Raw genomic sequence first — 52,210 nt, 5'->3', positions numbered from 1 at the left:
ATGTAACCGCCACCGGATGTTGCGCTAATAATCAAGAACTGATTTTGGGGTTGAGCCATTTTTAAAGAGAAGAAATAGATTACCGAACAAGCTGGCCAAAACCCAGCAGCAAGAACGATTGGAATATCGAACAATTCTTTTCTTGGAACAATGAAAGTAAGCGCTAGGCCGACGATAAGTTCAATTACAAAAGACAAGATGATAAATGTCAGGGTGAGAAGCAATCTTCGTTTCACGGTTAACCAACTAAACATCACTAAAATAAACAGGAAGCTTAAGACTAAGAAATTGAAGGGTCTCATAAACGGAGGCAATGCGAAATAGAGTAAATCCAGCACAATCGAATGCGAAATGGAAAACAGGATTATCCTTTTGAGAACGTTTTCCGTGGAGAAACCCCAGAAAGCAAGGCTTAGGTAAGACGCAGCAAAAGTAATGGGGATAGAAACTGTAAACACAATGGAGAATACGTGAAAAAAGTAGGAAGACATCGCGGAAGACTCCTTATTATCAATATCAAGATAGCTTCTTAACCGGTATTTTGACGTGGAACGCAGTTCCATCTACCGGATCGCTCTGGACTTCAATTGTCCCGTTGTAGTAGGTCAACCGCTCCTTCACGATGGACAAGCCTAAGCCGCGATGTGCACCTGCTTTGGTGCTGAATCCGGCTTCGAAGAGTTTCGACCGGATGTCTTCTGGGATGTAAGTGCCTTTGTTGTGGACGGAAATGTGAAGCTCATTATGTTCCAAACCACACTGTAGTCGGACAAATCGCTGCTCCTGCGGGAGCTTCACGACTTCATCGAAGGCGTTGTCCAGCACATTGCCGATAACTTTGACTAGGTCGATGGATTTCGGTCCCAACTCTCTGCTGTTAAACCCGGAGCAGTCGTACTCGAATTGGATTTTTAAGGAGACGGCAATAGCGCATTTGGCTTGTACGAGTGCAGCAAGGGCAGGATTGCCGATGCTCATAATCTCGTTGATCTCAGAAGTCTCCCCCACTAGCTCTTGGGTATATCGCTCCAGGTCGTCCATCTTTTTCATTCGAACAAATGAGGAAATGACCTGCACATGGTTCATGAAGTCATGCCGCTGTCCCCGGACGGTGGTGAACATGCGGTTGATGTCGTCGATGTAGTGGAGCTGGGTGGATTTGATGGCTTCGTTGCGGGTCTCCGCTACGATTTTCACGATTAATGCCAATGTAGCCATACTAATAGCAAGGACCAGCAGCAAAAAAGAATCAATCAGATTGTTCTCAGTTGAACCAACAGTTCGCACAATAACTTGCCAGATCACCAATATGATTTGCAGTAAAAAGAAAACTAGCAGTAGAGGGATCTTCCAGTCTCTCTTCCGAGTAAGCAATGCGCGGATCGGTGTACCTGGGCCATATTTGCGGGATTCCAACCAAATCGAGCAAAGCAGGATGAGCAACGACAACGACCAGAAGTGGGATAGAGGGAACAAAGGAGATTGTTCGGTCATTGTTTCTTTTGAAACGAATAAAAGCATGAACAGTGTGCCCACTAACTCGGCAATCAGGTATAGCACCATACATGTAATACTTATGACGATACGCATCCAGACCGAGGCGCTTCGAAACAAAAGAATCAGTAGTCCCACAGTTAAAACGGCGTAGCATCCGAACCTGACATAATGGCTTTGGTAATAGAGTAAGTCCGTGAACGCAGAAGTTAGCATTGAAAATAGAATGATACGCTTTATTCGTCCCCGAGTTGAAATTCCCCAAATGGCAAAAGCAAGCATAGTCGTTGAGAAAACGAGAGGAACTGTAACCGTAATAAGAATCGTAATAATTGTATCTAGATTCGAAAGGGTAGTAGACATCAAGACGACTCCTCCAAGAAGAATTAAGTTACGAGTTCATTTTTTTTCATTGGGATTTTGACTTGGAATGTGGTCCCTTCCACAGCATCGCTCTGAACTTTAATTGTCCCGTTGTAGTAGGTCAACCGCTCCTTCACGATGGACAAACCCAGACCCCGATGCGTACCGGCTTTGGTGCTGAACCCCGCTTCGAAGAGCTTCGCTTGAACGTCTTCCGGGATGTATGTGCCTTTGTTATGGACGGTAATTAGCAGTTCATTTTGTTCAATGCGGCATTCGAGTCGGACAAATCGCTGCTCCTGCAGGAGCTTCACGACTTCATCGAAGGCGTTATCGAGCAAGTTGCCTATGATTTTAACCAGGTCGATGGACTTGGGGCCAAGTTCTCGGCTGTTGAACCCGGTGCAGTCATACGTAAATTCAATTTTCAATGAAACTGCAATGGCGCATTTAGCCTGAACCAGCGCGGCCAGGGCCGGATTTCCGATGCTCATGATCTCATTGATTTCGGAGGTCTCTCCTACCAACTCCTGAGTGTATTTTTCTAGCTCGTCCATTTTGCGCATGCGGACCATTGAGGAAATCACTTGCACATGGTTCATAAAATCATGCCGCTGCCCGCGAACGGTGGTGAACATGCGGTTGATGTCGTCGATATAGTGGAGCTGGGTGGACTTGATGGCTTCGTTGCGGGCGTCGGTGAAAATTTTTAGTAGAGTCAATAAAATGATGAAGCTCAGTGCTGCTACACCCAGGACGACCAAGTCCATAATGTCTTGGAAGGGTAAAATCAAAGACTTGAAGGCTACTATCCAAGTAATGAACAACATCAAGAAGGCGAATAAAATCAATAAGGAGACAACCCGCCAATCTCTTTTTCTTTTAAAAAACTGTCGGATGGATAGGCCGGGGTGAAGATTGTGCTTGTCCATTAACAGAGCCACCAAGTAAAGCAGCGCGCAAAAAGGCCAATACCCTGCAATCAGTAGCGGCAAGTTTGAAATCATTTCTTTGTTTGATACGAACAAGAGCAAGACAAGCGCTACCATTAGTTCAGTAAACAATGAGATGATGAGCAACGTAAAATAAGTCACCACTCTCATACCGAATTTCAAAGTCGGGAAGAGAAGAACAAGCAAAGCAAATGTTACGCTCGTATAAGCAAGCAAGCGCGGTCCTGGCCCCAAAACATGAAAGCACATATCTACTAAAACAGCTTGGACGGCAGCAAATATCAACAACCGCTTCAACTTTCCAGCCGTCCAATATCCCCAGATGGATAAGGCCAGCCTCAAGCTGCTGATGGATATCGGAAGCGTACACCCGATCACAATAATCATTACTTTCACCAAATACTCCAACACAATCTACCACCGCCCACAAATAGAAGTGCTACTACTCAAATGGAGCCGCCTTTTTCATCGGCACGCGCACATGAAACGAAGTACCTGCCACGGGCTCGCTGTCTACCTCGATCGTACCGCTGTAGAAGTCCAGCAACTCCCTCACGATCGACAAGCCCAAGCCGCGATGCGCGCCGTCTTTGGTGCTGAAGCCCGGCTCGAACAGTCTCGCTCGAACGTCCTCACGGATATACGTACCGTCGTTCTGCACCGCAATAACCAGCGTCCCCTGCTCCGCCCTACAGTTCAATCGCACGACTCGTTGTTCAATGGGGAGCTTTACAACTTCGTCGAAGGCGTTGTCCAGCAGGTTGCCGATAATTTTGATCAGATCGATGGATTTCAAGCCGAGGGAAGGGCTGTCCATCCCGGTGCATTCGTATTCGAAGTGGATCCGCAGCGAAAGCGCGATGGCGCATTTGGCTTGCACTAGAGCAGCGAGAGCCGGGTTGCCGATCCGCATAATCTCATTCACCTCGGACGTCTCGCCGACCAACTCCCGGGTATACCGCTCCAACTCGTCATATTTGCGAAGCCGGATGAAGGAGGACATCACCTGTACATGGTTCAAGAAATCATGCCGCTGCCCCCGGACGGTGGTGAACATCCGATTGATATCGTCAATATAGTGCTGCTGCGTCATTTTCACAGCTTCGTTACGCGAGGAAGTGAACACACGAAGAACGAGAACCATAGTAATCAAACTGATAGCCAACGTAACCAGCAGCAGCGTACCGATAAAAGGCGGCTCTGCCTTGCTCAGCGCTTTATACGAAGCGATCCAGAGGATCAACAGAAATTGCACCGAAAAAAACAACAACACCGCCGGAATCTTAGTATCCTTCCGCTGCCTCACATAAATCAAAACCGAACGGCCCGGATGCACTGCATGCCGATCCATCAGATGATGGATCAAATAGATAAATCCGGCCAACGGCCAATAACCGCTAATCAGCAGTAATGGACTTTCCAGCCGAACTTCGTTGGCGACGAATTGATTTTGAAACGCGGCGACCAATCCTTCGGCAACGATGCAGAAAATTAAAGCGGTCACGGTAGAAATCAACCGCTGCTTAACGCTCAGTCGCGGAAACAGCAGCAAGATTAGCAGAAAATGCATCGAAATCGCATTGATCGCCTTCATAAAATCGGGCACAACCAAAAATATCAAATCGAGCACAAGGGAGTCGAGAACGGCAAAGAGAAGAACCCGCCGCATATAAGGTTTGGCCGAAATGCCCCAAAAGGAAAAGCTGAGGAGTAAAGTGGTGAACGCCAGAGGAACGGAACAGCCGATCACCAGAAAAAGTACATGCACCAAATAATCCAACACAAGGAGGCTCCTGTCCCATGATATTAGGCTTATCAATTGTTGTCAGATCGTGTCGAAAGATTTGCCTAGATCATTGTACCAACAATTCCCAAACTTGAAAAGGATGCTTTTGGTAAATATGCAGAGGAACCTTGTTTCTGAAAAAATGTAGAGGTATGATATACTAATTATTAGCTGTAAGAGAGAAAGGCCGACTGCAAGTCTCCCAAAAGGTGGACGGCGGGCCTGCACCAATCGGATCGAGTAGAAAGGATCAACTACATATGTGCGGAATTTCAGGCGTTGTTTATTTCGACAAAAGAGAGCCGTCGGTGCCGATGCTGCAGCGGATGGCCGACATCATTACGCACCGTGGGCCGAACGATTCCGGTATGTGGACGGAGCCGGGCGTCGGATTGTCGTTCCGCCGGTTGTCGATTATCGACATCAAGGAAGGCCACCAGCCGATGAGCAATGAGGATGACTCGGTGTGGATTATTTTCAACGGCGAAATTTACAATTATCACAAACTGCGCGAGGAGCTGCTGGCCCGCGGGCACAGCTTCAAGACGCACACCGATACGGAAGTCATCATCCACCTGTATGAGGAGTACGGGGAACGCTGCGTGGAGCATCTGCGCGGCATGTTCGGCTTCGTCATCTGGGACCGCCGCCGCAAGGAGCTGTTCGGGGCGCGCGACCATTTCGGCATCAAGCCGTTCTACTATACGGTCGACCAGGAGCGGCTGCTGTTCGGATCGGAAATTAAGAGCCTGCTCGCAGCGGACGGCATGGAGCGCCGCCTGAACGAGGACAGCCTGCTGCAATACCTCACGTTCCAGTACGTGCCGGAGCCGGAGACGATGTTCGCGAACATCCGCAAGCTGCCCCCGGGGCATACGCTTAAGGTAACCGCTGAAGGCAAGCTGTCGATTCGCCGCTATTGGGACCCGATGTTCGCGCCAGTCAAACGGCCGTTCGCCGATGTCGTCGAGGAGCTGCGCGCCAAGCTGCAGGACTCCGTCGTTCACCACATGCACAGCGACGTCGAGCGTGGCTGTTTCCTGTCGAGCGGCATCGACTCGACGGCGATCGCCACGCATATGCGGGCGATCGAGCCGATCCAGACGTTCTCCGTCGGCTTCGAAGGCCCGAACAACGAGACGATCATCGCGAGACAGACCGCTGAAGCGATCGGGACGCAGCATTATGAGAAGCTGATTAATATAGAAGATTACTTCGGCGTGCTACCTAAGGCCGTCTGGCACCAAGACGAGCCGGTCGCCGACCCTTCGGCCATCGCGCTGTATCACGTGGCCGGCTTGGCGCGAGAGCACGTCACGGTCGTGCTCTCCGGCGAAGGGGCCGACGAGCTGTTCGGCGGCTACCGCATTTACCGCGAGCCGCTGTCGCTGCGGCCGCTCACCTGGCTGCCGAGACCGGCGCAGCAGCTGCTGCATCGGCTCGTGCGGTTTCTGCCGTCCGGCGTGACCGGGCGGAATTACCTCATGCGGGCCACGACGCCGCTGGAGCAGCGCTTCCTGGGCAACGCCAAGCTGTACAGCGAAGCCCAGAAGGCGGAGCTGCTGCAGCTGGACGCGAAGCGCATGCGCTCGTACCGGGACCCGTGGCAAATTGCCGGCGAGTTCTACGCCAAGACGGGGCACTTAGATCCGGTGACGCGCATGCAGTACATCGACATGAACTTGTGGCTGCCGGGCGACATCCTGATGAAAGCCGACAAAATGACGATGGCGCATTCGCTCGAGCTGCGCGTGCCGTTCCTGGACAAAGAGCTGTTCGAATTCGCCCGCACGATTCCGATGGAATACCGCCTCGCCGAAGGCACTACGAAGTACGTGTTCCGCAAGGCGATGGAGGGCATCATCCCGGACTTCATCCTGAATCGACCGAAGCTCGGATTCCCTGTCCCCTTACGAGATTGGCTGAAAGGGCCGAAAGGCGCCATGATGCGCGAGCAAATCCGTGCAAGCGGCATCGAAGAGTGGTTTGACCTTAAAGTAGTAGACCGGATGTTCGAGCAGCATATGTCCGGCCAAGGCGATTACGCGCGGTTGCTGTGGGCGGTCTATGTATTCGGTCTGTGGCACACGACTTATATGCAGGAAGTGCCGGCAGTCGGCATGGCGGCCGCGAAGGCGACGACAACCGCTTAAAGGACGGCTCATATCCAACGAACGATCGGCCGACTAAACACATACATGAGGGGAGCAACAAACCATATGGCACCGAAGTACAAGCTGCTGGCGCTGGACATGGACGGCACGCTGCTGAACGAGGAATCCATCATTTCCGAAGAGAACCGCATCTGGATGCAAAAGGCGCTCGACGCCGGCGTCACGGTCATCCTATCTACAGGCCGCGGCGTTCAAAAGGTGTATCCCTACACCGACGAGCTGGGGCTGACAACGCCGATCGTAGCGGTCAATGGCAGCGAAGTGTGGAAGGAGCCTCGCGTCCTTCTCAAGCGAACCCTTATCGAGGCGGACTGGATTCGGCGCATGCACGAGCTTTCCGTCAAATACGGCACTTGGTTCTGGAGCTACTCGGTGGACGGCGTCTACAACTCCGAGCAGTGGACCACCGATTTGGAGCCGATCCAGTGGCTGAAGTTCGGCTACTATACGGAGAATGACGACCACCGCGGCCGCATTCTCGACCAACTGAACGAGTGGGGCATTTTCGAAATCACGAATTCGCATCCGCACAACCTGGAGATCAACCCGAAAGGGATCAGCAAGGCGAGCGGCATCGAGGAAGTGTGCAAGCTGGTCGGTATCTCGATGGCCGATGTCGTAGCGATGGGCGACAGTCTGAATGATATGGCGATGATTCGCGCGGCAGGTCTTGGTGTGGCGATGGGCAATGCCCAGGAAGAGCTGAAGCGTGCAGCCGATATGGTGACGGTCACGAACCAGGAGCACGCGGTGGCGAAAATCATTCGGGAGCATATTCTCGTTTGAGCTAGCGGCGGCGATCATGAAGTCAAGAAGGGTGAGACACGATGGAAATAGCAGGCTGGATTATTGTCATCGCGCTGTTCGCAGTCGGGATGGCCGGAGCGATTTTCCCCATTTTGCCGGGCGTGCTGGCGATCTATGCGGCTTTCTTCGTGTACGGCTTCTTCATCAGCTTCGACCCGTTCGGCTTCTGGTTCTGGTTCATCCAGACTTCGATCGTCGCGGCGGTCATTGTGGCGGATTATTTGGTCAGTGCGCTTGGAGTCAAAAAGTTCGGCGGCTCCCGAGCCTCCGTCATCGGCAGCACGATCGGCATCATAGTAGGTCCGTTTGTCATCCCAGGTGTAGGGTTGTTCGTAGGGCCGTTCCTGGGTGCAGTCATTGGCGAGCTGATAGCCGGAGCAAGCTTGCAGCAGTCGGTTAAGGTCGGGATCGGCTCGTTGGTCGGGTTCCTGTCCAGCGTGATCGTGAAATTGATCCTGCAGGCCGCCATGATCATCTTGTTCATCATTTGGTTGTTCTAGCTTTATCCATACATATTTCCTTCTAAAGGAGAGGACCGTCCATGATTCGATTGACGATTTGGAACGAGTACCAGCACGAGAAAATCAATGAGAAAATCGCCTCGATCTACCCGGAAGGCATTCACACAGCTATCGGGAAAGGGATTGATTCCACCGAGGTCGAAGTCCGCTATGCGACGCTCGATATGCCTGAGCACGGGTTGACGGAAGAAGTATTGAACGATACCGATGTGCTGATCTGGTGGGGACATCGCGCGCACAGGGAAGTAGCGGATGAGATCGTCGACCGCGTACAGAAGCGGGTGCTGCAGGGCATGGGGCTGATCGTGCTGCATTCCGGCCATTTCTCGAAAATTTTCAAGAAGCTGATGGGGACATCCTGCGACTTGAAATGGAGAGAAGCTGGCGATCGCGAGCGCCTCTGGGTCGTCGATCCGGCGCATCCGATTGCAGAAGGATTGGGGCAATATTTCGAGATCGGCGCGGAGGAAATGTACGGCGAGCATTTCGACATCCCCGCACCGGATGAGCTCATCTTCGTGAGCTGGTTCGAAGGCGGCGAAGTGTTCCGCAGCGGCTGCACGTGGCATCGCGGTCAAGGCAAAATTTTCTACTTCCGCCCGGGACATGAGACATACCCGACTTACTACAACAAGGACGTCCTGCATGTCATCTCGAACGCAATCCGCTGGGCGGCGCCTAGACACGGCGCACGTCCCGTTTACGGCAACGCCAAACCGCTCGAGACGATATCACCGAAAAATGAAACGTAAAAAGACGGCTGCGGAGTAAGACTCTGGCAGCCGTTTTCTACTTTATTCGGGTGTAGCGCCGGTGTAGATCGATTGCGGGCGGTAGATCCGGTTCGCCTCCGCCTGCTCCAGTACATGCGCGGTCCAGCCGACGATCCGGCTCGCGGTGAACGTCGGCGTGAAGAGGCTCGGATCGAGCCGCACCGCCTTCAACACAGCCGAAGCGAAAAACTCCACGTTCGTGTACAGCTTGCGCCCCGGCTTGTACTGCTCGAGCAGGCGCAACGCGGTCGCTTCGACATGCAGCGCGAAGTCAAACCAGGGATCGCCGCCGTTCAGCCCGGCCGTCACTTCGCGCAGCGCCTCGGCCCGCGGGTCCATCGTCTTGTACACCCGATGGCCGAAGCCCATCAGCTTCTCGCCGCGCTCCAGCTTCCCAGCGAGTACCGCTTCGGCATTCACCGCCTCCCCGATTTCCTCGAGCAGGGCGATGACCTCCGACGGCGCTCCGCCGTGCAGCGGCCCTTTCATCGCCCCGATGCCGGCACAGACGGCGGAGGCGAGATCGGACTCGGTGGAGGCGACGACGCGGCTCGCGAACGTGGAGGCATTCAAGCCATGCTCCATCGTCAGGATCAGGTAGGCGTCCAAAGCCCGCGCATGGGCGGCGGAAGGGAGCTCGCCGTCCAGCAAGTACAAGTAATGAGCCGCATGGGACACGGAAGGATCATCGGCGAACGGCTCTACAGGCGGCAACCCTTGCAAACGCCGATAGCGGTATGCGATGACGGAAGGGAGAACGGCGGTCAGCTGCATCGCTTGCTCTACCGTCGGCGGCCAACTGAAGCCGGCATCGCCAAGCGCCGACACGGCCGTGCGGACTACGCCCATCATCGGCTGATCGGCAGGCAGCAGATCGATCAACCGCCTCAGATGCTCAGGCATTGCACGGTACGAGGCTAGTCGGGCGCGGAATGCAGCCAGCTCCTCAGCTTTTGGCAACACGCCATACCATAGCAAGTACGCGGTCTCCTCGAACGATCGGCTGACCGCCAGCTCCCGAGCCCATTCCCCGCGATAGACGAGCAATCCTCGCGTGCCATCGACCAACCCGATTTTCGTTTCCGCGGCGACGACACCTTCCAGCCCTTTTGCCCATGTGACTACGTTCATAACCCCGCACCTCCAGCTTTCATTTTTTCCAGTATACACATCCAATTCAATTAAAGATAATTATTATATTGTATATGTGTGATCACAATAATTAATTTAATACTTATATATTATATGTATTTAACTCTGATCCCTTGGTAATTTATGACATCCGCCGGTGCTCGCCGAGAAGACATACACGATCAGCACCGGCACCTATTATACAGTCAAGGCGGAAGTGGAGGGCGGCTTGTTGAAAATGTACGTGAACAGCACGCTTGAGCTGACCGCCTACGACACGACGCTGCCTCGGGGCGGCTTCGTGTTCCGCGCGACCAACGCGCAGGTGCGGTTCGACGACGCGGTGCTGGCAACGCTGCAATAAGAAAATAGGTGTCTCCTCGGGTGAGGGACACCTTTTCATTTTGTGGCGTGGGGCACAGAGCCGCTGTATGGGTCAAAATGACCTCTATCGTGAGCCAATAGGGTGCGTCTCGCTCTGCAAAGGTCAGAATATCCTCTGCAAGGTTTACTTATCCCGGTACAGGTTGATCAAGTCTTTCAGCGCTGCCGCCGCGGCGCCGGACGGGCTGGAGGCGCCGCCAATGGCGCTGACCCGCCCCATCAGGTCGGTATGGAACACGACCCCTTTTTCGGTGCCGTCCACGGCGTAGAGGGGATGGCCGGGCTCGAGCTCGCGTGGGGCGACTTCCAGCGTCAAGCTGGAGTCGTCGCCGCGAACGGCCGAGGCGAGCAGCTTGAGCTTCGCTCCCCGCGAGCGGGCGGCTTCGTGTTGCTCCACCGTCACGGTATCGATGCCGGTGATGGAGACGTCGCTGAGGCTCGCGCTAGCGCCCAGCAGGCCGTTCGCCAGCAGCACAAGCTTGCAGGCGCTGTCGGTGCCGCTGATGTCCTGGCGTGGGTTCGTCTCGGCGATTCCTCTCGCCTGCGCTTCCCGCAGGGCGTCCGCGAACGGTATCCGGCCCTCCGCCATACGCGTCAGGATATAGTTGGTCGTGCCGTTCAAGACGCCTTCGATCCGCTCGATCGTGCAGCCTGCCAGGCTGTATTCGCCGATATCGAGCGTCGGCAAGGCGGCGGCGGTGGCGCCGCTGTACTTGATGCGCGCGTTATGCTCCGCAGCCAGCTGCATGAGCTCGCGGTATTGGGTGACGAGCGCGCCTTTGGAGACGGCTACGACGTCCAAGCCGCAGCGGAGCGCTTGCCGTATGTAAGTCAGCCCCGGTTCGCCGCGCGCGATATCAGTTGGGGCGCTTTCCACCAGTGCATGGGCTTGTTGGCCGATTTCCTGCAAACTCCTTTCACCCAGCCACCCGCCTTTTTCAGCCGCATAACGTTGCAAAGCATCGGAGCCGACTCCGGCTTTCACGAGCCATTCCATGTTCAGCCCTCCGGCATCATACAGCCAGCCTCGACTAGCCATTACCCCAATCAACCGAAACCGCAGACCGTACCGTTGCTCTATCAAACTCGACCGCTCGTGCAAGAGACGGACGAAGGCATGTCCCACATTGCCGTACCCTGTGAGCAGAACGTCTTTTTGCATCAGCCTCGCTCCTTTCATCCCCCGTATCTTATCGCAATCTTCCTTCAAATAAAAGAAAGCCCCCGAGCGGATCCTAACGCGGACCCTGGGAAGCTTTCCTTTCCAGCGGGACGACAACCATTACCCAGGTTACAGCAGCAGCGTAATGGCGAGCAGGTCGAACAGGACGAGAGGAAGGACCGTGTTGTTGTAATAGTATGGATTGTAGTAATTGTAGAACGCCCGGTCGGATGGCAGCTGTAAGTATACATACTCGGCATCGACATGCACAATATGTCCTTCGAGCGTTTCGCCATTCATGCGCTGAACGCGAACATAGCGGTTGACGTACTGGCAGCAGGCGGCATAGGCGCTGTCTTTGGCTTGCTTCACATGCTTCTTGCATTCCGGGTGAGCTTCATAGATGTTCATGCTGAAAAACACCTCCGTATATAGTCACCCTCATCATATGCATTCGCCCAGCAGGTGGTTCATCCGCCAAAAACCTTGTATAATGGGAGGCGTGAAAATCGATAGGGAGAAGGTTGGAGCATTGTCGAAAGATTCTTTGGTAAAAGGAACGTTGATCCTGGCAATGGCCGCATTGATCGCTCGAGTGCTGGGAGCGGTGCAGCGCATTCCGCTGGTTGCCTTGCTGGACGACGCCGGGATGGCGACGTATTCGATCGCGTTCAACATATACAGCTTCCTGCTCGTCGTGGCGACTGCGGGTATCCCGAGTGCGCTCAGCAAGCTGGTGTCCGAGCAGACGGCGCTTGGCCAGCACGCTGAAGCGAATCGTATTTATCGAGCGGCGACATGGTTTGCGGTTGGAGCGGGCGTGGTAATGACGCTGCTGCTGCTCGTATTCGCGCCGTATTATGCGAAGGACGTCAGCAACGATCCCGATGCCGTGGCGGCGATCCGCGCGCTGGCGCCGGCGCTGCTGCTGTTCCCGCTCATCGCGATCATGCGGGGGTATTTCCAAGGCCGCCAGCGGATGATGCCGAACGGCCTGTCGCAGATTATCGAGCAGATTCTGCGGCTCGTCACCGCGGTTGGACTGGCTTATCTGCTGCTTAAGCTGGATTACGGGCATGTGTGGGCTGTGGCGGGCGCTTCGTTCGGCGGCGTGATGGGCAGCGTCGGCGCGATCGCCGTTATGGTCTACTTCGCGATGAAGCTGCGGCGGGCGGATATGCGGTCGGGGTTGACCGCCAACGCCAAACCGGTGCAGCCGGCGAAATACTCGGCGATCTACAGCCGGCTGTTCCGCGTCTCCGTGCCGATCGTCCTGTTCTCGACGACGGTGCCGCTCATCTACTTGATCGATTCTTCGATTACGATCGGGTTGCTGCAGGGCGATCTCGGCTATGAGTCGGCGAAGGAAGCGTTAGGGATACTGGGCGGGCGTGCGCAGTCGCTGGCCGGCATTCCGATCATCCTCGCGATCGCGCTCAGCCAGTCGGCGGTGCCGGTCGTCTCGGCGGCGTTCGCGCGCAAGGATATGGCGCTCGTGCGCCAGCAAGCGTCCAAGGCGCTGTACTTGTCCGTCGTCACCGGATTGCCGATGGTGCTGGCGATTTGCGCGGCGGCACGGCCTTTGAACGGCTTCCTGTTCGGCAGCCATGAGGGCACTTCGATTATCGTGCTGCTCACGATGAGCGCGATGTTCCAGATTGTCATGCAAACATCCGGCGCGATTCTCATGGGAATGGGGCGGATGAAGCCGCTCATCGTCCACGTCATCGTCGGGATCGTCATCAAGCTGGCGGCCAGCTTCCTGTTCGCTTCCTGGCTTGGGATCTACGGCATTATCGCGGCGACGGGACTGTGTTTCATCGTCATGGCGCAGCTTAATCTGCGTGTGCTTCGACGTGAGGTGGACTATACGATTCTGGGGCGCAAATGGGGCGGTATTGCGGTCACGGCCATCGTATCGGCAGGGATTGGAGTGGCTTATGAATGGGCCGCCTATCAATGGATCCAGCCGTTCGCTTCGCGAGTGAATGATATGATCCACGCGGTTGTTGTCGGCGGTCTCGTGTGCTTGCTGTACGGGGGGCTGCTCTTCGTAACGCGGACCGTCTCCGAGTCGGAGATCGGCAGCTTCCCGCGTCCGGTGCAGAAGCTGTATCGGCGATTTTTCGCAAGAGGCGGCAGACAAGCAGACCAAGGCTAATCTCGTAGCGGCTCGCCTGCCAGAATCGCCAGCTCGAGCTTGTTCAATGCGAAACAAGCTTCATTCGTAATTTCGAACGAACGAGGGAGCGAAACATCGCTTAAATGGTGCATGACATCGTCGATCGAGATTCCTCGCGAACCGAGAAACCAGTCATACCGATCTGGCGGCTCTACCGGCCGGTCCGGCCAAACTGTTGACAGAGCAGGGCTATAGATTGGATCATCCGGCCGCAGCAAGCTGCAGCCCTGAAGCTTCTCCGTGTAGGTCCATACCGGAGGAGCTTTTCTGATTGGGGCGAACAGGTGAGGCCAGTAGTCGGAACGGGAGCCGGAATGCGGGACGGCAGCGGCGAATCGAAGCGCCTCCTCGCGTATGGCGGGCACGCCGAATAGGACGGCATAGAGCTTCTTGCCAATTTCGATCCGTTCGTCAAGATCCGAGAAAGTCTCTAGAATCAGGCCGGTTAGCCGATTGGGAGGATTCGAGGCATCGGTCGTATCGGCAGCGGCATAAGGGAAGACGATCACATTTAGTTGAAGCAGCGACTGCAGTTGCAGGAGGGAAGAGGCTAACAACGAGGAGTAAGGCTTTTGCTGCACAACGCGGCCCTCTATGTAAGACTGCTCGTTCACGATCAATCCGATCGTCAGCAGCTCGCTGCAGCGCTCCTGCCAGAACAACTCCCAGATCGGCTTCATGAACCGAGAAACGTGGAAATGGGGAAGCAGATGGAACAACGAAGTGTTCCGGGCTTTGCTGGCCTCGTACAGTAACAGCTGCGGATAAGCATCTTGGAAAATTAGCGCGTTCGATCGTTCTAGAAAGGCGAAAAGCTCTCCAGCCCGGCGTTTCCCAATCAGCCTGGGATGCAGCTCGCCGCGCAGATCGGTCATGTTCCAGCCGCCGTTGCGGGACACCATATGCGCGAGAAACGCCCAGTGCAGCTCGGGATGCCGCTTATAGATGGCGTAATAGGCCTTGGTGCGAATTACATTGTTGCGGTTGAGGCGCGAGGTTTCTTCCTGAATTCGGTCCATTAAGGCGCGTTGCTCCGACGTCAAGGAGACGGCATCTGAGGAGGATGGAGCTATAGCCTCGTATGCGTTTCTCAACCGATTCAGATGCTCCGGGTTTAGCCGAATGCCGTCAGCCTGTTCCGCAAGCTGGCTGGAGAGCACGAGGCCGGCTGTTTTACCTTTCAAATAATCCAGAGCATGACCGGGTATGGCCATGATTCGTTTGACCCAGCTATTTCGCATGTGTACTCTTGCACTCACCGGTTTCACTCCCCTGAACGAAAGGCAGTCGCCGCCCTGGCAGTCTGCAGGTCTATCTTCTAGACCATATGACTGAAAGGGCGGCGACTTGCCGTTTCCCACGTGCAGCCTGTCTCTAGTATGAGGAGGAGACAGGCCATTTTATGTGCCGGAGGACGAGGAATCAGGCGGCGAATCCGCTGCCGGAGGCATTGCCGTCGGCGAGCCGGCAGCCGCACGGGCGGAGCCGGACAGCCTGCCGGCGCGGAACGCGGCTTCGCGAAGCAGAAATTCGATATGGCCGTTCACGCTGCGCAAGTCATCGGCGGCCCAGCGCTCAATGGCTTCGAACAATTTGGGATCGATACGCAGCGGGAAGCTTTTTTTGCCGGGGCTAACCATGTCGATACGCCTTCGTCAGTAGAGCGAACCGGAATTGATGACCGGCTGGGCCGACCGGTCGGACACGATGGCCACCATCAAGTTGTTGATCATCGCTGCTTTGCGCTCATCGTCCAACACCAAGCCGGTGTCCTTCTCCAGCTTCCGAATCGCCATCTGCACCATGCCGACGGCGCCTTCGACGATTTTCTCGCGAGCCGCGATAATGGCGGTTGCTTGCTGACGCTGCAGCATGGCGCTGGCGATTTCGGTGGAATACGCCAGGTGAGTGAGGCGGGCTTCCAGTACTTCGACGCCGGCAACCGTGAGACGAGTTTGCAGCTCAGCAGCCAGCTCCTGCGCCACTTCCTCGGCATTGCCGCGAAGCGAATAGCCGACGGAATCGAGATTGTCATAGGGATAGCGGGTCGCTACATGTCGGAGGGCGGTTTCGCTCTGAATCTCCACGAACTTCTCATAGCTGTCAACGTCATAAGAAGCCTTGGCCGTATCGACGACGCGGAACACGACGACCGCCGCGATCTCGATCGGGTTGCCCTCGATATCGTTGACCTTCAGCTTGGCGCTATTGAAGTTGCGCACGCGCACCGACATATGCTTCCGCCCGCTGAGGGGGATCGTCATCCAGATGCCGCTCTGGCGGATCGTGCCCAAGTAGCTGCCGAAGAAAGTAACGACCGTCGTTTGATTCGGCTGAATAACGGTAAGAGACGTCAGAAGAAGCAGCCCGACAAACCCGGCAATACACCCGATGATGAAGGACTCCTGCATGAACAAATACCAGGTGAGCCCGAACAGCGCAAAGCTTGCGACAAGCCCCAAGTATCCGTTGAAATAGGGCGGTTTTCTTTCTTTCATTATCCCAGCTCCTTTTATATTGAAATCATCTCTTTTTGATACTTACATGATATCACTTTTTACTTAACCTGTAAATCGTTTCGGCGTGGAAATCTTATCTATCATGGAGTAGGCGTTCATTGACAGGATCCGCAGGGCATGCTATAACAGGGAAAAGCGTTGCAGAACGATGAAAACGAGGTGTATGCCGCGATGGCGCAAATGGAGCAGATCAAAACGGAGCAAACGTTCCACGATAAAGTGAATGGTGCGCAACCGACGGTTGCCGTATTCAAGACGACCTGGTGCAAAGATTGCCACTACATCGATCCGTTCATGCCGGATGTAATCAACAAGTATGGCGATCGGATGGATTTCATCCATATCGACCGCGACGAGCTGCCTGAGCTGTGCGAGCAGTACAACGTGCTGGGGATACCGAGCTTTATCGCCTTTGTAAACGGACAGGAGACGATCCGCTTCGTCAGCAAGCTACGCAAGACGCGGGAGGAAATCGAGGAGTTTTTTGATCGCGTTGTAGCGGTTAGCGAAGCGGCGGCAAAGTAAGGCTTCGGGGCCTTTCGCGACTGGCCGCCGGTTTGAGATAAGGTGACGGCACAGCGCTATTCGGCGGAAATGGAGCAGTTGAAACAAAATAAGACGACGGCATAACGCTATTGGGTTGCAGACCGCTGATTTTGTCCCTCAGGGGGTGGAATAAGGTGATCCCATAGCGTTATTTTTGTGCCGACCGTCCTCTACGCGAAAATAAGGTGATCTCGTAACGTTATTTGTTCGGCGATCGGAGCCCAGTTGCTGCCCTCCCCACGCGCCTATCAGAACTCCTTCGCCAAAGGTTGACCGAACGTTCACATTTCCGAAATGGATTTGATTGGACAAGCAAGCTATAATAAGTAGGATGGACTGAAACAGATAAAGTAGGTGTCAGCTTGCAAGCGCAAAAGCAATTTAGGTGGGTGTCCTTGGCTACGACGATCGGCATGGGATTGGTGCTTCTGATGGGAGCGCTCGTCACGAAGACCGAATCGGGACGCGGCTGCGGGGACGATTGGCCATTATGCAACGGAAAATTCATTCCGGCCTATACGATTGAATCGATGATTGAATACAGCCACAGGGCGGTAAGCGGCCTGGTTGGCTTGCTCGTGCTTGCCGCGGCGATCTACACGTGGGTCCTCGCGCGCAGGCACAAGGAGGCGCTGCTGTTCGCCTTCAGCGCCTTGTTCTTCACCGTCCTCCAAGCGATACTCGGAGCGATGGCGGTCATGCAGCCGCAATCGGACGCCGTGCTGGCGTTCCATTTCGGCTTCTCGCTGGTCGCATTCTCAGCGACTTTGCTGCTGGCGATCGGCGTATGGAGGGGAGACTTCCTTACACAAGCGTCCGCCAAGGATATGGGCGCCGGGACCGCCACCGCGGCCAGAGTTAGCCGCAAGTTCCGCAACACCGTGTGGATCGTCGCCGCCTACAGCTACATCGTCGTGTACGTCGGTGCCTTCGTCCGGCACACGGATTCGTCCGGCGGCTGCATCGGCTGGCCGCTCTGCAACGGACAAGTCGTGCCGGAGCTGGATGGCGCCACGGGCATCGCCTTCCTGCACCGCGTCGCGGCGGCGATCTTGTTCCTCGCCATCGCCTACATCGCCTACCGGGCCGGCAAGACGTACCAGCATGTCGCCGTCATCCGCCGCAGCTCCCGCTGGGCGCTTCTGTTGGCCGGCTCCCAAGTGATCAGCGGCGCGTTGATCGTGTATACGCTCGGCACGGACTGGTATTTGTTCGCTGCGCTTCTGCACGTCGTTCTCATTGCGTGCTTGTTCGGCATTTTATGCGATATGTGCGTGCGGGTACGCCGCATGGCGGCCTGAACTTCCACCGCACCGCAGAAAGGGCGTAACCAAACCGATGACACTGAACAACCTGAGCGAACATCTGCAACTGCTACGCAACGAGAAAGAACTAATTGAAATTTCCGCACCCGTCGACCCTTATTTGGAGTTGGCGGAAATACACCGCAGGGTCATTGATGAACAAGGCCCTGCTTTGTTGTTCACCAATGTAAAAGGAAGCTCGTTCCCCGTCGCCACCAACCTGTTCGGCACACCGCGCCGGATTGATTTGGCGTTTGGACCAAAGCCCGAGCAGTTCATGAAACAAGCGGTCGGCGCGATGGATACGCTTATGCCGCCTACGATCAAAGGGCTGTGGGATCAGCGCAACCTGCTCTTCGACGCCATGAAGGTAGGGACGAAGACGGTTCAGCGCGCTCAAGCTCCGGTTCTCGAAGTGTGCGATACCGACAATCCGATGACCAAGCTGCCGGTGCTGACATGCTGGCAGGAGGACGGCGGCCCGTTCGTTACGCTGCCGCTCGTCTACACCGAGCAGCCGGACGGCGGCCATCACAACCTCGGCATGTATCGCATGCAGGTGTATGACGGCCAGACGACCGGGATGCACTGGCAAATCCATAAGGGCGGCGGCTTTCACTACCACGAGGCGGAGAAGCGCAATAAGGCGTTGCCCGTCACCGTGTTCCTCGGCGGGCCGCCCGCCCTGATCGCCTCCGCGATCGCGCCGGTGCCCGAGCATCTGCCCGAGCTGCTGCTCGCTTCGCTCATCCTCGGGCAGAAGCTCCCCATGGCGGACAATCCGCATGGGGGGCACCGCCTCGTGGCCGAGGCGGAATTCGCCGTCAGCGGCCACGTGCCGCCTCACGAACGCCGACCGGAAGGTCCGTTCGGCGACCACTTCGGCTACTACTCGCTGACGCACGACTTCCCGGTGCTCCACGTGAACCACGTGTGGCACCGCAAGGACGCGATCTACCCGGCGACGATCGTCGGGAAGCCGCGGCAGGAGGACTACTTCTTCGGCGATTTCCTCCAGCGCCTGCTGTCCCCGGCATTCCCGAAGGCGATGCCGGGCGTGAAGGCGTTGTGGACGTACGCCGAGACCGGCTTCCACGCCCTCGCGGCCGCCGTCGTCCGCGAGAGCTACTCGCGCGAGGCGCTGACGAGTGCGTTCCGCATCCTCGGCGAGGGCCAACTGACGCTGACCAAGGTGCTGCTGCTGACCGACCGGTCCGTGGATCTCGCCGACTTCGGCCAGCTGTTCGAGACGATACTCGAGCGGTTCGATCCGCGTCGCGATTTGTACATTTTTAATAAAACATCCAATGATACGTTAGACTATACAGGACTTCACTTGAACCACGGGAGCAAAGCGGTGCTCGTAGGCGTAGGCGATCCGGTGCGCAAGCTGCCGCACGTGTATGAGGGCGGCCATATCCCGGGCATCACGAACGCCAAGCCTTATTGCGGCGGCTGTCTCGTCGTCTCCGGCGCCTCCTTCACGGACGACCCGGAGCTGCCGGCACGCGTGCTGGCGCAAGCCAGGACGCAGCTGGACGGCTGGCCGGTTGTGATCGTAGCGGATGATGCGGAGATTGCGGCCCGGCAGAGCAGCTTCCTCTGGACCGTATTCACGCGGTTCAATCCGGCTACGGACATTTACGCGGATGCGCAAGTGCGGCACCATCACCTGAGCTACGAGCTACCGCTCGTAATCGATGCGCGTATGAAGCCGGGGTACCCGGACGAGCTGTTCCCGCGCGAGGACATCGTCAAGCTGGTTGATTCCCGATGGACGGAATATTTTCGATAACATGTGCTAGAAGGAAGCGAGGGACGCCATGCTTAGCCCGATTCTGGGAAAACCGAGAATGGAAGAGACGCAGCTGCTCGAGGACGCGGTTCGGGCGATCGGGGTGTTCCGCAGCGACTTGAAGAAGCTGATCGACCAGCAGACGCGGGATTGCGGCCGTTATACGCGTTTCGATCTGTGGTGCAGAGGGTTTGTCTCCGCCTTGTCCGAGCTGGAATGGAGCGTGCGCGGGGCGGCGACTTTCAGCGAGCCGATCCGCCATAAGTACGAGGAAGCGATGGATGCGGAGGAAGCGAGCAGCTATCACAACCACCTTTATTTTCAGAAAAACGCGTATATCCGGATGTTCTCCATCTTGGACAAGCTGGGCTACTTCTTGAACGACATGTACCGCCTGGAGACCGAAAGAGTCAAGGCCAAGTTTTCCTACTTCACTGTTCTCCGCCAAATGAAGCACCGCAAGGAAGAGCCGGACCTGGAGCAGCAGCTGTTCCAGCTGAAAACGAAGTTCAAGGAACCGATGGAGCGGCTGCGCGTCAAGCGGAATATGGAGGTTCACCATATAAATGCGGAGATGCTGGATGATCTGCAGCGGACCGATCTGTGCAAGGCGGACCGCACGTACATAGAAGATTTGGATGCCTGCCTGAGCGACCTGAGGGCCGGCTATGAGATGGTATGCCTGACGCTTACCACGTCGTTTCACTACTTTCACAGGCACACAAGCGCTAAGTAACGAAAGGAGGCTCCGTCGATGAGGCCCCTTCAAGGGAAGCTTGCCTGCATTACCGGAAGCGCCAAAGGTCTGGGCAAAATGACCGCACTGGCGTTGGCCGACTTGGGCTGCGATGTGGCCGTCAACTACGTGACCAGCGAGCGCGAGGCTGATGCCCTGGTGGCTAAGCTAGAAGCTCGCGAGGTGAAGGCGCTTGCGGTACGGGCCGATATCGCGGACTCCGAGCAGGCAAATCGGCTAATCGATACGGTGGAATCGCATTGGAACGCTTCGATCGATATTATGGTCAATAATGCAGGCCCCTTCGTGCGCGAGCGTCGTATGTTCACTCAATATTCGCCCCAGGAGATCGACTACTTGATGCACGGCAACTTGCTCAGCGTCATGAAGCTCGATCACCGAGTGCTTCGGGGCATGGCGCAGAAGGATTGGGGCCGAATTATTCACTTCGGCTTCGGTCATGCCTCGGAGGCTAGAGGCTGGCCCCATCGAGCCGTCTATGCCGCGGCTAAGGTCGGCCTCGTGTCGTTCACCAAGACGCTCGCCTATGAACAAGCGGCGAACGGCGTGACGGTGAATATGATTTGCCCAGGCGACATTCGCGGCGCGAATAAGGAGAAGTCGATCGAAGACGTGAGCGGCCTCCGCGACGAGGAGCAGCCGGGCGTACGTCCCGGGAGCGGGGAGGACGTCGCTCGGGTCATCGCCTTCCTGTGTTTGCCGCAGAGCGACTTCATTACCGGCAACATCATCGACGTATCCGGCGGCTTCGATCCGATCCGGACGCTTGCCGAGACCAAGCTCAAGTCGTAAAACGAAAAATAACGCCCTTGCCGACCGGCTGACCGGTACGCAAGGGCGTTATGAAATTTGGAAGAAAATTAGAATACTTGAACAACCTCGTTGATGCCTTCCACTTCTTCGACCAGAGCGCGCTCGATCCCGGCCTTCAAAGTGATCGTCGAGCTAGGGCAGCTACCGCATGCACCCATCAGCTTCAGCTTCACAACGCCATCCTCCACATCGACGAGTTCTACGTCGCCGCCGTCGCGCTGCAGGAACGGACGAAGCTTATCCAACACTTCCAGCACTTCATCATAAACGCTTTCTTGCGTTTGGCTCATTTGATTCATCTCCTTTCTACGTTTATTATATAACAATAGGTCAGAAAATTAAATGGCTGCCATAGTCAAAGGGGAATCATTATCATCATGAGACCGATCGTTGAATTTTGCGCCAGCAATATGCACAACGGCAGCGATGCCGTGATGCGCCGGCTCGAGGAGGACCCTTCGATGGACGTCATCGAGTACGGGTGTCTCGGCAATTGCGGACAATGTTATATGGAGCCTTATGCACTGGTGAATGGAGAGATCGTAGGCGCTTCCGATGCGGACGAGCTGTATGCTCTTATTATGGCCAAGATCAAGCAGCTTGAGTCAGCCTTCGATTTTCTCGACAAGATGGAATAATCCATTATCCATAATGGTGCTTCGACATCCAGAGCACGCCGCTCTTGAGCACACGAGGCACCTTCCCCATAATCGTACGAGTGCCCATGAGGCCGAATCCGGCTTTTTTGCCCAGAGAGCCCAGAACGCCCTTCAGCTTGATCGGCTTCAGGCGAGGGGTTTCCCCCTTCCACAGCGCCAGCATCACTTCCGCAACATGCTTGCCTTGCGCCTCGGCGGCTTGAGCGCTTGGGGAGAACGGCAAACTCGCGCAATCCCCCACCACATACACATCCGTATATTCGGGAATTTGATAATAGTCGTTGAGAAGAACGCGGCCTTGATTGTCCTTCGGCACATCCAGCTGCTGCACGATCGGACTAGGCTGGATGCCCGCCGTCCACACCGTCAGATCGGTGGCGATGAGCTCCTCTTTGTTGTACAGCATATTCGGCTCGACCCGATTCAGCGATACATGCGAACGCATCTCCACGCCATGTTCGATGAACCATTCCCGAACGTAAGCCTGCAGCTTCTCCGGATAAGCGGACAATATGCTGGCGCCCCGGTCGATAATGCGCACATTCAGATCCGGACGGCTTTCCCGAAGCTCGGAGGCGATCTCGACGCCGCTGAGACCTCCGCCGACAATCGACACTTGGGCGTACGGGCGCAGATCGTTGATCGCCTGGTACGTTTTTCTCGAAGAGGAAAGCGTCTGAATGCTGTGTGCAAAGGTCTGGGCGCCTTCGATCCCGTGAAACTTGTCAACGCAGCCCAAGGCGATCACGAGCCAATCGTAAGAAAGCGGATCTTGCCCTTCGAGCATAACCAGCTTCTGATCGAGATCCACGGACGTTACCTCGCCGTACTTCATGATGATGCGCGGATCGGTCGGGAACGCCACCCGGATCGCCGCTTCGCTTACGGTGCCTGCCGCGAGGGCGTAATATTCCGTTTTCAATCCCTGATAAGGTTGGCGGTCGAGGAGGACAATTTCCGTATCCTTCGGGATGTCGTTGTCGAGCAGATGCAGCGCCAGCGTCAGCCCGCCGTACCCGCCGCCAAGAATGACATATTTCTTCATTGCCGTACAATTCCTTTCGTGACTAGGTTGCAGTCTCTACCGGTAGGATGCCCTGCTCCGGGCGTTCGTATAGCCTATAGCCGAGACGGAGGTCGGAGCTTACTCGTGAACGCGGACGACGTTGTAGAATGTATCGCGCTCGACCGGGATGCGGTTCGCTCCTTTGATCAGGTGGATCAGCTCGTCGCGGGTAAGCCCTTCAGGCGACAAGGCGCCGGCCGAATGACTGATCCGTTCCTGCACAATCGTCCCGTGTGCGTCTGAAGCGCCGAATGTAAGCGCCAGCTGAGCGACCTGCGTGCCCAGATTGATGAAGTATGCCTTGATATGCGGGAAATTGTCCAGCATCAACCGGCTGATCGCGATCGTCTTCAGATCGTCGAAGGCCGAAGTGCGGCGTTTGATCCCCATCGTCGTGTTGGCCGGCTGCATCGCGTTCGGAATGAACACCATGAACCCGTTCGTCTCGTCCTGCAGCTCGCGCAACTGGGTCATGTGTTTGATCCGGTCCTGCTTCGTTTCCACCGCTCCATACAGCATCGTGGCATGCGTCTTCATGCCGAGCTTGTGCGCGGTCCGGTGCACGGTCAGCCATTGATCCGTCGTCGCTTTGTCCACTCTCATTTTTTTGCGGTACAGATCGGTTAAAATCTCCGCACCGCCGCCCGGCATCGTATTGAGGCCCGCTTCCATCAGACGTGTCAGCACCTGCTCGTACGACAACCCGCTCAGCCTCGAGAAAAAGTCAATTTCCGCCGCGGTGTACGCTTTAATCGTGACGTCCGGGTAATGCTCCTTGAGCACCCGAATCGAATTTACATAATAGTCGAACGTCACGTGATCGTTGTGGCCGCCGGTAATATGGAATTCCCGCATGCCTGGGTGGAAATGTTTTCCTACGTAATCAATGATTTCGGCAGGGGACAAAGTGTAAGCCCCAGCTTCTCCTTCATCCCGACGGAAGTGGCAAAAGGCGCAATGCGCTTCGCAAACGTTGGTGAAATACAGGCTCATATTCTCAATGAAATAAACGTTCCGGCCGTTCTTGCGCTGGTTGAACATGTCGGCCATCCGCCCGATCGTGAGCAGATCGTCCGATTCGTACAGATATAGTCCGTCCTCCGATGTAAGCCGCTCCCCGCGTTCGACCTTCGCTGCGATCTCATCCATCCGCTTGTCCGAGGTTGTCAAAATGGTCATGCTGTGATCCCCTCCGTTTATGTGATTGCCGCGACTTTGTGAAACCTTGCACAAAGTCGACCGTCAAGGCACGCTCAAACGCATCAACCTATCTATTATAAACCTGTTGCGCCTGCTGGGCAATACACATGTTGATCTTGAGGGAGGCGAGGAATAGGAGTATACTGAAGGCATACGAGGCATGAAGGAGGGTTACGCGATGATTACCATTACGGAGCAAGCGACCGACAAAATAAAGGAGCTGCTGGAAGCCGAAAACATACCGAATCTGTTCCTGCGGCTTGGCGTGAAGTCGGGCGGCTGCAGCGGATTCACATACGGCATGGGCTTCGACGAGGACCAGAGCGCCGACGATATCGAATACACCATTCACGGACTGAAGGTTGTCGTGGACGCCGACAGCAGCAAATATTTGAACGGCCTGGAGATCGACTTCAAGGAAGCGGCAATGGGCGGTGGCTTCACGATGCACAACCCGAACGCCATCGCCACCTGCGGCTGCGGCACGTCGTTCCGCACGGCGGAAGATGCGGGCAAGCCGAATCCGGAGCAGTGCTGATTGGCGGGTTGGGCGTATAGTTATAGTGCAATCTTGAAATGTGGACGTTAATAATCTTGATTTGTACGATACGTACCTCCGTGACGGTAATGTCGATTGATATTACTTGATGCGGAGGTGTTTTTTATGCAGGAGAGATGGGAAGCCGTGTCGAACTCTATCCTTCACGAGTTCAGTTTCGATATAGAGTTCGACACGGCTTCCCAAGGGATGCTTATTTAATGCGAAATTTTTGCAAAAAACGGGAACATTCATTCGTGTTTTTGTGTATAATGTAGTAAAGGGGTGAATGAAATGAGTATGAAAGAATTTGCAGAACACGTAATTGCAGTAGCGGAAAAATCGGAAAAAAGAATTACGAATCTACAATTGCAAAAAATTATGTATTTCGCAATCGGTGATTTTATTAGTGAATTTGGAATCACACGCGAATTGAAAAAAATGTATGATGAGCCGTTCGAAGCATGGACGTATGGACCTGTAGTTAGATCCGAGTATTTCAGATACAGAAATTACGGTTCTTTTTCGATAAGAGAACCAGGAATATATAGACCACAATACGAACTGTTCAATAAATATATCCATAAATATATGACTAAAAATATTAATCGATTAGTTGAAGAAAGCCATAACCACAGCACTTGGTGGAAAAATAGCGAAAAAATTCTAAGGAATCAAGTCGTTAAATATAGACTAGAGGATTTACAACATGACTTCTCTGTTTGAAAAAAGAAAGGCAAATAGCGAGGATTTAATAACAATACTTAAGCAAATCCAAGGTGTGATAGTATCTCCGATTCCACAAGAAGATCGGGAGAATGCACTAGAAAGTCTTGCACTGGAATTGTCTGAATTGTTGGGAAAGCTGGATAAGGATTTACTTCCCTATTCAGCAGTCTCACAATTTGTTTACAATGACGATAAATCAGAAGATATTTTATATTTTGTTGAAAGACTTGAAGAAAAATTCTCAATAATACACGATAAAGAAGACGATCACGTTTATATTAAATTTGTAAAGTTGATGGAACATTTAAAATTGGCGAAACAACAGAAAGATTATTTGTTTTTACGACAGGAAGATGAAATTGAAAAACTAAGGCACAGCAAGGTATTAATTCAAGAGCAGTCAAAAAAATCGGAGACAATAAACAAAGACATTCAGAAGCTGCGTAACGATATTAAAAATATTACTGCTCAGTTCATTACAATTCTTGGGATATTTGCAGCCATACTTTTAGGTTCATTTGGTGCTATTCAAGGATTCACAAGTTTATTTGCTAATGCAGATAAGCTACAAGTAGGAGAAATACTTATTATTAGCTCAATCGGAGCTTCAACCGTTTTATTAATACTGTTCTTTCTGCTAAACTCTATAGCAAAACTAATCGGAAAAAGCTTGGCTCAAGCTAATGGAAATTCTGTTATTGAAAGATATCCATTCATTGTTATATCTTTTGGTTTAATAACATTTCTTTCGTTAATCGGCACCTCATTGGAGTTAAGTGTTATTACATTAAAATTTGCATGGCAAGGATTATGGTGGCTCTTACCACTTGTATGGATTGTTTTTTTCTTTTATTCACTATATAAACGGAGTTTCTGGTTTTTTAGGCGAAAAATAGAGGATCCAAACGAAACCGCAATATTAAGTGAAGATGGGGACTAAATCTGAAAGTTGTTATACCGTTTCGTACTAAATAAATAAGAGCCATGCTGCACGCTCATACATCTTGTAATTGTATGGGTGCTTTTTATTTTCAGATCAGCCGACTAACCCGGTTTCTTGTTTTACAAGGCCGCGGGGCTCGACTAAGATGGGGATATTAGGAAACGCTAAGGAAGGAGCCAAGATCAATGAAGGCGATAGTTGTCCATGCTCGATACCCGGGCGGCAATATTCGGGTGAACGGGATCGAAGAGCAAGAACGAACGGTGCATGTGGAACAAGAAATCCGCGACAGCACGACATGGTGGTTTTACTGGAATTTTTGCGTGGAGCAGGCGCAAGGAACGACCGTTCACTTCCGGTTCGATAATGGAGAGGTGATTGGGCCATGGGGACCGGCGGTCAGCGTGGACGGGGAGCGCTGGGAGTGGCTGATGGAGAGGGGGACGTACGATCGGACTTCCTTTACATATACGTTCGGGGAGACGGAGAATCGCGTCTATTTTGCTTTCTGCATGCCGTATCAATGGGCTGACTACCGACGGTTCCTCCAGCGCAAGGACGTTCAGGCCGGGCTGCGCCAAGAGGTGCTGACGCGCTCCCGCCAGGGGAACGAGGTGCCTCTGCTCGTGCTTGGGCCGGATCAGGCGAAGCATCGGATGCTGCTCACTTGCCGCCATCACGCGTGCGAGTCAAGCGCTTCCTACGTGCTGGAGGGAGTCATGGACGCTTTCCTTCAAGATCCCACAGCCGGCCGATTGCTGCAAGACTGTCAGGTGCACATCGTGCCTTTCGTCGATCTGGACGGCGTCGAGCAAGGGGATCAAGGCAAGTCGCGGGCGCCGCATGACCACAATCGGGATTATATCGAACAGCCGATTTACCCGGAGACGGCGGCGGTGATGGAATACGTCCGCAAGCTCCAACCTGACGTGGCCATCGATCTGCACGCGCCATGGAAATGGGGAGGCCCCAACGACCAGCTTTTCATCGTAAAGCATCACACCCCGGGGAAGGAGCAGCAAGAAGCGTTCGGAAAGCTGCTGCAAGCGGCCTCCAAAGACGGCGAGTTGATATACACGGGCGAATGGGATATTGAGTCCGATGTGGACTGGAATTTGAGCACGAATCGGACGGCCTCGAAATATTATCGGGATCTGGAGATCCTTCTTTGCTTTACATTCGAAATCCCTTACTTCGGCACGGGGGAGACAGTCTATACGCAAGCGAACCTTCGTGACTTCGGCCGATCATTCGCGAGAGCGCTTGCCGACTATTTGGACGGAATTGGAGAGAAACAAGGACGATGAAATTTAAAGTACAAGTATCGGTGGGGCAGGAAGTTGTCAAAGAGCTGTGGATGGAAATCGTGGACGACAAGCTGGAGGAGCTGTCCGAGGAGGAGATCGAGGCCGCGATCGAGATGAAGGTGCGCAACTGGGCGGACCGGGAAATTAGTTTGGCCTGGGAAACGGAATGAAAACCAAGTTTTAGTAGATTCATAGAATTGATAAAAGTTTTCTATAGGCACAACGAATCATTCGCCTGTGTATAACTTTATTCACAAAATTCGACCTTTATCCCATACAGGTTTTGACAGTTGTCAACAAGGTATGCACAAGATATCCACATCCGAGTGTGGACAGGAGACCGCTTGTCCCCAGCGTAGGGTCATGCTACTATTAAGAAAATTCAGTAGCAAAGCCGGGTGATAGTAATGAAATCGTTAAGCAACGAAGCGCTCATCGACTCCTACCTGAAGGCTATAGACTTGAAGCTGGACCGGGATTTTTTATCCCTCCTCTTGGCAGAAATCAACCGACGCAAACTAAACGTAAAGTACTACGGTCAAGAAGCTCAGGCGAACTGAGCTTCTTTTGTTTTGTGTGCAGGTCTGTTGCGAAAGTGGTCAAATTTTTGGGGAAAAAGGCGGAATGACGGATATAGGGATGTCGGTTTGTGGGGTGGAGCGGGACGAATAATCCGGAAAATCTGGAACGGGTTCCAGCCAGAGCCAACAAAAAAATCCCGGTGCCCTGTAACGATAGCAGGGACCGGGATTTCCTTATGTTAACGGTACGATTTGGGCTTGCTTCAGCTTTTGCAGATCGAACTTCTCGAGTTGTTGTATCTTTTCCGCCGGAACGCCGTGTCCTTCAAACTTCTCAATCCGAATCGGCTTGGTCGAGATGCTGAATCCGAATCCAAGGCCGCCGCCGCTAATGCGCTGCTCGACGTTCGCGGCATTTTCTTCTTTCAGCTTAGCCGCTTGCTCCGCTGTCAGCTTCCCGCCCGCAACCGCTTCATCGATCTTCTTGTTGAATTGCTCGGTCTCGAAGGCGATCAGCTGCTCTTTGGTAATGCCCTTGGTGCCAGCAATATCCAGCAAAGACTTGCCGCTCTTCAGCTCGGTCAAGAACGTCTCCTGATCGATGCCGAGGAACTTCAGCAGCTCCTCATTGTTCAGACTGATGGCGATTGAGCCGCCAACCCCGATTTTGCCCTGCATCAGCGGCATAACGTCCTTCAAGCCTTGGCTAAAAATCTCGAGCCGCTGCCCGAAAGCGCCGTCCTTCAGCTCAACCGGCTTCGTGAAGAACACACCTTGACCTGTAATCCGCTTCTCTACATTCGCTGCGAAATCTTCCTTCATCTTCGTCGCTTCTTCCGCATTCAGCTTGCCGTTCGCCACCGCTTCGTCGATCGATTTGTTGAATTGCTCGGTCTCGAAGGCGATGAGTTGCTCTTTGGTAATGCCTTTGGTGCCAGCGATATCCAGCAAAGACTTGCCGCTCTTCAGCTCGGTCATATATGTCTCTTCGTCGATACCCAGGAATGCCAGCAAGTCCTTCAAGTCCGAGCCGATCCGGATGGCCGCCTTCGCCTCGCCGCCGATGCTGAAGCTTATGCCCGGCATGGACTGAATTCTCAAAGGCTCGTTGCCTTTGCGAGTGATCAGCGCTTCCGCTTGCTTCGTGATGCCTTCCTTCACTTGTTTCATCATAGCGTCGACTTGCGTCTGCAGCAGCGTCTGCTTGCTGATGCCCTTGCTCTCGGCGATGTCCAGCAACGACTTGCCGGATTCCAGCTCCTTGCGCAGCGTCTCCGCATCCGTACCAAGCAGCTCGAGAATTTCAGGGGAATCGAACTGGCCGCCGAACGCGATCGCGCTTTTCAGCTCGCCGATGTCGAACCGTTTGATTTCTACCGCGCCAAACTCGCCGCCGCCGATCACTCGAATGGCTTGAGCACCGGCTATCGGTGCCGTCGTGGTGAATGTGAAAGTGTCCGACGGGGTTAGCTGAGGGGCTTCGGATGCGTTCGCGCCCATGGGGATGGCTGCCGCCAAGGCCGCTGTTACGCCAAGGGTGAGCAATGTTCGTTTGGTCTTCTTCTGCATGTGGTTCTAACCTTCTTTCTATGTAATGTAGATGGTCACATCCGCCGGCTCTCCTGCCGACAAGTTCATTATGCAACAGCAAGCTTAAATGATTTTTTGACCAACCTTAAAATTTCTTTTGAATTAACGGAGCGGCAGCGTAACCGTCATGACGGTGCCTTGTCCAAGCGTACTGGCCGCCTGAATCGTCCCGCCGTGTTTCTCCGAGATCCACTTGGCGATCGTCAGCCCGAGGCCAGTGCCGCCCTCCGACCGGTTGCGCGCTTCGTCGGAGCGATAAAACCGCTCGAAAATATGGGGCAGATCCTTGGCCGCGATGCCGCGTCCCGTATCGGCGACTTGACAGCGCACGGAAGAGCCGTATCGCATGCAAGACACTTGGATGCGACCGCCGATCGGCGTGTGCTGAACCGCATTATCGAGCAGGATGACGCAGAGCTGCCGCAGCCGCGCCTCATCGCCCGAGAACACGACCGGTATCTCCAGCTCCGTCTCCAGCCGGATCGACTTCATCTCGCAGAGCGGCTCGAAGGAACGCGCCGATTCCGCAAGCTGCTCATTCAGCAGCAGCGTCGACTTTTGCAGCTCCAGCTGATTCGAATCCGAGCGGGCCAAGGTGAGCAGCTGCGTCACGAGCTTGGACAGCCGCCGGATTTCCTTCAATATGGGAGCGATGATATGGCTTTCCTGTTCGATCGTACGATCCGGATGGCGCAGCAGCAGCTCGGCATGCGTCCCCATCACGGCGAGCGGCGTACGCAGCTCATGCGAGGCGTCGGCGACGAATTGCTGCTGCCGCTCCCAGGCGCTGCGAATCGGGATCAGTGCGCGCTCCGCCATATAGTAACCGGCCAATACAACCAGGATGCATCCAACGCCGCCAACGACCGCCAAAATAAGCAGCAGGTTATGGAGCATGCTCATTTCCGACTCGACGCTCATGACGGCGTAGACGTCCGAGAATCCGCCTTTGGCCGAATTGGGGTTGGTGGAGGCGCTGACGCGGTAGCTGTGGCCGGCCAGCTCCACCGTGCTGATCGGTTGTCCGTTCGTCTCTTCGATCAGGTTATCGAGCACATCTTGCCCCAGCTTCAAATCCCCGGGCAAGCTGGAGAGCATCATGCCCGATTCGCTGCGATAAATCATGAATATTCGCGGATCCAATACAACCGGATTTACTGGCGTGGTAATCTGGGCCATGAGGGGCTTCAGAATGACGTCGTCCGGGATGCCGGCGCTCTTCAATTTGCTTACCGTATCCACTGGAACGGCACTTGTGCCATAGAAGACGGCCCTACCGGCCGAATGGGACTCATTGGTCAGCGCCTCATCCACCTTGGTCAGCAGGCTCCGCTCGATAAAATAATACACGGCTGACCCCAGCGCGGCCAAAATGAACAGAAACAAAGCGGCATAGCTGAGCGCGAGCTTCGTCTTCGTTTTCTGGAACATGGCTATTTCCTCCTCAGCATGAAGCCGATGCCGCGCACGGTCTGAATCCAGCCTTGGCAGCCGGCGGCGGCGAGCTTCTTGCGCACATAATGGACATAGAGATCGACAAGATTGATGCCCGCCTCGGAATCGAGCCCCCAGACGCGGTCGAACAGCTGCTCCCGCGTGATGATCATCTCTTTATTCCGAATCAGATAGTGCAACAGCTCATATTCCTTGCCTGTCAGCTGCAAAGCCTGATCGCCGAAATAGGCGTCCGTCAGCTTCGGTTCGAGCCGGATAGCATCGTACGAGAGTCCGCCGCTTCCGCTACCGTCGGAGCCCGTTGAACCTGGATGTTTGCGCCGCAGCAGCGCCCTGACCCGCGCCAGCAGCTCGGGGATGGCGAACGGCTTGACGAGGTAGTCGTCGGCGCCCGTATTGAGCCCGCGCACCCGATCCTCCACGCTGTCTTTGGCCGTCAGCAGCAGGGCCGGCGTATCCACCGACTTGGCGCGAAGCTTCTGCAGCAGCTGCAAGCCGCTCATCCCAGGCATCATAATATCGAGCACGAGCAAGTCATAGATGCCGGATTCCGCATAATAGAGCCCTTCTTCGCCCTCACCTGCGCCGTCCGCCTCGTAACCTTCCTCGCGCAGCAGCTGCACGATCGATTCCAATAACGGCAGCTCGTCTTCCACGACCAACACTTTCATCTATACAAGTTCTCCTTTGATTCGTTCATAATAAATGGCGTTTCCAGTATAGCCGACCAACCTTAACGGACTCTTAGAATTCAGGCAGAAAGCTTAAAAGGAAATAAATTCGCGCCGATCGAGTATATGATTTTACCCCCTTATTGTCGAAATGAGAGCCTGCCGGACCTGAACCAGCCTCCCTATAATGAAAAGTGTAAGAAGCAAATCCACTTCGATCATGGAGGGTCCCAATGATGACCAAGAAAACAGCTGCACCCGCGCTGGCAAGCGTACTGCTCGTATCCGGCGTACTGACCGCATGCGGTGATAATGGCAAGAGCACAACGAACGGAACCGGCGACGAAGTCAAATCCGACGTGAAGCCGTTCACCGTTTCCCTGCGCCATACGCAAGTGCGCGACGACGCCAAGCCTCGCCTGAAGCTGCTGGAAGACGTAGCGACCTGTTTGGCGGGACTGACACGCAGAAGTTTGCCAAAGCGAATCGTCTGCCCGATCTGACTCCAATCCTTACCGAGAAGCGGCAACGGCTGGAGGCGGCGAAGGCGATGCTGCTCATAACCGACCAAAGCGTGACTCAGATCGGCAGGGCCGTCGGTTACGCGGAGCGTCGGTATTTTACGAAAGTGTTCGCCAAGGCTGAAGGGTTGTCGCCGACGGAGTATAGAGAGCGGCACGGGAAAAGTCCGGTTGGCGGCAAGGAGGATTCAAATTAAGGGGACAGTTCTGCTCAAATCCCGCCACACCCAGGAACAGGTATGCCAAACGGACTAACTCAACCGAAAACGTCGCTCGCCTGCAAAAATAAGTACGCAAAACGTACTTACTCAGCGAAAAACGCGCTCGCCCACAAAAATAAGTACGTAAAACGTACTTATTCAGCAGAAAACGCGCTCGCCCGCAAAAATAAGTACGCAAAACTTACTAACTCAACCGAAATCGTCGCTCGCCCGCAAAAATAAGTACGCAAAACGTGTAACTACTTAGGTGGCTTGCCATGCAGACACCGAACAGCAGCAATTCCGGCTCTCCCACCCCCTCTAAGCACGAAAATCCGCGTTGCAGCAGCAATCCAGCTCCCCACCCACTAGCCTTGCTTAAGGACCTAACATTTAGTGTTTGGTTCTATGCAATGCAAGGTTAGTTACCGGACAGCTGTCTGTGTATTGTAAAACCTAGTCTGCTTGGTGAGCAAAACAGTCGGCTGCGTTTGATGCTTAGTTTAATGGGGGCGTAAGTGCTAGCTCGAGGGCAGTGTTGTTGGCAGTGTAAAAGGAGAAAATTTGGTTGTCAGTCTGGTTTACTTGGGTACTCAGTATCCGCAACCACCCGCCTTATCCACCGCTAAATGACCTAAGTAGTAACCAAAAATTAGTACTCCAAACGTACTAACTCAGCGAAAAACGCCGCTCACCAGCAGAATTAGTATGAAAAAAGCATTAATATCACTGGAGAGCTATGGCCCTGCAGCCCCAACACCTCCGCCAAACCTTCACCTCCAAGTTGAAAGTTCGGCAAGAGGTGTTTTTTGTTCCCCCAGCTCATCCAATCTACTGTATAATGATATAGTTGGTACAGGTATCAAACAGGTGAAAGGGTGGAGAAACGGATGAACGTTTACATTCTGACGGACATGGAAGGCATCAGCATGGTGTTCCTGAAGGAACAATGCCAGGGGGGACATGCTTTTTACCCGAGGTATCAGGAAATTCTCACGGCAGAGGTGAATGCCGCTGTAGAAGGGGCGATTGCGGCTGGGGCGACCCGGATCGTCGTGAACGACGGGCATGGGGGTAACCAGGATTACAACATCCTGTGCGAGAAGCTGAATCCGATCGTAGAGATCGAGCGGCCGGATTCAGGCAAGCTGGTGCTGCCGGCGCTGGACGATTCGTTCCACGCTATGATCATGGTCGGCTACCATTCGATGGCGGGGACACCGAATTCCGTTATACCGCATACGCAGAACTCAACCACGATTCTGACTTACTGGATCAACGGCCGCCCGATCGGCGAGATCGAGCAGATGTCGTTACTCGCCGGCCAGTTCGGCGTACCGGTCATGTACGTCAGCGGCGATCGTGCCGCTATCGACGAAGCCCGTCAAGTGCTGGGCGAGGATCTTCCGGCCACCGTCATCAAACAAGGCCACCCGAACGGCCGCACCACAAGCATCCACCCGCAGGAAGCCGTGAAGCGCATCCGCGCGGACGTGGAAGCCGCCCTGAAGCAGCCTCGACGAGCGCCGCACCACGTCGAAGGTCCTTACGATATGCGGATCACCTACAAGTGCATCGAATCCGCTAACAACCACGCTGCGCGTGCAGACATCACCCGCTACGACGACTTCACCGTGGGCCGCACCGTCACCGAAGTGAACGATATCCTTTTATAACTCCCTCCCCCGAGATACGACTGTGAAAACGGGTTTCGGTCAATGGTAGTGTAGAGTGAAAAAGAAGACCCCCGGCGAGTTTTGGCTTAAACCTTCCACCTCTGGAAGGTTTAAACAAGATGTCTGAGCAAAGGGGGGCTTTTTTCACTCGGAACTTCCGCCATTGACCTGCTCTTTGTTTTCACAGTCGAATCTCCTCCACCTCCAACGCATACACCACACAGCACCCACCGCAAAACAGCGCATGCACGCAAGTATGATTCGCCAAGTCGGCGAAACCGTTCGTCAGCTTCATATCGTCGATTTCCCGGTAGGGCGAGTAGTCGCCCAAATAGTCGTCCACCCGCCCGCGGTCGTCCAGCAAGCGGCTGCACTGCGGACAATGTTGATTCAACGATTTCATCCCATTGCACACCGGACATCCATAAGACAAAGGGCATTCCTCCTACAGCGATTTTGCAAGCGAACGCAGCCCGAGAAGGCAGTACCGCCTACAAAATGCAACTGTGGATAGAATGCCCTATCAGTCACACGATTAAAACTTCATATTGGAGCTGTGGCCCGGCGATAGCTTCGCTTCCGGATCGAAGTACACCTTAGCGTTGTTGACCGCGGTAGGCGCTTCTCCGAAGCCGACGGCGATCAGCTTCAGCTTGCCCGGGTACGTGGTAATGTCGCCCGCTGCGAAAATGCCGGGAATCGACGTCTCCATCCGCGAATCCACGACAATTGAGCCGCCCTCGATCTCGAAGCCCCACTCGGCGATCGGGCCGAGCGAGGAGACGAAGCCGAAGTTGACGATGACCGCGTCGACCGGAATAACCGTCTCTTCTCCGGTCTTGCCGTGCTTGAGCGTCACGGATTCGATCCGATCGGTACCGTTCAGGCTCTCGATCTCAACCGGGGTGATGATGTTGACCTTGGAGTTCTTGAGCAGCTCCACGCTATGCTCATGCGCGCGGAACTTGTCGCGGCGATGCACGAGCGTCACTTGCTCGGCGATCGGCTCCAGCATGAGCGACCAGTCTACGGCGGAATCGCCGCCGCCGCTGATCAGCACCCGTTGGCCGGCGAAACGGTTCAAATCGCTGACGAAGTAATGCAGGTTTTTCTTCTCGAAGGAGGCCGCTTCCGGCAGCTCCAGCTTTCTTGGCTCGAAGGCGCCGACGCCGGCTGTGACGATGACCGCTTTGCAACGGTGGGTTTCTTTGTCCGTCACCACTTCGAAATCACGCTCGTCCTTCTTGACGACCTTCACCACTTTTTCTTCCAATGCGATGCCGATCGACGGGAACAGCTTCATCTGTTCGCGCAGCCGATCTACGAGCTCTTGCGCCGTTACTTTAGGAAATCCAGCTACATCGTATATATATTTCTCGGGATACAGAGCGGACAGCTGGCCTCCCAATTGAGGCATGCTTTCTACAATTTTCACCGACGCCTGTCTCATGCCCGCATAGAAAGCCGCGAACATGCCCGCCGGACCTCCCCCGATGACTACGATATCCGTGGAGCCTTGAACTTGGTCTTGATTCGACACGCCAACTTACACCTCCGTCACTTTAGAAAACAAATCCCTTCCTATTATAAGCATTCCGACGGGCTAAGAAAACCCCATTGTAACAAATTACGACAAAATTTGGACATTCCTCAACTTGAAATTTGCGCCGGATCGAGATATGATTGCAGGTGAAATCCATATCTATCGGAAAAATGTTTGCTTTAACAGTTATATTTAGGCCCGATATCGTTTAAAGTAAGGGTAGGAATGGTATTTCATGCCACGGATTGTGTAATTTTTCACAAGGTGCGGTTTGCAAGCTGTCATAGGTATAGAGAAGCAACAAAAAAACGGATAATGGAGTGGAATGATCCATATGAGCACAGTGCCTAGAATCGTCATCTTGGGAGCCGGTTACGGCGGAGTACTGACGGCGCTTCGGCTGCAAAAAGAGCTGAACTACAATGAAGCGAACGTTACGCTCGTGAACAAACACGACTATCATTACATCACGACCCATCTGCATATGCCGGCGGCCGGTACGGACAATCCCGAAAATGCGCGCGTCAGCATCTCGAAGCTGATCGACGAGTTCAAGATCGATTTCGTCAAGTCGACGGTCGTTCAGATCAAGCCGCAGGAAGGCAAGGTCGTGCTGGAGGACGGCACGCTGTCTTACGACTATTTGGTCATCGGTCTGGGCGGAGAATCCGAGACGTTCGGCATCCCGGGGCTGAAAGAATACGCCATGAACATCCGCAGCATCAACAGCGTTCGTCTCATTCGCGAGCATATCGAGTATCAATTCGCCAAGTTCAAGCGCGAGCCGGAGCGCAAAGATTATTTGACATTCATAGTCGGCGGCGCCGGGTTCACGGGCATCGAGTTCATCGGCGAGCTGGCGGACCGTATTCCTGAATTGTGCAAAGAGTTCGACGTCGATCCGGCATTGGTCAAAATTTATAATATCGAAGCGGCTCCTACCGCCTTGCCTGGTTTCGATCCGGAGCTGGTCGAGTATGCGATGCAAGTGCTGACGAACAAGGGCGTTACGTTCAAAATCGCGACCGCGATCAAAGAGTGCATGCCGGACGGCGTCATACTGGCGGACGGCGAGACGATCAAAGCGTCGACCGTCATCTGGACCGGCGGCATCCGCGGCAACCATCTCGTCGAGCAAGCCGGCTTCGAAGCCATGCGCGGCCGCGTTAAGGTCGATCCGCAGCTCCGGGCGCCGGGCTACGACAACGTGTTCATCATCGGCGATTGCTCGCTGATCTTCAACGACCAAGGTCGGCCTTTCCCGCCGACCGCCCAGATCGCGATGCAGCAAGGCATCACGACAGCGAGCAACCTGGTTGCCGCGATCCGCAACCAGCCGCTCAAAGAATTCAAGCCGTCCATCAAAGGGACAGTGGCCTCGCTCGGCAAAGGCGAAGCGATCGGCGTCGTCGGCAGCCGCAAGCTGAAGGGCGGTACCGCGGCCATGATGAAGAAGATCATCGACATGCGCTACCTGTACATCATTGGCGGCATTCCGCTCGTCTTGAAGAAGGGTAAGTTCTAATTAGTTGCACAGACAGACAGCCTACGCGCTCCTCAGCGGAGTGGCTGGAGGAGGCTTACAAGGTGCGTCATTGCAGCGTGCAAGTGCGCGGGTTGCTGACCCGAGACGAGCTGGACCGGTACAACAACCTGATGGAGGTCGGCTCTTTCCTGGAAGGGCAGACCCGGTACGATTTGTCCTACATCGTGCAGAAGGAAGTCGACCTCCTGATCATGCCTGCGATCGAGCGGCTCAAGGAGAAAGGCCGCCAGCGCGACCGCGACACGGCGGAGTACCTCGAGCAGCTGCGCAAAGCGCAAGAGGACGAGGACGACGATTGAGCCGAGCCGAATACAAAAGCAACCCCTGCCTCCGTTTAGGAAGCAGGGGTTTTTTCCATTTCTGCTTGATGCTACTCGCCTCGAATGATGCTGACGATATGAGTTTAATTTGACACAAACGGCTATCAGTGCCACAATACAGGCGAGATCAATTGGGAGCAGCAGGAAAAATTAGAGGAGGGCCCTTAAAAATGGAGAAGCGGATTCGATATGACATGTTCCCGGGAGGGCGGACGAAGGCGCTCACGCTGAGCTATGACGACGGCAAGGAGCAAGACCGAAGGCTGGTAGACAAGCTGAACGAGTATGGGTTGAAAGGGACGTTTCATCTAAACTCGGGGTTTCTGGGAAACGAGCGGTACATTCGCGCGGACGAGGTGGCAAGCCTGTTCCAAGGCCATGAGGTGTCGGCGCATACGGTTAACCATCCGTTTCTGGACCAGACGTCGGCGGATCAGATCGTCAGGCAGCTGACGGCGGACCGCGAGGCTCTGGAGCGGCTCGTAGGCTACCCGGTGCGGGGGATGAGCTATCCGTTTGGAGCCTACAATGAGCTGGTGCTGAGCTTATTGCCTGCAATAGGGATCGAATATGCCCGCACGGTCGAAAGCCACGGCAAGTTCCAGATGCCGTCCGACTTCCTGCGCTGGCATCCAACCTGCCATCATCACGGTATGGTCGAGCAGGCGGAGGCGTTCGTCTCGCTGGAGCAGCGGCATACCCGTATGGCGCTCCTCTATGTTTGGGGCCATAGCTACGAGTTCGACAACAATCAGAATTGGGAGCTGCTCGATAGATTCGGCGAAAAGGTAGCGGGCCGCGAAGACATCTGGTACGCCACCAATGCCGAGATCCTTGCTTACATGCAAGCTTTGCAGAGACTGCGGTTCTCGATCGACAGCCGCATCGTGCACAATCCTTCCGCGATTCCGGTCTGGATCAGGGTTGATACAGATGTCGTGGAGATCGGTGCGGGAGCGGTCGTACAGCTGGATTAACATCGAACTCGAGGAGGGCGTTCATGCTCAAGAAGCTCATCAATGCGCTGCCGAAGCGCTGGCTCGTGGCCCTGTACAAGCATACGCCGTTTCAAGGCTTCAAGAACACGATTGTCGCCTGGACACAGCCCAAATATGTCGTAGCGGTGCTCGGGGTCATCACGAACGACCAAGGCCAAGTGCTGCTGCTGAACCATCGCTACCGAACGAAGCAGCCATGGGGCATTCCGGGCGGATTCCTGGAGCTCGAGCAGCCCGAGATCGGCTTCAAGCGCGAGATTGAGGAGGAGACCGGGCTGATGGTGCGTATTCGGCTCGCCCGAGCCCTATTCGGCACGAAGCCGACGCGGATCGATCTTATCTATAGAGGCGAAGTGCTACGCGGAACGTTCCGACCGAACGAGGAGATCGCCGAAATCCGCTTCTGCACCCCGGGTGAATGGCCTGACGGAATGCCGGGGCATCAGAAGCAATTGATCCTGGACGTAATCGCGAATCCGAGCCGGGAGGTATGACCATGACAAGTCCACAAGCGATAGCGCGCATCATACGGGAAGACGAACTAAACGAGCTGCTCCAGCTCTACCAATATTTGCATGATTCGGATCCTGAGCTGGTTTGGGATGAGCCCCTTAAAACATTATGGGAAGAAATATTGAACGATCCCTCTATGCACATTCTCGTCGTGGAGGCGGAAGGCCGGCTGGTTGCGACCTGTGTCTTGACGCTGATCAAGAACTTGACCCGAGGCGCTCGGCCATATGGGCTGATCGAGAACGTAGTGACGCATGCCGAGCATAGGAAACAAGGATACGGCCGGATGGTGCTGGACAAAGCGGCGGAGATCGTGCGGCAGGCGAACGGCTACAAAATCATGCTGCTCACCGGATCGAAACGGGAGGAAGTGCATCGGTTTTATGAGGGATGCGGATATGAAGCGGGACGAAAAACCGGTTTTGTCCGGTCATTCCCGTAGAGATTAGGAGGTTGTAATGAACTTGCGCAAATGGTGGAACATGATTGCGCTGCTCGCGTTGACGGCCGCACTCGTGGCGGGCTGCAAATGGCCAGGCTCCGATGCCGGGTCTTCGACGACGCCTAAGCCGATTCCCAGCGTCTCCATGGATCCGACCAAGCCGGATATCGTGGTGATCGGCTCTGAAGTAGAGGGGATGTACTTGGCACGTGCGGCGCGCGACGAAGGGAAATCGGTGCTCGTCCTCGATCCGAGGGAGAAGCCGGGCGGCCAGCTCATCCAGGGGCAGATGATTTTTCTCGACGAACCGCAGGACGACAGCGGCAAATCGCTGGTCCAAGGACGCGTGAAGCTGCTGTTCGACGACTTCAAGAGCGGCAAAATTCGCAAGCCGGCCGAATATCAGGCTTACTTCAACAAGCTGATGGAGGGCATTCCGATCGAGTCCGGCATCAAGCTCACCGATATTCAAATAGACACAAGCGGGGGCAGCAAAAAACGGATCGGTCAGCTCAAATACAAGACGAAGGACGGGCAAGAAAAAACCGTCCATGCCGGCTACTATGTAGAAAATTCAGACTTCGCTGCGCTAACGAGCCGGCTCGGACTTCCTCGCATCCCGGGCATCGAGACCGCGCTTGGTTTGCCGAAGCCGGACCGGATGGCGTCCACCATTATGATGATGTTCAAGAACGTCGACTGGGATGCGTTCAAGGATGGCGTCTACAAGCTTGGCAAGAGAGAAATTGTGGAGCATTATGGCGACACGACTACGGTCACGAATGCGACCACTTGGGGCTTCGGCAATGTCGGCAGCCGCTACACACCGTCGGATCCCGAGCTGTTCCTGCGCGGCTTGAATACGATCAACTTGAAAGACGGCCAAGCGGCGATCAATGCGCTGCTCATCTACAACGTCGACCCGTCGAACGAGGCGAGCGTGAAGAGTGCGATCGAACGAGGGAGACGCGAGACCGATCTTGTTCTACAGCATCTGCGCAAAGAGCTGCCGGGTTGGGAGAAGGCGGAAGTGAACGGCTATCCGGAGTACTTGTACGTCCGCGATTACGATCGCTTCGAGACGGAATATGTTCTGCAAGCATCGGACATCATGAGCGGCAAGATGTTTGAGGACAATGTGGCGATCGCCGGCTACCCGATCGATCTTCAAGGAACGCTGACGCACCGATGGGGCTACAAGAAGGGCGACCCCGACAAATACGGCATCCCGCTGCGTTCCTTTATCCCGAAGGGCTACGCCAACATCATCACGGCCGGCAAAAATGTCGGAGCCACAGGAGCCGCCTACGGCAGCGCTCGGATCCAACCGAACACATCGCTCGCCGGAGAAGTGATCGGGCTCATCCTTTCGCAGTTGGACAGCAAAACAGGGATAACCGAGATGACGCCGGAGCAATTCCGAACGATTCGCACCTATATCGAAACGAATTACCGCATCAAGCTGACCGGACCGGATGGGGCGAATAAGGTCAAAAATTGGACGCCTGCTCAATTAGAGCAGCTGAACTATGGCACGGGCAAGGTGGATTAACCTTCCCCAAAAGAAGAGAGAGCCGTTCCAGAGGAACGGCTCTCTCTTCTTTTGAGGGCTTGTCCCCCCGTTAGAAGCGAATATTACGCCGTTTCGGATATGATGACGGCCAGTTGCGCCTCCAAAACGCCAGGAACGAGAACGACGGTTTGCACGCTAGAGCCTGGTACGGCCAGCACCAGATCCTGGTCGATGCCAAGCAGCGGCAGCAGGTCGATAGTGACTAATCCGCCGACTACCGGATAAGGCACCTCCACGAGCAGGTTGATGGCCAGCGGCAACGGGATAATCGTATCCGGCAGCGGGTCTATTCCGGGCAATACATAAGCCGTGAGCGAGATGGATACAAACGCTGTTGTTACAACTCCCATAGTGATCCCCTCCTTTCTACTGACATCCTATTAATATCTAAGGCGATGTGTGACGCTAGATTGCTATTTTGTATGTTTGTTCCAGTCTGAATTCCGTGCCCCGAGACTAGTTTAGAAGAGACTGCGCATAAACCAGCGGACTCGTCCAAGCGTTCCCCTCATACCAATCAGCAGATAGGGAGAGCGGGCTAGGAAGCGGGTTGATTTCGAATATCCAAAGCTGTCCCTGCCGGTCCAAGCCGAAATCCATCCCTAAATCCGCCATGTGCCAGCCTCTGCCGTCCAACTGCGAGCAGATGCGATAACCGAGTTCGATGACCGAGCGTTCGATCGATTCGATTTGCCGTGTTTGACTAGGAGAGTTCCCCGACATCGCTTTCCATTTGTGCATCGGCAGCATGATGGCGCGTTTGGGGACGATGTGGCTGCGGTTATGGGCGATGCGCAGCAGGACGAGCGAGACGACCCATTGACCCCGCGGCTTGCGGTTCATATGCAGGCGGAAATCGGTGACCCCGTTCATCCGAATTTCCGTCTCGATCGATTGCTGCATGAGATACATGTTCCGTCCGGCATACGAATAAAACCAGGCATAGAAGCTCCGGAAGCCGTCAAACTCGATCGTCTTCATCTCCAGCACGGATTCGTGGCTCGCTAGAATGGAACCGTTCTCGCGAAGCTGGAGCCGGACGATCCCCAAGCTGCTGTGCCCCAGATCCGCATCGATCGGTTTCAGGAAAATATCGCGATGTTTGGCGAGAAACAGCTGCAAGCCGGGATCGGCAGTCAACAGCTGCGTGTCCGGCAAAACACCGCGCAGCCTGCGGTCGCCAGCCAGTGTCGTCCAGCACTCCCATTTGTCGAACATACAATCGTTGAACACTTGGCTTCCCATTCTTTTCAACTGCTCCATCCAACGCCGCCCCGCAATACACTGCACGAAGACGACAGGGGGACAGGGAATCGTCTCTTCAACCGTACCGAAGGTTTGCCCCCCATGCCCCCATCTTCGGCCCGTTACCTTCCTCGTTTTCACATTGACGCGGTCCCGATCGAACAAGATCCACTCGTTTCGGTTACCAGCTTGCCCGAGCATCTGCAGCCGTTTCACCGCCATCTCATGCACATACGGACGATCGGCCGACACGCATATCCCAATGACTCTAGGTTCGTTCATGGTTCGCCTCCTTTCTATCAGACTATGAGTGATTCGCGGAATGGCGTCCGCATACGCCCGGTTGGGAGAAAATGTGCCTGTGCCGAAAGCCCGAATGCGATAGATGCCGTACCGCCTGAGCGAGAAAGCTCATATAGTAATCCAACGGCAAGAGAGTTTGAGGTTTCTAGAAAGGAGGAGCGAGGATGGGGAACGGGTTGTCGGATGCGGTTCGGATGTTGGATAGAAAGCGCAGGGCCATGCCGAAGCCGCTGCCTGGGAGCAATCGTCGGCCGGAGCTGGTCGTCGCCTGCATTCTCGATCCGTTCAGCTATGCTTGTTTCCGACACGAATGCCAGCTCGTCCCTCTAAAGGCGTACAGCTGGTGGGCGCAAATGGAAGAGATAGCTCCAGTCTTCTTGTTCGTCGAGTCTGCCTGGAGCGGGGCCGACGGGAGCTGGAAAAATGAGTTGAACGACAAACGCCCCGGTGACTTCAGCCAGCTGTTCGCCCTGCTCGACTATTGCCTCGAACGGGGCATTCCGACCGTGTTCTGGAACAAGGAGGATCCTCCGCATTACACCCAATTTATTGAAACGGCCAAACGCTTCGATTATATTTTCACAACGGATGCCGACTGCGTAGACAAATATAAAAAGGAAGCAGGCAAGGAGAAGGTGTACGTCCTGCCGTTTGCGGCGCAGCCTGCCCTCCATAATCCGATCGGCTCGAGCTACCGCTCTAAACTGCCGGTTGCGTTCGCGGGGAGCTATTACAAGGACCGTTACCCGGAGCGGCTCGCGGATGTTCCCATTCTCCTGGAGCCTGCGATGGCTCATGGGCTTCATATTTATGACCGACATTACGGCAGTCCTAATCCCAGCTATCATTTTCCGCCGCAATACGCGCCTTGCATGCTGCCCGGGCTTGCTTACGGGGAGATGGTGTTGGCTTATAAACAGTACAAAGTGTTCCTGAACGTCAACTCAGCCGCCCAAAGTCCAACAATGATCGCCCGGCGGATGTTCGAGCTGCTGGCCTCGGGTACGAATGTGATCAGCACGCCGGCCGAAGGCATCAACCGCATGTTGCCAGGTCTCGTGCCGATTGCAGCCGCTCCGTCGGAGACGCATCGCCATCTGGCTTATTTGCTGCAGCAGCAGGAGGTCTCGGAGAGGCTGAGCCTGCTCGGAGTCCGGCATGTATACGACTATCATCTGTACAAGCACCGTTTCGATGTGATTCTGGATAAGCTTGGGATGTCGACAAGCGAATCAGAAGGGGTGACGGTCGTCGCGTGGGTGCGGAATCCGGTGCAGGCGCGTTATATTTTGGAGCGGTACTATGAACAGTCGTGGCTCCGCAAGGAGCTTGTTTTGCTAGTAGGGAGGGAGGATCTGCTTCAGCTTCGGGAGAGCCTGCATCTGCATCATTCTTCTATCACGATCGTGCTGCTACGGAAGGAGGAGTCATTCGGTCAGGGGCTGCGTTATGCGATGACCCAGTCCAGGTACAACTACATGTCGCTGTTCCGGGAGAACTGCTACTATGCCCCTCATTATTTGAAGGACCTGATGCATGCCGCTGAATTTTCGAATGCTTCGATTGTGGGGAAGGGAGCTTATTATTCCTTTGGCGGAGCGGCTTCGAACCGTGGTTTGACGCTTCAACGGGAGGAGCTGCAGAACTTGTATGCGACTACTTTGTCGGACGGGGCTTGGATTGTCGCGAAAGAACTGTTCACTCGGGTTTCGCCGCCGGAGGAGCTTGGGGTTCCGTTTCAGCAGTTTTTGCAGCGATGTATGAGGCTGGGGGTTCGATTGTATTCGGCTGATAAATTCAACTATATCGAGGGTCTACGGGGCGAGGGGAACGATTGGGGCAAAATGGCGGCGGCAGCGGAGGCGGAACTGCGTAAGCAGGTGACCGTGTAAGTGTCAGGCGACCGTTTAGGGTGGCGTTCGTTTAAGCGTGGGAGGTGGCGTGTTATGAAGATCTGCCTTGTCGGCTTGGGGTACATCGGACTTCCGACCGCCGTCTTATTCGCGCGGAGCGGCTGTACGGTTCAAGGAGTAGATAGCCAGCCTTCCGTCGTGGATCGTATTGGGAGACAGATCGTGGACCCGCAGGAGCCGGGACTTCGGGAAGCATTGGCGGATGTGCTCGCGAGCGGGGCGCTTACAGTGTCGACGGAGCTTGTTGCAGCGGACGTCTATCTGGTCTGTGTGCAAACTCCGATGTCGGATAGTCGGGTGCCGGATTTGAGCTTTGTGGAGGCGGCGGCGGTTTCGCTGCTTCCCTGGTTGCGGAGCGGCAACCTCGTGCTGTTGGAGTCGACGGTTCCGCCAGGGACGATGGAGCGTGTGCTGCTGCCGATTCTTGGACGTACCGGCTTGCGGCTCGGCGAAGAGCTGCATGCCGCTTATTCGCCGGAGCGCGTGCTGCCGGGTCGAGTATTGCAGGAGCTCGCCGTTAACAGCCGCATCATCGGCGGAATCGACGACCGGTCGACTCGAATGGCTGTAGCGCTTTACCGGCATTTTGTGCGCGGCGACATCCACACGACCGATCTGCGAACGGCGGAGATGATCAAGCTGATCGAGAATACGTACCGGGACGTCAATATCGCGTATGTGAACGAGCTGGCCCGGCTGGCGGAAACGATCGGCTTCAATGTCTGGGAGGCGGTGCGTCTCGCCAACACGCATCCGCGGGTGCATGTCCATCAGCCGGGACCGGGGGTAGGCGGCCATTGCATCGCCGTCGACCCTTGGTTTATCGTCGACGCGGCCGCCGGCGACGCTCCGCTTGTGAAGCTGGCCCGCGACGTCAACGACGCGGTTCCCTTGCGGGTCGCGGCGAAGGTCGAAACGATGGTGGCTGGTGTGGCGGAGCCCGTCGTCACGCTGCTGGGGCTGGCTTTTAAAGGAGATGTGGCGGATACGAGGAACAGCCCTTCTGCAGCGGTTCGCGATGTTTTGGCGGCAAAAGGGTATCGATTGCGATTGTTCGATCCGTATGTCCGCCCGTCCGGGGATGGATGGGATGCGGCGTGTAACCTGGAAGCGGCGGCAGCCGGTTCGGATTGTCTAGTCTTGCTCACGGATCATTCGCTGTTCCGCGAGCCGGACTATCTCCTGCCGGCGATCGGAGGGATGCGGACGCGGCAAGTATTGGACACCCGGAATGTGCTGGACGGCGGTCGATTGGCAGCTTTAGGCGCGGTGTACGTGAGATTGGGAGACGGGAAAAAACCGGCGGAGCACGAGTGATGTGCTTGCCGGTTTTTTGGGGTGTTGTGCGGTTCGCGAAGCACCTATTTCACTAATGTGACCCCGCTCAGCAGCTCCCGCCACAGGGCATCGTTGCCATCCCAAATATCTTGGTTCGGCAGCTCGACGACACTGACATGCTCGAGTCCCCCATTTTGCTCCACGATGCCTTTCGCCCGGCTTGTATGTTGAACGAGCAGCACGCGGAACTCGGAATGGATGAGATTGGCGAGCGTCGCTTGAAGCTCTGCGGCTTCCTGATAGGAGCCGTCCGTCCGAATAAACAGGAACGATCGGCCGGCAGCTAGATGGTTCAGGAATCTTCTGACTCGGCGCTCTATTTTCTCCTGAAACTCGGAGTAAGTTAAGAGGCGGCCTCCCGGATTGCGTTCCACGGGGAAGTCATGCACGGAGTAGATGCCGTAAGCGGCGTCTCGCACCATGTAGCTGTACTTCTTGTGATCGAAGCCGGTCACCGTCATATTCGGCAGCTGCATGAAGCCGGAGAACCGGTTCTGCAGCAGCTGGTTCACACTCCCGAGCGATTCGGAGATCATCCAGTCCAGCACCCCCGTGGCGGAAGTAAGCTTGTTCTTGCGGAGCTGCATCCCCGGCAAGCAGTTGGAGCCCAAGCTGTACACCGCATCATAGCGGCCTTTGAGCTGTTGCAGCTGCATGCGAATTCCTCCTTTCTAGCAAAAATACAGTGGCTGTCTACTATATTTATGTTTGCTAGATTGGAAATGACTGGACTTGCCCCTAAATGGATCGCGAGAAGTTGCAATAGTGTGAGGCTTATTTCCCAGTCGATGGAGTAGTGATTTTGACCGTTTTCGTAACGTCATCCCAAGCCACTACAGTGCCAAGAGATTCGGCAATAAAACGGACCGGGACGAATGTGCTGTCGTTCAGAATCACGGCAGCGGCATCCAGCTCTACTGGAGCCCCGTTAACCAAGGCTTGCTGATCGCCGATTTTTAGCGAGATGCGAGTTTGACCTCGAATGGCATGCACAGTGCTCGTGCTCTGCTCCCACTCTAGAGTCGCACCTAACACTTCGAATATTTTACGCATCGGCACCATCGTTTTCTCGAATATTAGCACGGGGGAGTGATCGAAACGAATGGCTTTCCCATTAATATCCACTTTAATCGTATCGATGTCTTCGAGAATTTGATTCTCGTAGCTTTTAATCATAACCGGAACGGTCCTCCACCACTCTGTCCCATCACCAACGTATCCGTCCCCCCACGACCATAGTGTTTGATCCCCCCTTAGTGCCATTACACTATTACCGGTTGTAGATGAGGAGATTTGAGTGATATGAGTAAGACCCTTTACTTGAACCGGAATGCTGGAGTCTTCATAGGATCCGATCCCCAATTGACCTCCTCGGTTAGTCCCGTTAGCCCATACGGTTCCATCCTTCAACAAGTAGACTGCGCCGCCTGAGGTTGCCGAGATATCCGCCACATTTTGGAGAAAAGGGTTCCGAGTGGGAGCCTCTTTGGCTACTGTAGTCCCGTCTCCAAGACGCCCATCGTAATTTTGTCCCCATGCCCAAACCGTACCGTCGTTCTTCAAAGCGTAGGAGCTTCCTGAGCTGGCGGCCACTTTCACGATATCACTTAAGCCTTCAACTTGGGCTGGGAGTCCATTTTTACCATTGGTCCATACAGTCCCATCGCTTTTAACGGCGAGCAAATTCCCCGTATACCCTGTCGCTATATCTGTCATGTCGGTCCAGCCAATAAGCCTCGCGGGAATTTTGGTGTAGGGGACAGAGATGAATCCCCAGCCCCATACGGTACCGTCCTCCTTAAGTGCAAAGCTGGCGGCGAAATTGGCAACGACTTTCGTGATTTGCTTCAGTTCACGCACCTGCACCGGAACGGCACGATCTTGGTTGTCCAAAGCTTCTCCGGAGCCGGTCTTCCGGGTAGTTTCAAAGCCGTCTCCAATTGTTCCATCCGTGTTGGCTCCCCAGCCCCATACAGTACCATCCTGGCCAATCGCAAATGAGTGAATATTGCCTGCTGCAATGCCTCGAACGTTGGAAATGTTTTTTACTTGTACAGGCGACTCCACCGGAGCCCCCATTCCACCGTTACCTACTTGCCCAGAACGATTCCCTCCCCAAGCCCATACAGTCCCGTCCGATTTTACAGCAATTTTATGAGTGCCTCCAGCTGCAATCTGAGTCCATCCGATGGTTGATTCCGGTTCCCCGGAGGCTAGTGTCTCCGCATGAACAGGCAGAGAAGAAACTGTGAATGCGAGTGAGATCAGGCATAGGCAAATACTTGCGGAACGGATAAAGAAATTTGGTCTTTCCATGGCTTTCAGATCGCTCTCCTTTTTGTAGCAATAATTAAATATTGTAACAGAATCTGGTGGGGAAATGGGGGCATGAAAATGAAAATAATGGTTTACAAATTGGAACGAGAAGCATATTATAAACTAAACAAACATAAATATTTATAAAGTTATTTAAATTCGAAAACAATCCAAACCGATGAGGAGCGATCGACATGGCGGCTAACGGAATCTTTCAAGGGAAAACGGTAATGATCACAGGAGCGTCGAGGGGGCTTGGGCGGGCGCTTAGCTTCGCTTTCGCGGAGCAGGGAGCCAAGCTGGCGTTGTCAGCGCGGGGGGAGGCGGCTTTGCTGCAGGTTAAGCGAGAGCTGGAAGAGCTAGGCGCTGAAGTGTTGGCCGTGGCTGGCGATATGTCGCAAGCGCGGGATGTGGAGCGGTTCGTCGCCATAGCGGAGGATACGTTCGGCAAGCTCGATGTGCTAATCAACAATGCGGCGATGCTGGGAGCTAGCCCGATGCCATTGTTGCTCGACTATCCGGAGGCGGATTTCGCGGAAGTGCTGCGTGTCAATGCGGTTGGACCCTTCCTTGTCACGCGTCGGGTGCTCGTCAACATGCTTCGTCATGGACAGGGAGCGGTGATCAATGTAACTTCCGAAGCGGGACGCGTCGGGTATGCCGGATGGGGCGCTTATGGGATATCCAAATTCGCTTTGGAAGGGCTGACGCAAACATGGGCCGATGAATTGAGCGAAACCGCCGTGCGGGTGAACATGGTCGATCCGGGCAGCATGCGGACGCTGATGATGGCGCTGGCCGATCCTGATCCCGATTACGAGCTTGCCGACCCGCGCGATGTGACGGATGTGTTCCTTTATTTGGCGTCCGATGAGGGGGCTGGTGTGAACGGGCAGCGTTTCGAGGCTCAGGCGTTCATAAGGCCGGAAGGAGGCGGGGACGATGGACGCTAGATTGGCACATTTCGAGCTGCCGGACGCTTTGAACGCGACAATGCCGCCTGAGCGCAGGGAGATTCGCAGAGATCACGTGAGAATGATGGTGCTGGACCGGTTGACGGGGCAAACGACTCATGCGCGTTTTTATGAGCTGGAACGTTTTTTGCGGGCGGGCGACTTACTGGTGCTGAACTCGAGCCGGACGATTCCGGCGATTTTATACGGGGCTTGGGAACGTGGGGGGATTGAGCTGCAGAAGCGGGTGGAGCTGCGGTTGGCCAGAAGGGTGGACGAGGAGAGCTGGGATGTGTTGCCGGTTGTGACTGGCGGGAGCCGCTCGGTTGCACCTGGGGATACGTTTCGCATCAAGCCTTCGCTTGTCGCGACTGCTGCGGAGTGCGTAGGGGAAGGATTTTGTTCGCCTTTGTTGGTGCGGATTGTTTTTTCCTGCAGCGGTACGGAGTTAATGGACCAAATATATGCGCTCGGGGAGCCTATCCGTTATGAATATATCAAGCAGCCCTGGGAGCTCGATTACTATCAGACGGTGTACGCCTCCACGCCGGGTTCGGTCGAGATGCCTTCGGCGGGCCGTGCTTTCAGCTGGGAGCTGCTCTTCAAGCTTCAGCGCCGGGGGGTACAGATCGCTTACGTGGAGCTCCATACGGGACTGAGCTATTGGCTCGAGGAGGGGGGCCATCCGGCTCCCGAGGTCAATTATGAGAAGTATGTGGTTCCGGCTGAAGCCGTGGAGCAGATTCGTGAAACCCGGAAGTTGGGAGGGAGGGTTGTGGCGGTTGGCACGACGGTCGTGAGGGCGCTGGAATCGGCGGTTGGGGAGGATGGCGTGTTGCTGGAGGGGGCCGGCTGGACGAACCTGTTTATCGACCGCACTCGACCTTTGCGTGTTACGGACGGGTTGATCACGGGATTCCACGAGCCGGAAGCGAGCCATCTCGACATGCTGTCTGCTTTTATCGATCCGGAGCTGCTGGGTGAAGCGTACCAGGAAGCCATTGCGCAAGGTTACTTGTGGCATGAGTTCGGCGATATGAATTTGATTTTGTAAGAGGCGAGGGGGTGGCGCGGCGGCATGAGAATGCATCATGTGGCGCTGGAAGTGAGCGATCTGGAGCGGTCGGCCCGCTTTTACACGGAATGTGTTGGCTTTCGGCGGGAAATGCGACTACAATGGGAGGAAGAGCAGCTGCTGTTCCTGACGCTGGGAGATGCTCGATTGGAGCTCGTGCAACCTTTGGAATGGGCGGGAAGGCCGACCGGCGTGCATCTGGCGTTTGAGGTGGGCGATTGGGACGGCTTGCAGGAGCGGCTGGTGAGCTGGATCGGGTATGGCAGCGGTGGGGAGCCGGAGCTGGTCGTGATGGAGAACGGCTGGCAAAGTATGTTTGTGACCGGACCGGACGGAGAAGAGTTGGAGTTTATGCGGATTAAGTAGGGCAGGTGAGCATATGTCGAAGGCGAAGAGCACGAGACAGATCATCCTCGAGATGTTGAAAAAAAACGATGCGCTGACGGCGAACGAAATGGCCGCGCAGCTTCAAATAACGGATATCGCCGTGAGGCGGCATCTACAGTCGCTGGAGAAGGATCAGCTGGTGCAAACTAAGCTGGTGCGCCAGGCGATGGGGCGGCCGACGTATGCGTACACGCTGACGGAGAGCTCGGAGCTGATGTTTCCGAAGAAATATGCGGACATCACGCTCGACTTTCTGCAGGATGTGCAGGAGCTGCAGGGCGAAGCGATGATCGACAGCTTGTTCGAGCGGCGAGAGAAGCGGCTGAGGGAGAAGTACGGGCAGGCGATGCAGGGGCAGGAGCTGGAGATGCGGGTCGGCGAGCTGGCTCAGCTGCAGGACGATCGCGGCTATATGGCGGAGTGGCAGCAGGATGCGGCCACGGGGCGTTATGTGCTGACCGAGCACAACTGCCCGATCCATGCGGTGGCGCATCAGTTCCACCAGGCCTGCAGCAGCGAGCTGGCGCTGTTCCGCAACGTGCTCGGCGCGGACGTACAGCAGGTGGAGTGCAAGGCGAAGGGCGGGCACCGGTGCGTGTACGTGGTGTCGCCGAAGGCGGAGTAGGTAGAAGTCAGGGAATTGGTCCCTGGCTTTTTTTTGTTGGTTGGCGGGAAGGGAGTGCGGGTGGTGGAGCGGGAGGGCGGCAGGTAGGCGGAGAATGGCGGAATGGTGGAGCGGGACTGCAGGTAGGCAGGTAGGCGGAGAATGGCGGAATGGTGGAGCGGGACGGCAGGATGAGATTGTCTGAAAGATAAATGGGGACATGGACGAGAGTTGATGAAAAATAGCGATACGGCGATACGGCGACGGCATAACGTTATTTGACGAGATGGTTAGTTTGGCGGAGAAATAAGTCGATGCCGTCGATGCCGTATCGTTATTTCCAGATTTCAGCGACGTTTTGGCGTTTCCGGAGCAAATAACGTTATGGCGAAACCGGGATCACGCTAGTTGCCCCGAAACATGGGGATCCGGGCGCCGGGGAGCGAAGTAAGGTGATGCGAAAAGTAGGATTGTATTATGGTGGGATAGCAGGAGAGCAGGAGAGCAGGAGAGTAGGAGAGTAGGAGAGTAGGAGAGGGGGATAGCTGGATAGTAGGAGAGTAGTAGCTCAGCCCGCCGATGAGTCGGGTTTTGCTTCGCC

55 protein-coding genes are annotated in these 52,210 nt (G+C 54.9%); 33 read left to right on the top strand and 22 right to left on the bottom strand.

Annotated elements, in window-relative coordinates; genetic code table 11:
- The 4 genes from PKO02S_RS16715 to PKO02S_RS16700 all read right to left on the bottom strand — a co-directional run.
- On the bottom strand, window positions 1-491 hold a 491-nt coding region (locus PKO02S_RS16715), incomplete at its 3' end, for a hypothetical protein (RefSeq protein WP_164821497.1).
- A gap of 25 nt (window positions 492-516) precedes the next feature.
- Entirely contained in the window at window positions 517-1,857 is a 1,341-nt protein-coding gene (locus PKO02S_RS16710; protein WP_127584879.1) for a sensor histidine kinase, read from the bottom strand.
- 23 nt (window positions 1,858-1,880) lie between these two features.
- Entirely contained in the window at window positions 1,881-3,197 is a 1,317-nt protein-coding gene (locus PKO02S_RS16705) for a sensor histidine kinase (protein ID WP_246067076.1), read from the bottom strand.
- Window positions 3,198-3,252: 55 nt separating this feature from the next.
- The gene (locus tag PKO02S_RS16700) at window positions 3,253-4,593 is read right to left on the bottom strand and encodes a sensor histidine kinase (RefSeq protein WP_127584875.1); all 1,341 of its coding nucleotides are present in this window, start codon (window positions 4,591-4,593) and stop codon (window positions 3,253-3,255) included.
- 263 nt (window positions 4,594-4,856) lie between these two features.
- Between PKO02S_RS16700 and asnB the strand changes: the two genes are divergently transcribed.
- From asnB to PKO02S_RS16680, 4 genes are all read left to right on the top strand, one after another.
- On the top strand, window positions 4,857-6,749 hold the full coding sequence (gene asnB / locus PKO02S_RS16695) for an asparagine synthase (glutamine-hydrolyzing) (RefSeq protein WP_127584873.1): 1,893 nt from the start codon (window positions 4,857-4,859) through the stop codon (window positions 6,747-6,749).
- 66 nt (window positions 6,750-6,815) lie between these two features.
- Window positions 6,816-7,556, top strand: coding sequence for a Cof-type HAD-IIB family hydrolase (locus PKO02S_RS16690; protein ID WP_127584871.1), 741 nt, complete (start codon window positions 6,816-6,818; stop codon window positions 7,554-7,556).
- A 41-nt stretch (window positions 7,557-7,597) separates the two neighbouring features.
- Window positions 7,598-8,077 carry a DUF456 domain-containing protein gene (locus PKO02S_RS16685; RefSeq protein WP_127584869.1) on the top strand — a complete coding sequence of 160 codons (480 nt, stop codon included), beginning with the start codon at window positions 7,598-7,600 and terminating at the stop codon, window positions 8,075-8,077.
- A 41-nt stretch (window positions 8,078-8,118) separates the two neighbouring features.
- Window positions 8,119-8,850, top strand: a complete 732-nt coding sequence (locus tag PKO02S_RS16680; RefSeq protein WP_127584867.1) for a ThuA domain-containing protein — start codon at window positions 8,119-8,121, stop codon at window positions 8,848-8,850.
- 42 nt (window positions 8,851-8,892) lie between these two features.
- Here the strand turns inward: PKO02S_RS16680 and PKO02S_RS16675 are convergent, their stop codons facing one another.
- Window positions 8,893-10,002, bottom strand: coding sequence for a citrate synthase/methylcitrate synthase (locus PKO02S_RS16675; protein ID WP_127584865.1), 1,110 nt, complete (start codon window positions 10,000-10,002; stop codon window positions 8,893-8,895).
- Window positions 10,003-10,159: 157 nt separating this feature from the next.
- Between PKO02S_RS16675 and PKO02S_RS16670 the strand changes: the two genes are divergently transcribed.
- On the top strand, window positions 10,160-10,366 hold the full coding sequence (locus PKO02S_RS16670) for a hypothetical protein (protein WP_127584862.1): 207 nt from the start codon (window positions 10,160-10,162) through the stop codon (window positions 10,364-10,366).
- Between the two features lie 144 nt (window positions 10,367-10,510).
- Here the strand turns inward: PKO02S_RS16670 and PKO02S_RS16665 are convergent, their stop codons facing one another.
- On the bottom strand, window positions 10,511-11,548 hold the full coding sequence (locus PKO02S_RS16665; RefSeq protein ID WP_127584860.1) for a homoserine dehydrogenase: 1,038 nt from the start codon (window positions 11,546-11,548) through the stop codon (window positions 10,511-10,513).
- Window positions 11,549-11,677: 129 nt separating this feature from the next.
- Window positions 11,678-11,959, bottom strand: coding sequence for a hypothetical protein (locus tag PKO02S_RS16660; protein ID WP_127584858.1), 282 nt, complete (start codon window positions 11,957-11,959; stop codon window positions 11,678-11,680).
- Between the two features lie 82 nt (window positions 11,960-12,041).
- Between PKO02S_RS16660 and PKO02S_RS16655 the strand changes: the two genes are divergently transcribed.
- On the top strand, window positions 12,042-13,709 hold the full coding sequence (locus PKO02S_RS16655) for a putative polysaccharide biosynthesis protein (RefSeq protein WP_127584856.1): 1,668 nt from the start codon (window positions 12,042-12,044) through the stop codon (window positions 13,707-13,709).
- On the opposite strand, the gene PKO02S_RS16650 is transcribed toward PKO02S_RS16655, so the two are convergent.
- The 3 genes from PKO02S_RS16650 to PKO02S_RS16640 form a co-directional block, all read right to left on the bottom strand.
- Entirely contained in the window at window positions 13,706-14,989 is a 1,284-nt protein-coding gene (locus PKO02S_RS16650; RefSeq protein ID WP_127584854.1) for a DUF2515 family protein, read from the bottom strand. The genes PKO02S_RS16655 and PKO02S_RS16650 overlap by 4 nt on opposite strands.
- 141 nt (window positions 14,990-15,130) lie before the next feature.
- Window positions 15,131-15,370, bottom strand: coding sequence for a type II toxin-antitoxin system antitoxin (locus tag PKO02S_RS16645; protein WP_127584852.1), 240 nt, complete (start codon window positions 15,368-15,370; stop codon window positions 15,131-15,133).
- Between the two features lie 15 nt (window positions 15,371-15,385).
- Window positions 15,386-16,228 (bottom strand): SPFH domain-containing protein, encoded by an 843-nt coding sequence (locus PKO02S_RS16640; protein WP_127584850.1) that lies wholly within the window; start codon window positions 16,226-16,228, stop codon window positions 15,386-15,388.
- Between the two features lie 201 nt (window positions 16,229-16,429).
- Between PKO02S_RS16640 and PKO02S_RS16635 the strand changes: the two genes are divergently transcribed.
- From PKO02S_RS16635 to PKO02S_RS16615, 5 genes are all read left to right on the top strand, one after another.
- The gene (locus PKO02S_RS16635) at window positions 16,430-16,774 is read left to right on the top strand and encodes a thioredoxin family protein (RefSeq protein WP_127584883.1); all 345 of its coding nucleotides are present in this window, start codon (window positions 16,430-16,432) and stop codon (window positions 16,772-16,774) included.
- A 410-nt stretch (window positions 16,775-17,184) separates the two neighbouring features.
- Window positions 17,185-18,096, top strand: coding sequence for a COX15/CtaA family protein (locus PKO02S_RS16630; protein WP_307720025.1), 912 nt, complete (start codon window positions 17,185-17,187; stop codon window positions 18,094-18,096).
- A gap of 37 nt (window positions 18,097-18,133) precedes the next feature.
- Complete coding sequence (locus tag PKO02S_RS16625; RefSeq protein ID WP_127584848.1) at window positions 18,134-19,894, top strand: UbiD family decarboxylase; 1,761 nt, start codon at window positions 18,134-18,136, stop codon at window positions 19,892-19,894.
- Between the two features lie 28 nt (window positions 19,895-19,922).
- On the top strand, window positions 19,923-20,630 hold the full coding sequence (locus PKO02S_RS16620; protein WP_127584845.1) for a Cthe_2314 family HEPN domain-containing protein: 708 nt from the start codon (window positions 19,923-19,925) through the stop codon (window positions 20,628-20,630).
- Between the two features lie 18 nt (window positions 20,631-20,648).
- Complete coding sequence (locus PKO02S_RS16615) at window positions 20,649-21,443, top strand: SDR family oxidoreductase (protein ID WP_127584843.1); 795 nt, start codon at window positions 20,649-20,651, stop codon at window positions 21,441-21,443.
- Between the two features lie 68 nt (window positions 21,444-21,511).
- Here the strand turns inward: PKO02S_RS16615 and PKO02S_RS16610 are convergent, their stop codons facing one another.
- On the bottom strand, window positions 21,512-21,754 hold the full coding sequence (locus tag PKO02S_RS16610) for a NifU family protein (RefSeq protein WP_127584841.1): 243 nt from the start codon (window positions 21,752-21,754) through the stop codon (window positions 21,512-21,514).
- 87 nt (window positions 21,755-21,841) lie between these two features.
- Between PKO02S_RS16610 and PKO02S_RS16605 the strand changes: the two genes are divergently transcribed.
- Window positions 21,842-22,102: a YuzB family protein gene (locus PKO02S_RS16605; protein ID WP_127584839.1), complete on the top strand. Its 261-nt coding sequence runs from the start codon at window positions 21,842-21,844 to the stop codon at window positions 22,100-22,102.
- A 4-nt stretch (window positions 22,103-22,106) separates the two neighbouring features.
- On the opposite strand, the gene PKO02S_RS16600 is transcribed toward PKO02S_RS16605, so the two are convergent.
- Both PKO02S_RS16600 and mqnE read right to left on the bottom strand, forming a co-directional pair.
- Entirely contained in the window at window positions 22,107-23,168 is a 1,062-nt protein-coding gene (locus PKO02S_RS16600) for an NAD(P)/FAD-dependent oxidoreductase (protein WP_127584837.1), read from the bottom strand.
- 99 nt (window positions 23,169-23,267) lie between these two features.
- Window positions 23,268-24,368 (bottom strand): aminofutalosine synthase MqnE, encoded by a 1,101-nt coding sequence (gene mqnE / locus PKO02S_RS16595; RefSeq protein WP_127584835.1) that lies wholly within the window; start codon window positions 24,366-24,368, stop codon window positions 23,268-23,270.
- Between the two features lie 199 nt (window positions 24,369-24,567).
- On the opposite strand from mqnE, the gene PKO02S_RS16590 reads away from it, so the two are divergent.
- The 6 genes from PKO02S_RS16590 to PKO02S_RS16570 all read left to right on the top strand — a co-directional run bounded on the left by PKO02S_RS16590 (window position 24,568) and on the right by PKO02S_RS16570 (window position 28,466).
- Window positions 24,568-24,927: a HesB/IscA family protein gene (locus tag PKO02S_RS16590; protein ID WP_127584833.1), complete on the top strand. Its 360-nt coding sequence runs from the start codon at window positions 24,568-24,570 to the stop codon at window positions 24,925-24,927.
- A 294-nt stretch (window positions 24,928-25,221) separates the two neighbouring features.
- A complete protein-coding gene (locus PKO02S_RS16585) occupies window positions 25,222-25,653 on the top strand; it encodes a Panacea domain-containing protein (protein WP_127584831.1) in 432 nt (143 codons plus the stop codon).
- On the top strand, window positions 25,637-26,596 hold the full coding sequence (locus tag PKO02S_RS16580; RefSeq protein ID WP_127584829.1) for a hypothetical protein: 960 nt from the start codon (window positions 25,637-25,639) through the stop codon (window positions 26,594-26,596). The genes PKO02S_RS16585 and PKO02S_RS16580 overlap by 17 nt, the downstream gene beginning before the upstream one ends.
- 188 nt (window positions 26,597-26,784) lie before the next feature.
- Window positions 26,785-27,906 (top strand): M14-type cytosolic carboxypeptidase, encoded by a 1,122-nt coding sequence (locus PKO02S_RS16575; protein ID WP_127584827.1) that lies wholly within the window; start codon window positions 26,785-26,787, stop codon window positions 27,904-27,906.
- The gene (locus PKO02S_RS32420; protein WP_164821496.1) at window positions 27,903-28,076 is read left to right on the top strand and encodes a hypothetical protein; all 174 of its coding nucleotides are present in this window, start codon (window positions 27,903-27,905) and stop codon (window positions 28,074-28,076) included. The genes PKO02S_RS16575 and PKO02S_RS32420 overlap by 4 nt, the downstream gene beginning before the upstream one ends.
- A 237-nt stretch (window positions 28,077-28,313) precedes the next feature.
- A complete protein-coding gene (locus tag PKO02S_RS16570) occupies window positions 28,314-28,466 on the top strand; it encodes a sporulation histidine kinase inhibitor Sda (protein ID WP_127584825.1) in 153 nt (50 codons plus the stop codon).
- 195 nt (window positions 28,467-28,661) lie between these two features.
- Here the strand turns inward: PKO02S_RS16570 and PKO02S_RS16565 are convergent, their stop codons facing one another.
- From PKO02S_RS16565 to PKO02S_RS16555, 3 genes are all read right to left on the bottom strand, one after another.
- A complete protein-coding gene (locus PKO02S_RS16565; RefSeq protein ID WP_127584823.1) occupies window positions 28,662-29,996 on the bottom strand; it encodes a hypothetical protein in 1,335 nt (444 codons plus the stop codon).
- A 123-nt stretch (window positions 29,997-30,119) separates the two neighbouring features.
- Entirely contained in the window at window positions 30,120-31,448 is a 1,329-nt protein-coding gene (locus PKO02S_RS16560; protein ID WP_127584821.1) for a sensor histidine kinase, read from the bottom strand.
- Between the two features lie 2 nt (window positions 31,449-31,450).
- Window positions 31,451-32,143, bottom strand: coding sequence for a response regulator transcription factor (locus tag PKO02S_RS16555; RefSeq protein WP_127584819.1), 693 nt, complete (start codon window positions 32,141-32,143; stop codon window positions 31,451-31,453).
- A 236-nt stretch (window positions 32,144-32,379) separates the two neighbouring features.
- Between PKO02S_RS16555 and PKO02S_RS32810 the strand changes: the two genes are divergently transcribed.
- From PKO02S_RS32810 to PKO02S_RS16545, 3 genes are all read left to right on the top strand, one after another.
- Complete coding sequence (locus PKO02S_RS32810) at window positions 32,380-32,646, top strand: hypothetical protein (protein ID WP_174819917.1); 267 nt, start codon at window positions 32,380-32,382, stop codon at window positions 32,644-32,646.
- 47 nt (window positions 32,647-32,693) lie between these two features.
- Window positions 32,694-32,861, top strand: coding sequence for a helix-turn-helix domain-containing protein (locus tag PKO02S_RS32805; RefSeq protein ID WP_174819916.1), 168 nt, complete (start codon window positions 32,694-32,696; stop codon window positions 32,859-32,861).
- An 893-nt stretch (window positions 32,862-33,754) separates the two neighbouring features.
- The gene (locus tag PKO02S_RS16545; RefSeq protein WP_127584817.1) at window positions 33,755-34,540 is read left to right on the top strand and encodes a M55 family metallopeptidase; all 786 of its coding nucleotides are present in this window, start codon (window positions 33,755-33,757) and stop codon (window positions 34,538-34,540) included.
- Between the two features lie 181 nt (window positions 34,541-34,721).
- Here the strand turns inward: PKO02S_RS16545 and PKO02S_RS16540 are convergent, their stop codons facing one another.
- Window positions 34,722-34,973: a hypothetical protein gene (locus PKO02S_RS16540; RefSeq protein WP_127584815.1), complete on the bottom strand. Its 252-nt coding sequence runs from the start codon at window positions 34,971-34,973 to the stop codon at window positions 34,722-34,724.
- Window positions 34,974-35,075: 102 nt separating this feature from the next.
- On the bottom strand, window positions 35,076-36,080 hold the full coding sequence (locus PKO02S_RS16535) for an NAD(P)/FAD-dependent oxidoreductase (RefSeq protein WP_127584813.1): 1,005 nt from the start codon (window positions 36,078-36,080) through the stop codon (window positions 35,076-35,078).
- A gap of 337 nt (window positions 36,081-36,417) precedes the next feature.
- On the opposite strand from PKO02S_RS16535, the gene PKO02S_RS16530 reads away from it, so the two are divergent.
- From PKO02S_RS16530 to PKO02S_RS16505, 6 genes are all read left to right on the top strand, one after another.
- Window positions 36,418-37,608 carry an NAD(P)/FAD-dependent oxidoreductase gene (locus tag PKO02S_RS16530; protein ID WP_127584811.1) on the top strand — a complete coding sequence of 397 codons (1,191 nt, stop codon included), beginning with the start codon at window positions 36,418-36,420 and terminating at the stop codon, window positions 37,606-37,608.
- 62 nt (window positions 37,609-37,670) lie between these two features.
- Window positions 37,671-37,928: a hypothetical protein gene (locus tag PKO02S_RS16525; protein ID WP_127584808.1), complete on the top strand. Its 258-nt coding sequence runs from the start codon at window positions 37,671-37,673 to the stop codon at window positions 37,926-37,928.
- 191 nt (window positions 37,929-38,119) lie between these two features.
- Window positions 38,120-38,926, top strand: a complete 807-nt coding sequence (locus PKO02S_RS16520; protein ID WP_127584806.1) for a polysaccharide deacetylase family protein — start codon at window positions 38,120-38,122, stop codon at window positions 38,924-38,926.
- A 23-nt stretch (window positions 38,927-38,949) separates the two neighbouring features.
- Window positions 38,950-39,441, top strand: a complete 492-nt coding sequence (locus PKO02S_RS16515) for an NUDIX hydrolase (RefSeq protein ID WP_127584803.1) — start codon at window positions 38,950-38,952, stop codon at window positions 39,439-39,441.
- Window positions 39,442-39,443: 2 nt separating this feature from the next.
- Window positions 39,444-39,902 (top strand): GNAT family N-acetyltransferase, encoded by a 459-nt coding sequence (locus PKO02S_RS16510; protein ID WP_127584801.1) that lies wholly within the window; start codon window positions 39,444-39,446, stop codon window positions 39,900-39,902.
- A gap of 16 nt (window positions 39,903-39,918) precedes the next feature.
- Window positions 39,919-41,454 (top strand): FAD-dependent oxidoreductase, encoded by a 1,536-nt coding sequence (locus PKO02S_RS16505; protein WP_127584799.1) that lies wholly within the window; start codon window positions 39,919-39,921, stop codon window positions 41,452-41,454.
- Window positions 41,455-41,537: 83 nt separating this feature from the next.
- Here the strand turns inward: PKO02S_RS16505 and PKO02S_RS16500 are convergent, their stop codons facing one another.
- Together PKO02S_RS16500 and PKO02S_RS16495 are read right to left on the bottom strand one after the other, a co-directional pair.
- Window positions 41,538-41,825 carry a hypothetical protein gene (locus PKO02S_RS16500; protein WP_127584797.1) on the bottom strand — a complete coding sequence of 96 codons (288 nt, stop codon included), beginning with the start codon at window positions 41,823-41,825 and terminating at the stop codon, window positions 41,538-41,540.
- A gap of 106 nt (window positions 41,826-41,931) precedes the next feature.
- Window positions 41,932-43,002, bottom strand: coding sequence for a YheC/YheD family protein (locus PKO02S_RS16495; protein WP_127584795.1), 1,071 nt, complete (start codon window positions 43,000-43,002; stop codon window positions 41,932-41,934).
- 185 nt (window positions 43,003-43,187) lie between these two features.
- Here PKO02S_RS16495 and PKO02S_RS16490 point away from each other — a divergent pair, with 185 nt between their 5' ends.
- On the top strand, window positions 43,188-44,915 hold the full coding sequence (locus tag PKO02S_RS16490; RefSeq protein WP_127584793.1) for a CgeB family protein: 1,728 nt from the start codon (window positions 43,188-43,190) through the stop codon (window positions 44,913-44,915).
- 54 nt (window positions 44,916-44,969) lie between these two features.
- Window positions 44,970-46,253, top strand: coding sequence for a nucleotide sugar dehydrogenase (locus tag PKO02S_RS16485; RefSeq protein ID WP_127584791.1), 1,284 nt, complete (start codon window positions 44,970-44,972; stop codon window positions 46,251-46,253).
- A gap of 44 nt (window positions 46,254-46,297) precedes the next feature.
- Here the strand turns inward: PKO02S_RS16485 and PKO02S_RS16480 are convergent, their stop codons facing one another.
- The gene (locus tag PKO02S_RS16480) at window positions 46,298-46,930 is read right to left on the bottom strand and encodes a DUF1796 family putative cysteine peptidase (RefSeq protein ID WP_127584789.1); all 633 of its coding nucleotides are present in this window, start codon (window positions 46,928-46,930) and stop codon (window positions 46,298-46,300) included.
- 118 nt (window positions 46,931-47,048) lie between these two features.
- Entirely contained in the window at window positions 47,049-48,590 is a 1,542-nt protein-coding gene (locus tag PKO02S_RS16475; protein WP_127584787.1) for a stalk domain-containing protein, read from the bottom strand.
- 194 nt (window positions 48,591-48,784) lie between these two features.
- Between PKO02S_RS16475 and PKO02S_RS16470 the strand changes: the two genes are divergently transcribed.
- Genes PKO02S_RS16470 through PKO02S_RS16455 form a run of 4 tightly spaced genes read left to right on the top strand, consistent with a single transcriptional unit; the run spans window position 48,785 to window position 51,630 of the window.
- On the top strand, window positions 48,785-49,543 hold the full coding sequence (locus PKO02S_RS16470) for an SDR family NAD(P)-dependent oxidoreductase (protein WP_127584785.1): 759 nt from the start codon (window positions 48,785-48,787) through the stop codon (window positions 49,541-49,543).
- The gene (locus tag PKO02S_RS16465) at window positions 49,533-50,597 is read left to right on the top strand and encodes an S-adenosylmethionine:tRNA ribosyltransferase-isomerase (RefSeq protein WP_127584783.1); all 1,065 of its coding nucleotides are present in this window, start codon (window positions 49,533-49,535) and stop codon (window positions 50,595-50,597) included. Before PKO02S_RS16470 ends, PKO02S_RS16465 begins: the two co-directional genes overlap by 11 nt.
- 24 nt (window positions 50,598-50,621) lie before the next feature.
- Window positions 50,622-50,984: a VOC family protein gene (locus PKO02S_RS16460; RefSeq protein ID WP_127584781.1), complete on the top strand. Its 363-nt coding sequence runs from the start codon at window positions 50,622-50,624 to the stop codon at window positions 50,982-50,984.
- Between the two features lie 13 nt (window positions 50,985-50,997).
- Complete coding sequence (locus PKO02S_RS16455) at window positions 50,998-51,630, top strand: helix-turn-helix transcriptional regulator (RefSeq protein WP_127584779.1); 633 nt, start codon at window positions 50,998-51,000, stop codon at window positions 51,628-51,630.
- Window positions 51,631-52,210: the final 580 nt, after the last annotated feature.

The organism is Paenibacillus koleovorans NBRC 103111, from assembly GCF_004000845.1.
Taxonomy (GTDB): Bacteria; Bacillota; Bacilli; order Paenibacillales; family NBRC-103111; genus Paenibacillus_AA; species Paenibacillus_AA koleovorans.
This window is presented reverse-complemented; position numbering and strand designations above follow the sequence as displayed.

Coding starts and splice junctions, on each gene's coding strand:
- PKO02S_RS16680 (WP_127584867.1), top strand. CDS start 8,119: ATGATTCGATTGACGATTTGGAACGAGTACCAGCACGAGAAAATCAAT.
- PKO02S_RS32420 (WP_164821496.1), top strand. CDS start 27,903: ATGAAATTTAAAGTACAAGTATCGGTGGGGCAGGAAGTTGTCAAAGAG.
- PKO02S_RS16605 (WP_127584839.1), top strand. CDS start 21,842: ATGAGACCGATCGTTGAATTTTGCGCCAGCAATATGCACAACGGCAGC.
- PKO02S_RS16460 (WP_127584781.1), top strand. CDS start 50,622: ATGAGAATGCATCATGTGGCGCTGGAAGTGAGCGATCTGGAGCGGTCG.
- PKO02S_RS16475 (WP_127584787.1), bottom strand. CDS start 48,590: ATGGAAAGACCAAATTTCTTTATCCGTTCCGCAAGTATTTGCCTATGC.
- PKO02S_RS16590 (WP_127584833.1), top strand. CDS start 24,568: ATGATTACCATTACGGAGCAAGCGACCGACAAAATAAAGGAGCTGCTG.
- PKO02S_RS16625 (WP_127584848.1), top strand. CDS start 18,134: ATGACACTGAACAACCTGAGCGAACATCTGCAACTGCTACGCAACGAG.
- PKO02S_RS16705 (WP_246067076.1), bottom strand. CDS start 3,197: ATGATTATTGTGATCGGGTGTACGCTTCCGATATCCATCAGCAGCTTG.
- PKO02S_RS16530 (WP_127584811.1), top strand. CDS start 36,418: ATGAGCACAGTGCCTAGAATCGTCATCTTGGGAGCCGGTTACGGCGGA.
- PKO02S_RS16510 (WP_127584801.1), top strand. CDS start 39,444: ATGACAAGTCCACAAGCGATAGCGCGCATCATACGGGAAGACGAACTA.
- PKO02S_RS32805 (WP_174819916.1), top strand. CDS start 32,694: ATGCTGCTCATAACCGACCAAAGCGTGACTCAGATCGGCAGGGCCGTC.
- PKO02S_RS16570 (WP_127584825.1), top strand. CDS start 28,314: ATGAAATCGTTAAGCAACGAAGCGCTCATCGACTCCTACCTGAAGGCT.
- PKO02S_RS16660 (WP_127584858.1), bottom strand. CDS start 11,959: ATGAACATCTATGAAGCTCACCCGGAATGCAAGAAGCATGTGAAGCAA.
- PKO02S_RS16520 (WP_127584806.1), top strand. CDS start 38,120: ATGGAGAAGCGGATTCGATATGACATGTTCCCGGGAGGGCGGACGAAG.
- PKO02S_RS16495 (WP_127584795.1), bottom strand. CDS start 43,002: ATGAACGAACCTAGAGTCATTGGGATATGCGTGTCGGCCGATCGTCCG.
- PKO02S_RS16655 (WP_127584856.1), top strand. CDS start 12,042: ATGGGAGGCGTGAAAATCGATAGGGAGAAGGTTGGAGCATTGTCGAAA.
- PKO02S_RS16545 (WP_127584817.1), top strand. CDS start 33,755: ATGAACGTTTACATTCTGACGGACATGGAAGGCATCAGCATGGTGTTC.
- PKO02S_RS16555 (WP_127584819.1), bottom strand. CDS start 32,143: ATGAAAGTGTTGGTCGTGGAAGACGAGCTGCCGTTATTGGAATCGATC.
- mqnE (WP_127584835.1), bottom strand. CDS start 24,368: ATGACCATTTTGACAACCTCGGACAAGCGGATGGATGAGATCGCAGCG.
- PKO02S_RS16690 (WP_127584871.1), top strand. CDS start 6,816: ATGGCACCGAAGTACAAGCTGCTGGCGCTGGACATGGACGGCACGCTG.
- PKO02S_RS16505 (WP_127584799.1), top strand. CDS start 39,919: ATGAACTTGCGCAAATGGTGGAACATGATTGCGCTGCTCGCGTTGACG.
- PKO02S_RS16480 (WP_127584789.1), bottom strand. CDS start 46,930: ATGCAGCTGCAACAGCTCAAAGGCCGCTATGATGCGGTGTACAGCTTG.
- PKO02S_RS16635 (WP_127584883.1), top strand. CDS start 16,430: ATGGAGCAGATCAAAACGGAGCAAACGTTCCACGATAAAGTGAATGGT.
- PKO02S_RS16485 (WP_127584791.1), top strand. CDS start 44,970: ATGAAGATCTGCCTTGTCGGCTTGGGGTACATCGGACTTCCGACCGCC.
- PKO02S_RS16465 (WP_127584783.1), top strand. CDS start 49,533: ATGGACGCTAGATTGGCACATTTCGAGCTGCCGGACGCTTTGAACGCG.
- PKO02S_RS16620 (WP_127584845.1), top strand. CDS start 19,923: ATGCTTAGCCCGATTCTGGGAAAACCGAGAATGGAAGAGACGCAGCTG.
- PKO02S_RS16645 (WP_127584852.1), bottom strand. CDS start 15,370: ATGGTTAGCCCCGGCAAAAAAAGCTTCCCGCTGCGTATCGATCCCAAA.
- PKO02S_RS16490 (WP_127584793.1), top strand. CDS start 43,188: ATGGGGAACGGGTTGTCGGATGCGGTTCGGATGTTGGATAGAAAGCGC.
- PKO02S_RS16640 (WP_127584850.1), bottom strand. CDS start 16,228: ATGAAAGAAAGAAAACCGCCCTATTTCAACGGATACTTGGGGCTTGTC.
- PKO02S_RS16665 (WP_127584860.1), bottom strand. CDS start 11,548: ATGCAAAAAGACGTTCTGCTCACAGGGTACGGCAATGTGGGACATGCC.
- PKO02S_RS16600 (WP_127584837.1), bottom strand. CDS start 23,168: ATGAAGAAATATGTCATTCTTGGCGGCGGGTACGGCGGGCTGACGCTG.
- PKO02S_RS32810 (WP_174819917.1), top strand. CDS start 32,380: ATGACCAAGAAAACAGCTGCACCCGCGCTGGCAAGCGTACTGCTCGTA.
- PKO02S_RS16580 (WP_127584829.1), top strand. CDS start 25,637: ATGACTTCTCTGTTTGAAAAAAGAAAGGCAAATAGCGAGGATTTAATA.
- PKO02S_RS16560 (WP_127584821.1), bottom strand. CDS start 31,448: ATGTTCCAGAAAACGAAGACGAAGCTCGCGCTCAGCTATGCCGCTTTG.
- PKO02S_RS16455 (WP_127584779.1), top strand. CDS start 50,998: ATGTCGAAGGCGAAGAGCACGAGACAGATCATCCTCGAGATGTTGAAA.
- PKO02S_RS16710 (WP_127584879.1), bottom strand. CDS start 1,857: ATGTCTACTACCCTTTCGAATCTAGATACAATTATTACGATTCTTATT.
- PKO02S_RS16610 (WP_127584841.1), bottom strand. CDS start 21,754: ATGAGCCAAACGCAAGAAAGCGTTTATGATGAAGTGCTGGAAGTGTTG.
- PKO02S_RS16685 (WP_127584869.1), top strand. CDS start 7,598: ATGGAAATAGCAGGCTGGATTATTGTCATCGCGCTGTTCGCAGTCGGG.
- PKO02S_RS16575 (WP_127584827.1), top strand. CDS start 26,785: ATGAAGGCGATAGTTGTCCATGCTCGATACCCGGGCGGCAATATTCGG.
- asnB (WP_127584873.1), top strand. CDS start 4,857: ATGTGCGGAATTTCAGGCGTTGTTTATTTCGACAAAAGAGAGCCGTCG.
- PKO02S_RS16565 (WP_127584823.1), bottom strand. CDS start 29,996: ATGCAGAAGAAGACCAAACGAACATTGCTCACCCTTGGCGTAACAGCG.
- PKO02S_RS16675 (WP_127584865.1), bottom strand. CDS start 10,002: ATGAACGTAGTCACATGGGCAAAAGGGCTGGAAGGTGTCGTCGCCGCG.
- PKO02S_RS16515 (WP_127584803.1), top strand. CDS start 38,950: ATGCTCAAGAAGCTCATCAATGCGCTGCCGAAGCGCTGGCTCGTGGCC.
- PKO02S_RS16615 (WP_127584843.1), top strand. CDS start 20,649: ATGAGGCCCCTTCAAGGGAAGCTTGCCTGCATTACCGGAAGCGCCAAA.
- PKO02S_RS16500 (WP_127584797.1), bottom strand. CDS start 41,825: ATGGGAGTTGTAACAACAGCGTTTGTATCCATCTCGCTCACGGCTTAT.
- PKO02S_RS16470 (WP_127584785.1), top strand. CDS start 48,785: ATGGCGGCTAACGGAATCTTTCAAGGGAAAACGGTAATGATCACAGGA.
- PKO02S_RS16585 (WP_127584831.1), top strand. CDS start 25,222: ATGAGTATGAAAGAATTTGCAGAACACGTAATTGCAGTAGCGGAAAAA.